The organism is Roseovarius sp. MBR-78 (genome assembly GCF_040547535.1).
Taxonomy (GTDB): Bacteria; Pseudomonadota; Alphaproteobacteria; order Rhodobacterales; family Rhodobacteraceae; genus Roseovarius.
Genome location: NZ_JBEPPX010000005.1, coordinates 56,341 through 111,799, shown reverse-complemented (window position 1 = coordinate 111,799; position 55,459 = coordinate 56,341). Strand labels below are relative to the sequence as shown.

Genomic DNA, 55,459 nt, shown 5'->3' with positions numbered 1-55,459 from the left:
AAATCCTCACCGCGCTCGGCTTTGCCCTCGTCGCCACGCGCGGCACGGGCGCGTTCCTCAGCGAGGCGGGGATTGCCTGCGAGGTGGTCAACAAGGTCTATGAGGGCCGCCCCAATATCGTCGACCTGCTCAAGGATGGCGCGATTGCGCTGGTGATGAACACCACCGAGGGCGCGCAGGCGGTCGAGGACAGCCGCGACATCCGCTCGGTCGCGCTTTATGACCGCATCCCCTATTTCACCACGCTTGCCGGCTCGCACGCCGCCGTTCAGGCGATCCGCGCGCGCCAGGAGGGGGCGCTCGAGGTCATGGCCTTGCAGGGCGCGGGGGCCTGAGCGGGGCGCGTCACCGGCCCGGTTGAGCACGGTCACGGCCCCGCGCAGGCGAGGGGCGGGCGGGGAGGATCAGCCCCGCGCGAGGTGCTGCTGCAAATCCTCGTTGCCGCCGATATGCACCCCGTCGATGAAGATCTGCGGGATGGATTTTTCCCTCGGCAGGCGCGCAGCATAGTCGGCGCGCGCCTCCGGGTCGGTCATGTCGCGTTCGTCAAAGGCGAGGCCGCGCGCGCGCAAGAGCGATTTGGCCGCCTCGCAATGCACGCAGCCGGGACCGGTGAAAATCTCGATCTGCATGGGGCCCCCCTCAGTGGTTGATGGTGAGTTTCGGCGTCACCCCGTCGAACATCGGCTCGAGCGCGACGCCAAGCGCATCGCCGAATTTCGACACCGCGATATAGGTGGTGATGACAAAGGCCGCGTCGACGATCTGCGGCTCGCTCCAATGCGCGTGCAGCCGCTCCCACAGCCCCTTGGGCACGCGGTTGGCGTCCTCGCCGATCTGCACGCAGAAATCCAAAAGCGCCTTTTCGCCGTCGGTGAAATGCGGGCTGTCGCGGTATTTCACCCCGTCGATATCTGCGACTTTTTCGGACGGGATGCCGAGCATGTCGCACAGGCGTTCATGCTGCACCACGCAATACTGGCAATCATTGCCCTGCGTCGCCTTGAGGATCAGCAATTCCTTGGTGTTCCAGTCGAGCACGCCATCCTTGAGAATGGCCATGATCGTGTCGGTAAAGACATTGCCGTATTCCGGCTGGTGGCCGAACACCTTGAAGATGTTCAAAAGCGCCTGAAAACGCTCTTCGGCCCGGTCGTAGAAGGCGAGCGTTTCCGGCCCCGCCTGATCGCGCTCGACATAGGATACAGTCATGGTTTCCTCCCCTTTCTGGAATGTTCATTCCATTTGGCCCAAAAAATTTTCAGTCGAGCAGCATCCGGGCCTGAGATGTGATCGTCGTCGGGGCGGCATCGGGTGCGGCACCCGAGCGCATGAGAACCCGCAGCCCCAGAAACAGCCCCAGAAGGGCCTGTGCCGTGGCCTTGGCGTCAAGATCGGCGCGGATCGTGCCCGTGGCCTGCGCGGCGCGGATACGGTCGCGGAAAAACAGCTCTACCCCGGCAAGCGCCTCTTGCACGAAATCGCGGATCTCGGCGTCATGCGGGGATACTTCAAGCGCGGTATTGACCAGCAGGCAGCCGCCGGGCTGGCCTGCCTCGGGCGCGGTGCGGGCGGCGTCAAAGGCGGCGAGAATGGCCGCGCGCGGGGCCATGTCCTGCGCCAGCCGATCCAGAAAGCCGCGCCTCTGGCGGTCGTCATAGCGGCGCAGGCTGGCCATAAACAGCCCGCGCTTGTCGTCGAACCCGGCATAGAGGCTGGCGCGGTTGATGCCCGTGGCCTCGACCAGATCGCTGATCGAGGTGGCCCCATACCCGCGCGCCCAAAAGGCCCGCATGGCCTGATCGACCACCGTGTTCGAATCATATGCGCGTTGGCGTCCCATGTCGGGAAGTTAGCTGTTCTGGAACGATCAGTCAAGAAAGGCCTGCGCCAACGTGCTTGTTGCTGCACGGGGGAACGCTCAAAGGTCTTGAGCCGCCATTCGCCTCCTGCCCCCCCGCGCGGAATCGAGGCGTGCCCCGCACGCCGCCGCGCAGCGCCCGTCCGCCCCGTCGCACCAAAGGTGCGCCGACAATACCGGCACGCCTTTGGCGTGACTGGCGGGCGCTTCTGCAACGGTGCAGGTTCTTGAGAACGATGAGGTATTTGGCGGGCATAAACTGCCGGTCAAATCCGTTTCAGCGCCCACCCGGCGGACGGGCACCGCGCGGCTCATCTCAAACTGTCAACGTCCCCTTCAAGCCATCCTCACCACCCCACGCAGCATGGCAGGCCGGATCATCCTTGGGTAACCGCGCTGCGGAGTTTCAATCACGCGTTCCGCGAACACGGGCAAGTCTTTCTCGAGGTGATCGTGCGTCTCAGTCGCGCAGCAGCTCGTTGATGCCGGTCTTGGAGCGCGTCTGCGCGTCCACCCGTTTCACGATCACGGCGCAGTAAAGGTTGAGGTTGTTCTTGGTGGGCATACTGCCCGAGACCACCACCGAATAGGGCGGCACCTCGCCGATGAACACCTCGCCGGTCTCGCGGTCCACGATCTTGGTGGATTTACCGATGAACACGCCCATGCCGAGAACCGACCCCTCGCGCACGATGCAGCCCTCGACCACCTCGGAACGCGCGCCGATAAAGCAATTGTCCTCGATAATCGTCGGGCCCGCCTGCATCGGCTCCAGCACGCCGCCGATACCGACCCCGCCCGAGAGGTGGACGTTTTTGCCGATCTGAGCGCATGATCCGACCGTGGCCCAGGTATCGACCATCGTGCCGCTGTCGACATAGGCGCCAAGGTTGACAAAAGACGGCATCAGCACCACGCCCGGCGCGATATAGGCCGATTTGCGCACGATGCAGTTGGGCACGGCGCGGAAACCCGCCGCCTTCCACTGGTTGTCGCCCCAGCCCTTGAACTTGCTGTCGACCTTGTCCCACCAGCCCGCGCCTTGCGGGCCACCCGGCTGCATTTCCATATCCTTGATCCGAAAGCCCAAAAGCACCGCCTTCTTGGCCCATTGGTTGACATGCCAGTCGCCGTTCTCCTGCCGTTCGGCCACGCGCAGGGCACCGCTGTCGAGCGCGTCGAGCGTCGCTTCGATGGCCTCGCGCGTCTCGCCGCCTGTTGCGGGGGTGATCTGATCGCGCGCCTCCCAGGCGGCCTCGATGGCGGTTTCCAGTTGGGTATTGGACATGGTGGCGCTCCCTCGGGTGTTGTCTGCTGTTGGCTCGGCTATAGGGCCAAGGGCGCGTGGGATCAATGCGCGCGCGCCTGGCCTGTGGTGCCCCGCGTCATCCTCTGGCTTGACCAGAGGATCTATGGTCAGCGGGAGATCCCCGCCTGCGCGGGGATGACGGGCGCGGGAGGAGAGGCGGGCGCGACCTCAGTCGCGCATCCGCTCCGAGGCCGGATCGTAGAGCGGACGCAGGCTGGCCTCGGCCCTGACCCGCGTGCCTGCCACGTCGATCTCATAGCGTGACGCCAGCACCGCCTCCGCGCTCTCGCCCCGGCAGGGCACGTAGCCCATGCCGATCGCCGCGCCAAGGTGATGCCCATAGGCCCCCGAGGTGAGGTGGCCGACAATCTCGCCATCCCTGAGCAGCGGCTCGTTGTGGTAAAGCATCGGTTCGGGATCACTCAGGCGGAATTGGACAAGGCGGCGATCCACCCCCGCCTCGCGTTTGGCAAGCACCGCGTCACGGCCAATGAAATCGGGCTTGGTGGTCTTGACGGCAAAGCCAAGCCCCGCCTCCAGCACATGATCCTCGCAGGTGATGTCATGGCCGAAATGGCGAAAGCCCTTTTCGATCCGGCAGCTATCCATCGCGTGCATCCCGCAGAGCGTCAGGCCGTGATCCGCGCCCGCCTCGCTAAGCACCTCGAAGACATGGCCGCACATGTCGGTGCTGATGTAGATTTCCCAACCCAGCTCACCCACGTAAGACACGCGATGCGCGCGCGCCAGCGCCATGCCGATTTCTATCTGGCGGGCATGGCCGAACGGGTGCGCGTCGTTTGACCAATCATCGGGCGAGACCGCGCGCAGCAGGTCGCGCGCCTTTGGTCCCATCACCGCCAGCACGCCTTCGCCCGCTGTCACATCGGTGATAATCGCCTGCCGGTCGCCCAAATGGCGACGCAGCCACGTTTCATCCGCCAGCCGCGTGGCGGCGGGGGTGACGGCCAGATAGGCCGTCTCTGACAGGCGCGTGACGGTCACATCCGCCTCGATCCCGCCCTTGGCATTCAGGAATTGCGTATAGACGATGCGCCCCACCGGCACCGCCATATCTGCACCGCAGACATGGTTCAGGAAGGCTTCGGCCTCCGGCCCCTCGACCCGCAGCTTGCCAAAGCTTGACATGTCATAAAGGCCCACGCCCTCACGGATCGCGCGATGTTCGGCGGCGGCGTTGTCGAACCAGTTCTGACGGCCCCAGGAATAGGCATAGGCGCGCGTCTGCTCCTCACGCGCATACCAGTTGGCGCGCTCCCACCCGGCCAATTCGCCCATCACCGCGCCACGATCAAGAAGCTGCGCGTGAAACGGCGTGCGCCGCACCCCGCGCGCGGTGGCCTTTTGCCGGTAGGGGAAGTGATCTGCGTAGAGCAGGCCAAGCGTTTCGCGGGACCGCTCAAAGAGGTAATACCGGTTGCCCTGAAAGGGCTGCATCCGGGCAATATCCACATCGCCCAGATCGAAGGGCTTTTCGCCCGTCTCCATCCATTGCGACAGCGCATGCCCCGCGCCCCCCGCCGATTGAATGCCGATGGAGTTGAACCCGGCGGCGACCCAGACATTGTCCATCTCGGGGCACAGGCCAAGGTGATAGGCGTCATCGGGGGTAAAGCTTTCGGGCCCGTTGAAGAACGTGTGAATCCCCGCCTCGGCCAGCATCGGCATGCGGTTTACTGCCGCCTCAAGGATCGGTTCGAAATGGTCGAAATCCTCGGGCAGTTGGTCAAACTCGAAACTGTCGGGAATGCCGTTCATGCCCCAGGGCTTGGAGACCGGCTCGAACGCGCCCAGCATGATCTTGCCCGCGTCCTCTTTGTAATAGGCGCATTCATCGGGCACGCGCAGCACCGGCAATTGGGTAAGGCCCGCAATCGGCTCGGACACGATATAGAAATGCTCGCAGGCGTGCAGCGGCACGTTGGTGCCCGCCATGCGCCCCACCTCGTGTCCCCACATACCCGCGCAATTGACCACTGTGTCACAGGCGATATGGCCGCGCGCGCCATCCTCGCCCTGCCAGTCCACCCCAGTGATGCGCCGCCCGGCGCGCGCCATGCCCGTCACCTTGACCCGCTCCTGAACCCGCGCGCCGCGCATCCGCGCGCCCTTGGCCAGCGCCAGCGCAATATTGGCCGGGTCGGCCTGCCCGTCGGTGGGCAACCAGACGCCACCGGTGACACCATCGAGGTTGAGATGCGGATAGCGCGCGCCGATCTCGGCGGGGCTGAGTTCCTCCACCGGCACGCCAAACGCGCGGGCCATGGCGGCGCTGCGCTTGAGTTCCTCCAGCCGCTCGCCCGTCAGCGCCGCAGAGATCGAACCGACCTGCCGAAAACCGGTGGCGACGCCTGTTTCAGCCTCAAGCCCGGTGTAAAGCTCTGCCGAATAGCGCGCGAGGCGGGTCATGTTGGCGGTTGCCCGAAGTTGCCCGATCAACCCAGCCGCGTGCCAGGTGGTGCCCGAGGTCAGTTGCTTGCGCTCGAGCAAGACCACATCCGACCAGCCGAGTTTGGTGAGGTGATAAGCCACCGAACAGCCCACCACGCCGCCACCGATGATGACCACGCGGGCCTGGGTCGGAAGATCGCTCATTGCGTCGCTCCTGTCAGGCGGCGGGGCGAGGGGCCAGCCCCTCGCGCTCCCCGGAATATTTTTGGAAAGATGAAGGGATCAGACGATATCATGCCCGGCCTCGCGGATGCGGCGCGCCAGTTCCGCGATGTGATCCGGGCCGACCTCGCAGCAGCCGCCGACGATGCTGGCGCCTTGCGCGATCCAGCCCATGGCGTGATCGGCATAGGCGGCGGGGGTGAGGTCATGGCGGGCGTCCAGCGCATCGACGGTGGGGGCGTCCTTCAGAAAGCCCTCGGTGATCCGGGTGAAGCCGTTGGCATAGGCCCCGAAGGGCAGGCCAAAACCGCGCAGGCGCTCGAGCGCCGGGGCGACCGATTCGGGCCTTGTGCAGTTGATTAGCAGCGCGTCGGGGCGGTGCTCGGCCAAGAGCGGTGCCAGCGCGCCCACCGGCTCGCCCGAGCGCAGGCGGGTGCCGTCTTCGTCCATGACCGAGACGGCGAGCCAGACCGGGCAGGCGGTGCGGCTCGCAGCCAGCAGCGCACCGCGCGCCTGATCGACCGAGGACATGGTCTCGAATAGCAGGAGGTCCACATGCGGGGCGAGAAGGGCCACCGGTTCAGCGTAGATTTCGGCGGCCTCACGGCTGGGCGGGCAGAGATCAGGGCGGTAGGAGGCCACAAGCGGGCCGACGGTTCCGGCGATGCGGCCCGAACCATGCGCCTCGCGCGCGGCGCGGGCGGTGGTGAGGGCGGCCTCGGTCAGGTCTGCCAGACGATCCGCGATCCCGGCGCGTGCCAGCCGGTCAGGCAGTACGGCATAGGTATTGGTCGAGGCCACGGTGGCCCCGGCGGCGAAATAGGCGTCATGCACCTGCCGCACCAGATCGGGGTGGTCGATCATCGCCTGCGTGGACCAGAGCGGCGTGGGCCGGTCGCCCGCGCGTTTTACCAGTTCTTGCCCGATAGAGCCGTCGAGGAGGGTGATTTCGGTCATGCACGCAATCTTTCGTTTTGTGGGTCCCAAAGCGGCGCATCGGGCTGCACCGTGGCAGGGAACCGTTCGCCGTAAATCTCGACTTCGAGCACCGTGCCGGGGGTGGCCAGATCGGCGCGCAGCATGCCCAAGGCCACGCTCGCGTTGACCCGGTAACCCCAAGCACCCGAGGTGGTTTCACCCACGATCTGCCCGTCATGCCAGAGGGTGGACATGTAAGGCGCATCCGCCGCGCCCGCGTCTACGATGAGGGTGACAAAGCGCTTGGCAACGCCGCGCTGTTTCTCGCCCAGAAGCGCCGCCTTGCCGGGGAAATCCTGCGGCTTGTCGAATTTGACAAAGCGATCAAGCCCGCCTTCGAGCATGGAATAATCGGTGGAAAGATCGCCTTTCCACGCGCGATAGCCCTTCTCAATCCGCAAGGAATTCAGCGCCCACATCCCAAAAGGTTTAAGCCCGTGCGCCTGCCCCGCCTGCCAGACGGCATCGAAAACGGCAGCGGTATCGGCGGTTTTCGTGTGGATTTCCCAGCCCAACTCCCCGGCAAAGGACACCCGCACCAGCCGCGCCCAATGCCCGGCGATTTCGGTCGCCTGATGAGTCAGCCAAGGTTGGCTTAGATCGGCGTCGCAGATATCCGACAAAAGCGCGCGCGATGCGGGCCCGGCAAGGATTTGCGTCATGTAATCCTTGGTGCGGTTGGTGAGGGTGACGCCCTGCACCCCTTCCAGCCGCCGCGCCAGCAATTCGTAATCGTGCCATTCGGCCGCAGAGGCGGTGATTAGCGTCATCAGGTCGTCGCGGTGGCGGATCACCGACATTTCGGTCAAGATACGGCCCCGTATGTCGGCAAAGTAGACAAGGCCAATGCGCCCGACGCGCGGCACGACGCCGGTGATCTGTGAGGCAAGCCAGTCGGCGGCCTGTGGCCCTTCGATGTTGAAGCGCGAAAATCCCGGCAGGTCGAGAATGCCAACCGCATCGCGCACGGCTTCGCATTCCTCGCGAATACGCGACTCCCACGGGCCTGCGCGGTCCCAGGTTTGCGTCGCTTCCTCGGATGTATCGTCACCCGGCCCGGCGAACCAGTTGGCGCGTTCCCAGCCGTTATAGGCACCCATCTGCCCACCCGCCGCCTTGACGCGGTCATGCAGGGGCGAGAGCTTGCGATCCGGCGCGGCGGGCCAGCGGTGCCACGGAAAGTGCATGGCGTATTCGTTCCCGTAAACCTCCATCCCCTTTTGCACGCAATACTCGTGATCGGTGTAATCGGTGTAGCGGCGCGGATCGCAGGACCACATATCCCATTCGGTCGCGCCCTCGGTGATCCATTCGGCAAGCACCTTGCCCGCGCCGCCGCCCTGCGCGATGCCAAAGGTGAACACGCAGGCCTCGAACGCATTCGGGACGCCGGGCATGGGGCCAAGCAGGGGCATCCCGTCGGGGGCGTATGGAATGGGGCCGTTGATCACCTTGCTGATCCCGGCGGTGCCCAGAAGCGGCACACGCTCCATCGCGTCGGTCACGATGTCCTCGATGCGGTCGAGATCCTCTTGCCAGAGCTGAAAGCTGAAATCCTCGGGCATGGGATCGGAGGGGTCGGCCCAATGCGCTCGGCAGCGCGGCTCGTAAGGACCCAGATTGAAGCCGTGCTTTTCCTGCCGCAGGTAATAGGACACATCGACATCGCGCAAGAGCGGCAGCTTGTGGCCCACCTCGCGCGTCCAGGCCTCGATCTCGGGGATTTCCTCGGAGAGCAGGTATTGATGGCTCATCACCATCATCGGCATCCGCCGCCGGCCATGGGGGATGAACCAGTCGCCGACGCGCTGCGCATAATACCCCGCCGCATTCACCACGATCTCGCAGCGAATCTCGCCCTTGGCGGTCTCGACAATCCACTCGGCCCCCTCGCGCCGCACGCCCGTGGCAGGGCAAAAGCGAAGCACGCGCGCGCCCATCTCGCGCGCCCCCTTAGCGAGGGCCTGGGTCAGTTGCGCCGGGTCGATATCGCCGTCATTGGGATCATAAAGCGCGCCCTTCAGATCGTGGGTTTCGATGAAAGGATAGCGCGCCTTGATCTCGTCCACGCCAAGGATATCCAAATCCATCCCCTGATATTTTCCCATGCCGCGCGCGCGGGCGAATTCCTGCATCCGTTCCTTGCTATGCGCCAGACGGATCGAGCCGGTTTGGTGGTAATTCATCGGATAATCCACCTCCGCCCCCAGCCGGGCATAAAGCTCGGTCGAATAGCGCTGCATGTTCATTACTGACCAGCTTGTGGAAAAGGTGGGCACATTGCCCGCCGCGTGCCATGTGCTGCCGGCGGTCAATTCGTTTTTCTCCAGCAACACGCAATCGGTCCACCCGGCCTTGGCCAGATGATAGAGGCAGGACGCCCCCACCGCGCCGCCGCCGATGATGACCACGCGGGCCGTGCCTGGAATATCCGCCATTATCGCCTCCCTTGCGTCTTGATTCTAGCGCGCGGGCAGCGCCGCGCTGCCGAGCGCCACGCCGTAGCCGATGAAAAGCGCGGCCATGATCCGCCGCAGCCAGATGTTGAACACCGCCCCCAGCGCCGCCCGCCCCAGCCCCGCGCCAAGGGCGGTAAAGCCGGTATAGCTCAGCGCCGTGATGCTGAGCGCGGTGGGAAAGATCACCCACATCTGCGTCCAGATCGGCACATCGGGCTGCACGAATTGGCTGAAGGCAGCGAGGTAGCCCGCGACGCTCTTGGGGTTGATCGTGGCCACCATGAAGGCGCGCCAGAAGACCGAGCCACCGGGGGCCGCCGCATTGACAGGCCGCCGCGCCCGTATCCAGCCGCGCACACCCAGCCAGATGAGCACCCCCGCGCCGACAAGCTTCGCTGCCTCGAACGCCACCGGCGAGGCGGCGATGAGCGCGGTGACGCCTGCCGCCGAGAGCGTCAGGAACAGCGTGGCCTGCACAAGGATCGCCGCCACGCCCCACAGGCCCCGCTGAAAGCCGACGGTCATGCCGTTGGTGATGCAATTCACATGATTCGGCCCCGGCGTGGTGACGAACACCACCCAGAAAAGCGCGAATACCGTCCAAGCATGATAACTCATCCCCGCCCCCTCAATAGACCGGCGGGGCGATGACCCAGATCGCCACGCAGGGAGTGTCATAGGGGTTGGCCCAGGCATAGGCCTCGCCGCGAAAGCGGAAACTGTCGCCGGGGCCGAGGGTGAATCGGTGTGTGCCGATGGTCAGATCAAGCCGCCCCGAGACGATATAGCCCACCTCTTGCGTGGGCCGCTTCGCCGGGCGCTGCATTTTCGAGCGGGGGCGAAAGGTGGAATGGATCACCTCGAAATCGTCGGTGAGGTCGGGCGAGAGCAACTCCTCTATCAGCCCTTCCTCGCCCGAGCCCATCGGCCGCCGCGCGCCCGAGCGCACGACATAGCCCTGTTCGTCGGACGGGGCGCTTGCATGGCCGAAGAGGAGCGACATCGGCACGCCCAGCACCTCGGCCACCTGCCGCAGGTCGCTGATCGACGGCTCCGACAGGTCGCGCTCGACCTGTGACAGCCAGCCGACCGAGCGCCCGAGCCGCGCCGCCACCGCCGCCAGCGTGAGCCCGCGCGCGCGGCGCAGGGCGCGCAGGTCGGCCCCCAGCGTGCGGTGCTCTTTCGGGGTCTGTTGCAGCATGGGCGTAGGTTTCCTAAGGTCATCCTTGAGGATGATCTTGCGCGAGGTTCGTGAAAATACCAAGAATTTTTTCATGGCCCTTGCATCATTCCCACCGTTGCTGCGCCCCGTTTTCGCGGATGACGGGGCGCGCGCATCGTGCTAGGTGCGGGGCATGAGCCAGATGCCCTCCAAGGCGGAAATCCTGCAATGGATTTCCGACAACCCGACCCTCACCGCGAAGCGCGATATCGCCAAGGCCTTTGGGATCAAGGGGGCCGGGCGGATCGACCTCAAGCGCGTGCTGCGCGAGCTCGAGGCCGAGGGCCATCTTGAGAAACGCAAGAAGACCTATCGCGACCCCGAGCGCCTCCCGCCGGTGAGCGTGGTGCAAATCAACGCGCTGACCCCCGATGGCGAATTGCTGGCGCGCCCGCTCGAATGGCATGGTGAGGGGGTGGAGCCGGTGATCCTGATGCTGCCGCGCGCCGCCGATCCGGCGCTGGCCGAGGGTGACCGCATCCTTGCCAAATTGCAGGCGGTGCAGGGCGAGGCGCATCATTACCTTGGCCGTCTCATCCGGCGCATCGGCCATAACCCGCGCAAGGTGCTGGGTATTTTTCGAAAGAGCGAAGAGGGCGGGCGGATCCTGCCCATTGACAAGGGCGAGGCACGCGAATGGCTTGTCGCCCGCGATGCCACCGGCGGGGCGCAGGATGGCGAATTGGTCGAGGCAGAGCAGGCGGGGCCGGGGGGCCGGATGGGGCTGCCGCGCGCGCGGGTGCTTGATCGGCTGGGCGACCCAAGCGCGCCCAAGGCCGTGTCGCTTATCGCCATCCATCAGCATGGCATCCCCGACGATTTCCCCGACGAGGTGATTGCCGAGGCCGACGCGATGAAACCCGCCGGGCTGAAGGGGCGCGACGACCTGCGCGATCTGCCGCTCATCACCATCGACCCGTGGGATGCGCGCGACCATGATGACGCGGTCTATGCCCATGCCGATGACGACCCGGCCAATCCCGGCGGCCATGTCATCTGGGTGGCCATCGCCGATGTGGCGCATTACGTGCGCCCCGGCTCGGCGCTCGATACCGAGGCGCGCAAGCGCGGCAATTCGAGCTATTTCCCCGACCGCGTGGTGCCGATGCTGCCCGACCGGCTGTCGGGCGATCTGTGCTCGCTGCACGAGGGCGTGCCGCGCCCCTGCATCGCCGTGCGGATGCAGATTGACGCGACGGGCGAGAAGATCGGCCATCGCTTCATTCGCGGGCTGATGCGTTCGGCGGCGTCGTTGACCTATGAAGACGTGCAAGAGGCGATGGACGGCGCGCCGGGCGACAAGGCCGCCCCGCTCCTTGATGAGGTGATCCGCCCGCTTTACGCCGCCTATGCCGCGCTGGCAGAAGCGCGGCATAGGCGGCAGCCGCTCGATCTCGACCTGCCAGAGCGCAAGGTGGTGCTGAGCGACGATGGAAAGGTCACCTCCGTGCGATTCGCCGAGCGGTTCGACGCGCATCGCCTGATCGAGGAATGCATGGTGCTGGCGAATGTCGCCGCCGCCGAGGCGCTGAACGCGCGCAAGAGCCCGCTCTTGTTTCGCGTCCACGAAGAGCCGCCGGCGGAAAAGCTTGATGCGCTGCGCGAGGTGGCGGAGGCGGCGGGGCTGGTGCTGGCCAAGGGGCAGGTGCTGCGCACCGCGCATCTCAACGCGCTCTTGAATGCCGCGCGCGATACCGATCACGCTGAGATCATCAACATGTCCACCCTGCGCTCGATGACGCAGGCCTATTATTCGCCGCAGGATTTCGGCCATTTCGGCCTGTCATTACAGTCCTACGCGCATTTCACCTCGCCCATCCGGCGCTATGCCGATCTGATCGTTCATCGCGCGCTCATCACCGCGCATGGCTGGGGCCGCGACGGGCTGAGCGGGCCGGAGGTCGAGGGGCTGGATGAGACCGCGCAACACATCTCTGATACCGAGCGCCGCTCGATGGTGGCCGAGCGCGACACCAATGACCGCTACCTTGCGGCCTTTTTGTCCGAGCGTCTGGGTGAGGAATTCACCGGCAAGATCAGTGGTATCGCGCGTTTCGGCGTGTTCGTGAAGCTGGATGAGACCGGCGCGGACGGGCTTGTGCCGATGCGCGCGCTGGGGCGCGAGTATTTCCATTTCGACCGCGAGCGCGGCACCCTGATGGGGGCCGATACCGGCCGGATCATCTCGCTGGGGCAGCGGGTGACGGTGCGGCTTGCCGAGGCGGCACCGGTCTCGGGGGGGCTTGCGTTTGACCTGATCGAGATCGAGGGCGCGCATGTGCCCAAAGGATCGGCGAGGGCGCATGGCAAACCGCCCCGGCGCAAGATCGGCGCGGCGCGGCGCAAATCGGCCAAGCTCAAGCGCAAGGCCGCACGCAAGCCGGGCTGAGCGCGGCCTCATTGGCGGATCGTCGCGCGCGCGTGACAGGATTGCTTTCGGTCGGGGCCGGTTCGCGCTATACTTGTGCAAAGAGATCCGGGCAGACGGAGGCAGGCAATGCGGGCGACACTCATCGGGATTTCGGGCGTGCTGTGTTTATGTGCCGGCGGGGCTGCGGCCTCGGTGACAGAATCGCTGCGTCCGCAATCGCGCCCTGGCTCTGGCGTGGTGAGCGCGGCGGTGGTGGTCTCGGTGGATGTGCCCGTGCGCAGCCTGCGCCCCAAGGCGCGGCCTTACACGGCGCAGGCGGTGACGCAGGGCGCGGCCGTAACGCTGGCGAGCGGTGATGCCGGGTTCGATCGGTGGATAAGGGGCTTTCGCGCCCGCGCGGCGGCGCAGGGCATTCGGCGCGACGTATTCGACCGCGCCTTTGCCGATGCGCGTTATGACGCCGAGGTGGTGGCCAAGGACCGCAACCAATCCGAATTCAAGCGCCAGATATGGGATTATCTCGACGCGGCGGTCTCGCCCAAGCGGGTGGAGGACGGGCAGGCGGCGCTGCGCCGTCATCGCCGCGTGCTGGATCGGATCGAGGCGCATTATGGCGTTGAAAAGGAAATCGTGACGGCGGTCTGGGGGATGGAGAGCACCTATGGCACCCGCCTTGGCGATCTGCCGCTGATCGGCTCGATGGCGACGCTGGCCTATGACGGGCGGCGCGGCGCGTTCTTCGAGAAACAGTTGATCGCGGCGTTGCAGATCCTGCAATCGGGTGACGTGACGCCGGAGCGGATGAAAGGCTCCTGGGCCGGGGCGATGGGGCACACGCAATTCATGCCGACCTCTTATCTCGCCTATGCGGTGGATTTCACCGGGGACGGGCGGCGCGACGTGTGGTCGGACGATCCCACCGATGCGCTTGCCTCTACCGCCGCCTATCTCAAGCGGTTCGGCTGGCGCAAGGGGATGCCCTGGGGCACCGAGGTGCGGGTGCCGCGCGGGGCGTCCTTTGGCGATGCGAAACGGATGCCGTCGGAATGGGCGGCGCGGGGCGTGGTGGGGGTCGACGGGCGCGCGGTGCGCGATTTCGGCGCGGCGCGCATCCTGCAACCGGCGGGGCCTGCGGGGGCGTCGTTCATGGTGTTTGCCAATTTCGATGTCATCAAGCGCTATAACAACGCCGATGCCTATGCGCTGGGCGTGGGCCATCTTGCCGACCGGATCGCGGGCGGGCCGCCGATCCAGGCGAGCTGGCCGCGCGGCTATGATCCGCTATCCTTTGACGAGCGCAAGGAGATGCAGCGCCGCCTGCGCGACAAGGGGTATGGGATCGAGAAGATCGACGGGATCATCGGCCCCAACACTGTGGCCGCGATCCGAGCCTTTCAGAAATCGGCGGGCGTGGCGCAGGACGGGGTGCCCTCCAAGCAATTTCTGGCGCTGTTGCGGCGGTCCTGAGCGGGCGCAGTCACTCGATATCGCGCCAGTCATCCTCGTGATGGGCGGCCCCGATGGCCATCCAGCCCACCCGGACGCGGGCGATGCGGCTGTCGGCCCATGTACGAAAGACGATGTCGAACCCGCCAGTGGCGATGTTCTCGGCGCAGACCTCCATGCGCGCGTTGGCATCGCGGTCGGTATCCCAGAGCGACAGGGCGACATGCACCACAGGCGCGGCGCGAAAGGGCGGATCGAACACCACCCGCTTGCGCCGTTCGCGGTCGCCCGTTCCCGTCCACATCTCGCCGCCATTGGCGTAGTCGGTAAAGAGCGCCTCGTCGCCTTGCGCGATGCCTATCGCCTCTCGTAGCAGGATTTGCATGGCCCCTCCGTTTCGCTGGTTTGAAACGGTAACCGGTCCGGCCTGAAATGAGAACGCCAAAAGAAAAGGGCCGCGTGATGCGGCCCCTGGCGGTCGGGAATGACGTTTGGCGTCAGTTCGCCGACAACCCTATATGACCGCCCACGGCCACCATATCCGCGAGCAGCTTGGTGGCCTCGTCCACGGGGCCAGGCTCGTTGACATAGGCCTCTTGCGCGTTGGCGAGACGGTCGGTTGCCTCGTCCACCATTGCCTTGAACACCTCTTGGGTCATGTCTTCGCGGGGCAGGGCCCGCTCGGCCAGAACCGAGATGCTTTCGCCGTTGATCTCGGCAAAGCCGCCGGTAACGACGTATTCCTTGTCCCCATCCGCCGCCGAGACCCGGATGATACCGGGGCGCAGCGTGGTGATGAGTGGCGCATGGTCGGGCAGCGCGGTCATGTCGCCCTCGGCGCCCGGAATCTGCACCTCGCGTGCGGCGACTGACGCCAGAAGACGCTCGGGGCTCACGAGATCGAATTGAACTGTCTCAGCCATATCGGCCTCCTTCTTGGTGGCGGGTGGCGGGCCGGTTGGCGGCCCGCCATGCGGCGCTTAGGCGGCGGCAGCGGCCATGCGCTCGGCCTTGGCAATCACGTCCTCGATGCCGCCCACCATGTAGAACGCGCCCTCGGGGAGGTGGTCATACTCGCCCGCAACCACGGCCTTGAACGAGCGGATCGTCTCCTCGAGCGGCACCTGGATGCCGTCGGAGCCGGTGAAGACCTTGGCCACGTCGAAAGGCTGCGACAGGAAGCGCTGGATCTTCCGGGCACGGGCCACGGTCAGCTTGTCCTCTTCCGACAGCTCATCCATGCCGAGAATGGCGATGATGTCCTGCAAGCTCTTGTAACGCTGCAAGATCCCCTGCACATCGCGCGCCACCTGATAGTGCTCTTCGCCCACGATCTGCGGGTCCATCAGGCGCGAGTTCGAATCAAGCGGGTCCACGGCGGGATAGATGCCAAGCTCGGAAATCGCGCGGCTCAGAACGGTCGTCGCGTCGAGGTGGGCGAAGGTCGTAGCCGGGGCCGGGTCGGTGAGGTCATCCGCAGGCACGTAAACGGCCTGAATGGACGTGATCGAACCCTGCTTGGTCGAGGTGATGCGTTCCTGCATCGCGCCCATGTCGGTGGCCAGCGTCGGCTGATAGCCCACGGCGGAAGGGATACGACCCAGAAGCGCCGACACCTCGGAGCCCGCTTGCGTGAAGCGGAAGATGTTGTCGACGAAGAACAGAACGTCGGTGCCCGACTGGTCGCGGAACTGCTCGGCCAGCGTCAGGCCGGTGAGCGCGACACGGGCACGCGCGCCCGGCGGCTCGTTCATCTGGCCGTAGACGAGGGCCACCTGGCTTTCCTCGAGGTTGTCGGGCTTGATGACGTTCGATTCGATCATCTCGTGGTAAAGGTCGTTGCCCTCACGCGTCCGCTCGCCGACACCGGCAAAGACCGAGTAGCCCGAGTGCACCTTGGCGATGTTGTTGATCAGCTCCATGATGAGAACCGTCTTGCCCACACCGGCACCGCCGAAGAGACCGATCTTGCCGCCCTTGGAATAGGGGGCAAGCAGGTCCACGACCTTGATGCCGGTTTCGAGGATTTCGCTCTCGGTCGACTGCTCGGAAAACTCGGGCGCGGGCTGGTGGATGGCGCGGGTCTCGGTGGCGTTGACCGGGCCCTTTTCATCGATCGGTTCGCCGACCACGTTGATGATGCGGCCCAGCGTGGCGCTGCCCACCGGCACCGAGATCGGCGCGCCGCTATCGGTCACTTCCTGACCGCGCACAAGGCCCTCGGTCGCGTCCATCGCGATGGTGCGCACGGTGTTCTCGCCCAGATGCTGCGCCACTTCGAGGATCAGCTTCTTGCCGTGATTGTCGGTTTCCAGCGCGTTGAGAATCGCCGGCAGGTCGTCGCCGAACTGCACGTCCACCACGGCGCCGATGACCTGGGTCACTTTGCCTTTTGCGTTTGCCATGTTTCGTCTCCGGTTTGTCTTACAGCGCTTCCGCGCCGGAAATGATTTCAATCAGCTCGTTGGTGATGACGGCCTGACGCGAACGGTTGTATTCGATGGTCAGCTTGTCGATCATGTCGCCCGCGTTGCGCGTGGCGTTGTCCATCGCCGACATCCGCGCGCCCTGTTCCGAGGCCCCGTTCTCCAGCAACGCGCTGAAAATCTGCGTCGCGACACCGCGCGGCAGAAGCTCGGCGAGGATCTCGGTCTCGTCGGGCTCGAAGTCGTAGAAGGTGCCGGGATCGGCCTCTTCGGTTTCCCCCAGATCGGCGGGGATGATCTGCTGATTGGTCGGGATCTGCGTCACGACGTTCTGGAACTGCGAATAGAAGATCTTGGCCACGTCGAACTCTCCCGCGTCAAAACGGTTGAGCACATTGGCCGCGACCGCCTGCGCATCGGCGTAGCCGACACGCTTGACCTCGCTCATGTCCACATGGTCGATGAAATATTGCGCAAAGTCGCGCTTCATCGCGTCGCGGCCCTTCTTGCCGACGGTCAGGATCTTGACCGTCTTGCCCTCGGCCAGGAGGTTTGCCACCTCTGCCTTGGCGAGCTTGGCGATATTGGCGTTGAAGCCACCGCAAAGCCCGCGCTCGGCGGTCATGACCACGAGCAGGTGCACCTTGTCATCGCCGGTGCCCCTGAGCAGGCGCGGCGCGTTCTCGGCATCGCCGACCGAGGCGGCCAGCTTGGCCATCACGGCGTTGAAACGCTCGGTATAAGGCCGCGACATTTCCGCGGCCTCCTGCGCGCGGCGAAGCTTCGCCGCGGCAACCATTTGCATGGCCTTGGTGATCTTGCGGGTCGATTTGACCGACGCGATCCGGTTTTTCAGGTCCTTGAGATTGGGCATTGCCGTCTCTCTCCCTTACGCGAAATCGGCGGCGTATTCGTCCAGCGCAGCCTTGATCTTGTCCTCGGCATCACCCTTGATCTTGGGATCTTCTTTGGTGATGTAGTCGAGCAGGTCCTGGTGCTTGCCGCGCAGATGCCTGAGCAGCCCTTCCTCGAACCGGCCGACATCGCCAACGGGCATCTTGTCGAGATAGCCGTGGGTGCCCGCATAGATCACGCAGACGATCTCGGCATTGGTGAGCGGCGAATATTGCGCCTGCTTCATCAACTCGGTCAGGCGCGCGCCACGGTTGAGCAATTGCTGCGTCGCGGCGTCGAGGTCCGAGCCGAACTGCGCGAAGGCCGCCATCTCGCGATACTGCGCCAGCTCCAGTTTCACCGGGCCTGCGACCGATTTCATCGCATTGGTCTGCGCCGAGCCACCAACGCGGCTCACCGAGAGGCCGGTGTTCACGGCGGGGCGGATGCCCTGGTAGAACAGGTCGGTCTCGAGGAAGATCTGGCCGTCGGTGATCGAGATCACGTTGGTCGGGATAAAGGCCGAGATGTCGCCGGCCTGCGTCTCGATGATCGGCAGCGCGGTGAGCGAGCCGGAGCCGTTGTCCTCGTTGAGCTTGGCCGAGCGTTCCAGCAGGCGGGAGTGGAGGTAGAACACGTCGCCGGGATAGGCTTCGCGGCCGGGCGGGCGGCGCAGCAGCAGCGACATCTGGCGGTAAGCCACGGCCTGTTTGGACAGGTCATCGTAGATGATGAGCGCGTGACGCCCGTTGTCGCGGAAATGCTCTGCCATCGCGGTGGCGGAGTAGGGCGCGAGGAACTGCATCGGCGCCGGGTCCGAGGCGGTCGCGGCGACGACGATCGAATACTTGATCGCGCCGGATTCCTCCAGCTTCTTCACAAGCTGCGCCACGGTCGAGCGCTTTTGCCCGATGGCGACATAGACGCAGTAGAGCTTCTTGCCCTCGTCGTCGCCTGCGGCCTCGTTATAGGATTTCTGGTTCAGGATCGTGTCGAGCGCCACGGCGGTCTTGCCGGTCTGGCGGTCGCCGATGATAAGCTCGCGCTGGCCGCGCCCGATCGGGATCATGGCGTCCACCGATTTCAGGCCGGTGGCCATCGGCTCGTGCACCGATTTGCGCGGGATGATGCCGGGGGCCTTCACGTCGGCAAGGCCGCGCGTGTCGGACTTGATCGGGCCCTTGCCGTCAAGCGGGTTGCCAAGGCCATCGACGACCCGGCCCAGAAGCCCGTCACCGATCGGCACGTCCACGATGGACTTGGTGCGCTTGACGGTGTCGCCTTCCTTGATGTCGCGGTCGGAGCCGAAGATCACGACGCCCACGTTGTCGCTTTCAAGGTTGAGCGCCATGCCCATGATGCCGCCCGGAAACTCGACAAGTTCACCGGCCTGCACGTTGTCGAGCCCGTAAACCCGCGCGATCCCGTCGCCGACCGACAGAACCCGACCGATCTCGGCAACTTCGGCGTCCTTGCCGAAATTCTTGATCTGGTCCTTCAGGATCGCAGAAATTTCTGCTGCTTGGATACCCATTTATCCGACCTCTTTCATTGCATTCTGGAGGGAATCGAGCCGCGAGCGGATCGAGGTGTCGATCATCTTGGAGCCCACTTTGACGACAAGACCGCCGATGAGGCTTTCATCGACGGTCGCCTTGAGTTTCACGTCGCGCCCGATGCGCGCCTTGAGGGTTTTTGCGAGCTTGTTGGCCTGCGCTTTCGACAGCGCCTTGGCGCTGGTCACTTCGGCGCTGACCTCGCCCTTGTCCTCGGCAATCATGCGGCCAAGGATGGCGACAAGCTGCGGCAGAACGAAGAGGCGGCGCTTGGCGGCCATGAGCGCGAGGCCGTTCTTGAGCTCGGGCACGAGGCCCATCTTGTCGGCGATGGCGGTGATGGCCGCGCCTTGATCGCCCCGGCTCAGCACCGGCGAGCCGATCAGCGCGCGAAACTCCGCGCTGGCATCGAGCGCCGCCGAGAGATCATCGAGATTGGCTTCGAGCGGGGCCAGCGATTTGGCCTCTTTCGCAAGCTCGAAGACGGCTGTGGCATAGCGCACGGCGATGCCGGATGAAATCGAAGCTGGTTCGGACACGTCCACCCTTCCGATAATCTGGCCCCGGTTGGTCCCGTCTGACACATGGTCGCGACCGGGGGCGTTGGTCTGCGGTGAAACTTTGGAAACACCGATATTCGGCTGGGATGTAGCAGAGGCTTTGCCGTCGGGCAAGCGGGTTGAAAACGATTGTATACTATAGAATACTATTGTTTTTCACGGCGTTGGCGCAACTGCGACCTATTGCGCCTCCAGCAGAGGCTAAAAAAGATTAGCTTTCACCGCGCCGACCCTTGATAAATCCTGCCAGATTCCCCGTGACCGGGCGAATGCACCATCGCGAACGTCGTGTCACGCGCCCCCGCCTGCCGCGAAATCCGGGCGGGAAATCGGCAGCAGGCCGGGCGAGAGCCGACAAGCCGGGGCGCGGAGGTGTTCGCGTGACCCTCCGCCCCGTTTCATCATGCCTTGCCGGTGTGCCCCAGAAGACCCTCGTAGATCGGCTCGAGCGAGTCGGCCTCGAACAGCGATGACACGCTGGTGCCGTTCCAGATATTGAGGATCGCCTGTGCAAAGATCGGCGCGGTCGGCACGATGCGTATGTTGGGCGTCGCCGCCACCGCCTCGGTGGGCTGGATCGTGTCGGTGATGACCATGGATTTCAGCACCGAATTGGTGATCCGCTCCACCGCCGGGCCGGACATGACGCCGTGGGTGGTATAGGCGTGCACCTCGCGCGCGCCTTGCTCCATCAGGACTTCGGCGGCCTTGCACATGGTGCCTGCCGTGTCGCACATGTCGTCGATGATGATGCAGATCTTGTCGGTCACCTCGCCGATCACGGTCATTTCCGCCACCTCGCCCGCCTTCTCGCGGCGCTTGTCCACGATCGAAAGCGGCGCCCCGATCCGCTTGGCCAATTCGCGCGCCCGCGCCACGCCGCCGACATCGGGCGAGACGATCATCACATCGGAAATCGCGCTGCCGAATTGCGCCGCGATATCCAGCGCAAAGATCGGCGAGGCATAGAGGTTGTCCACCGGGATATCGAAAAACCCTTGAATCTGCGCGGCGTGCAGGTCCATCGTCAGCACCCGCTCTATCCCTGACCCGACGATCATGTTGGCCACCAGCTTGGCCGAGATGGGCGTGCGCGCCTTGGTGCGGCGATCCTGCCTTGCATAGCCGAAATAGGGGATCACGGCGGTGATGCGCCGCGCTGAGGAGCGGCGCAGCGTGTCGGCCATGATGAGCAGTTCCATCAGGTTGTCATTGGCCGGCTTCGATGTCGGCTGGATGATGAACATATCCTCGCCGCGCACGTTCTCGAATATCTCGACGAACACTTCCTGATCGTTGAAACGCTCGATGCGCGCATCGACAAGGCCCACGCTCATGCCGCGATGCATGGTCATGCGCCGCGCGATGGCCTTGGACAAAGGCATATTGGCATTGCCCGAAATCAGCTTCGGTTCGATATTGGCGGCCATGTTGGTGTCCCCGGTTGTCTCTTTGACAGATTCGTGATGTTGCGCATCGCTTAGCATGGCCCTACCGTCCCGCAAACCTGTGCTGGAACTGGAGAGCGCCAAAATGGCCCATATCGACTATTATTTCTCGACCCTGTCGCCCTTTGCCTATCTCGCGGCGGACGGGCTTGAGCGTATCGCGGCCCGCCATGGGGCGAGCGTGACCTACAAACCGCTCGACATCATGGCGCTGTTTGCGCGCACCGGCGGCACCGCGCCCGCCGAGCGCCACCCCTCGCGCAATACCTATCGCGCGCAGGAATTGCCGCGTCAGGCGAAAAAGCGCGGCCTGCCTCTGAACCTCAAGCCCGCGCATTGGCCGACCAACCCGGCACCGTCCTCCTATGCGATCATCGCCGCGCAGAACGCGGGCGGCGGGGATGTTGGTGCCCTCGTGCAGGCCGTGCTGCGCGCCTGCTGGGCCGAGGAGCGCGACATCGCCGAGGATGGTGTGGTGCGCGACTGCCTGGCCAAGGCCGGGTTCGATCCGGCCCTCGCCGATAGCGGGCTTCTGACGGGGGCCGAGACCTATGCCGCCAATCTGGAATCGGCGGTCGAGGCGGGCGTGTTCGGCGCGCCGTCTTACGTGGTCGATAGCGGGCAGATGTTCTGGGGGCAGGACCGGCTGGAGGATCTCGACCTGCATCTTGACGGCAAGCTCTGATCCATGCCGCGTGACGCGCGCGCCGGGCGCAGGGTCTTTTGGCACGTGATGGGGCAGGGGCCGCGTCGCGCGCTGGCCATCCACTGCTCGATGTCGCATTCCGGTGCCTGGGCGGGGGTGTCGCACGCGCTCGACGACCTGCTGACGATCACCGCCTTTGATCTGCCCGGCCACGGCCAGAGCGCGGCCTGGGGCGGGCCGGGCGAGATCCAGGCCGCCAGCACCGCCATCGCCGCCGACCTCATCGACGGCCCCGCCGACATCCTCGGCCATTCCTTTGGCGCGACGGTGGCGCTGCGGCTGGCGGTGGAGCATCCGCACCTGGTGCGCTCGCTGATCCTTTATGAGCCGGTGTTCTTCGCCGTGGCGTTGGCCGACCGGCCCGATCTGCGCGCGGGTCACGAGGCCGATATGGCAGGCTATGCGGCCGGCATGGCGCGCGGCGACATGGCGGCTGCGGCGCGCGGGTTCCTGTCAGTCTGGGGCGGGGGCGACGCGTGGGAGGCCCTGCCCGAGACCCTGCGTACCCGTATGGCCGCGCAGATGCCGCTCATTGAGGCCGCCGCCCCGGCGCTTTACGGGGATGCGGGCGGGATGCTGGCCTCGGGTGCGCTCACCCGGATCACCGCCCCGGTGCTGCTGATGGAGGGCGCGCGCTCGCCCGCCATCGTCGGCGCGATCAATGACGGGCTGGCCGCGCGGCTGCCGGATGCGGCGCGCACGCGCATCAAAGGTGCGGGGCATATGGGTCCGATCACCCACCCTGAACCCGTGGCCGCCGCGATCCGCGCCTTTCTCAGCCCCGACCGTGGGACGCGTCATAGTCCAGCACCGGGTTGATCGGGATGATCCGGTGCGGGTTCACCGTCTCGTGGCTGTAATGATAATGGCGCACGATATGGTCGAAATTCACCGTGTCGCGCACGCCCGGCCATTGGTAAAGCTCGCGCAGATAGCCCCAGAGATTGGGGTAATCGACGATGCGCTTGCGGTTGCATTTGAAATGCAGGTGATAGACCGGATCGAACCGGATGAGAGTGGTGAAGAGCCGCCAATCCGCCTCGGTCAGCCGCTCGCCCATCAGGTAGCGGTTTTGCCCGAGGCGCGCCTCCAGCCAGTCGAGACTGTCGAAAAGCGGATGCACGGCGGCATCATAGGCCGCCTGGCTGGTGGCGAACCCGGCCTTGTAGACGCCGTTATTGACGGTGTCGTAGATGCGCGCGTTGACCGGTTCGATGGCCTCGCGCAGGTCTTCGGGCCAGTAATCATCGGTGTTGCCGGTGATGCCGTCAAAGGCCGAATTGAACATGCGGATGATTTCGCTCGATTCGTTGGAAACGATGGTCTCGCGCTCCCGGTCCCACAGGATGGGCACCGTCACCCGGCCTGAAATCTTCGGGTCGGCCTTGAGGTAGATGTCACGCGCGAATGGCAGGCCGTAAAGCGTGTCGCCGGTCGCGCCGGGGTAATCGGTGCGAAATTCCCATCCCTCGGTCAGCATGTCGGGATGCACCACCGAGACGCCGATATGATCGCTCAGCCCCTTGAGCGCGCGAAAGATCAGCGCGCGATGCGCCCAGGGACAGGCATAGGCGACGTAGAGGTGATAGCGCCCCGATTCGGCCTTGAAGCCGCCCTCGCCACCCGGCCCCGGCGCACCGTCGGGCGTGATCCAGTTGCGGAATTTCGCCGTGGAGCGCACGAATTTGCCGCCCGTCGAGGCGGTGTCATACCACGTGTCTTCCCAGATGCCGTTGACCAGTTGTCCCATGATCGAGCCTCCTTTTCATGCCTCAGAGATAGGGCAGGGCGGCGGCGGGGATAATCCATAGCGCCGCGCAGGGCGCGTGCGGGGGCGCACAGGGGGGCAAGGGGGGCGGGCAGGCTCAGAGGTTGGAGCGCAGATAGGCGGTGGCGGCGGGGCGCAGGTTCTGCGTGCCACGGTCGCGCTCCTCGTGAAGGATGTCGCGCAACTCGCGCAGGTTGGTGCGGCGCAGCAGGCTCTTGACCGGGCCGATGGAGGCTGGCCGCATCGACAGCGTGCGAAATCCGAGGGCCGCAAGGCATGTGGCCTCGACCGGGCGGCCTGCATCCTCGCCGCAAAAGCTCAGCCGCGTGCCGAGCGTGGCGCAGCGATAGATGATGCCTTCGAGGAAATTCAGATAGCTCATGTCGAGCATGTCGTAGCGGCGGCGCACGCGTTCGTTCTCGCGGTCGGCGGCAAAGAAGAACTGCTTGAGATCGTTACCACCCACCGACAGGAAATCCACCTCGCGGTAGAACGCATCCGGCGCGAAGGCGAGCGATGGCGTTTCCAACATCGCGCCCACCTCGAGTTCCGACGGCAAGGGATGGCCGAGGATGCGCTCGCGCTCCAGCGCCTTGTCCATCTCGGCGCGGGCGGCGCGGTATTCGTCATGCAGCGCCACGAACGGGAACATCACCGACAAGGGCCTGCCCTTCGCGCCACGGATGAGCGCCTGAAGCTGCATCCGCATCACGCCCGGCTTTTCCAGCGCCACGCGCACCGCGCGCCAGCCCATCGCGGGGTTCGGCTCGTCGTTGGCCTTCATGTAGGGCAGCACCTTGTCGGAGCCGATATCGAGCGTGCGAAACACCACGCGGCGGCCCTTGGCCGCGTCCATCACGCGACCGTAAAGCGCGCTCAACTCGGCGCGCTTGGGCATGTGGCTGCGGATGAGGAATTGCAATTCGGTGCGGAAAAGGCCCACCCCGTCGGCGCCCGAGCTCTCCAGGCTGGGCAGATCGGCCATCAGCCCCGCGTTCATCTTGAGCGTGATATGCGTGCCGCAGAGCGTCTCGGCGGGTTTGTCTCGGATCGAGGCATATCGCTCTTGTGCCTGGGCCTGCATCGCCATCTTGTCGCGGAAGGCCACGGTCACCGCATCGTCGGGGCGCAGATGCACGATGCCCTGATCGCCATCCACCAGGATCGCATCGCCGTTGAGCGCCTCGGTGGTGACTCGCGCGGCGTGGATCACCAGCGGAATGGCCAGCGCGCGGGCGACGATCGCGGCATGGCTGCCCACGGCCCCCTCCTCGAGCACGATGCCGCGCAGGGTGCGCCCGTAATCCAGCAATTCCGCCGGGCCGATATTGCGCGCCACAAGGATCGGATCGGCGGGCATTTCGGCCCCGGTCTCGTGGCCCTGCCCGGTAAGGATGCGCAAAAGCCGGTTCGACAGGTCGTCGAGATCGTTCAGCCGCTCGCGCAAATAGGCATCGCCCACCTGCGCCATGCGCGCGCGCGCGGCGGATTGCTCTTTTTCCACCGCCGCCTCGGCCGAGAGGCCGCTGTCGATATTGGCCTCCATCCGGCGCATCCAGCCCCGCGAATTGGCGAACATCCGATAAGCTTCGAGCACCTCGAGCTGGTCATTGTCGCCGCCCTGCGCCGAGCTCAGCATCCGGTCCACTCCGACGCGCAGGGTCTCGACGGCCTCGTGGAGGCGCTCCAACTCGCGCACCGGATCCTCGGCGATGGGGTTGGTCACCACCACGCGCGGCTCGTGCAGCCAGACATGGCCCTGCGCGGCCCCCTCTTGCGCGCTGCCCCCCTTGAACATCACCGGCTGGCTGTGGCGGGCCTTCATCGCCGCGCCCTCGCCCACGAAGGCGCCCAGTTCGGCCATCTCGGCCAGCACCATCGCCACCACTTCGAGGGCGTAGATTTCCTCGTCGGTAAATTGCCGCGCCTTTTGCGATTGCGTCACCAGCACGCCGAGTTTCTCGCCAAGGCGCTGGATCGGCACGCCGACGAAAGACGAATAGGCCTCTTCGCCGGTTTCGGGCATGTAGCGAAAGCCGGGGGCCGCAGGCGCATCATCGGTGTTGATGACATTGCCCGATTTCGCCACCCGCCCGACAAGCCCCTCGCCAAGCCGCAGCCGTGTTTCGTGAACCGATTCGGCCTTGAGCCCCTCGGTGGCGCAAAGTTCGAGCGTATCCACATCGCGGAACAGGTAGATCGAGCAGACCTCGGCGCGCATTTCCTCGGCGATAAGCCGGGTGATGCGGTCAAGCCGGGTCTGGCCGCCGCCCTCCTCGGCCATGATCGCGCGCAGGCGACCAAGCATCTGGCGGCTGTCGGTCTTTACTGTGCCGCTCATCGCGCATAGCCCCCCGGGGCCGGTTCAGAGGCGTCCGCCTTGCCCTGCGTCGCCACGGCGCGGGGCGTCAGGCCGCCTTGTCGAGATCAAACGCATCATGCAGCGCCTGCACCGCAAGTTCCATGTATTTCCGGTCGATCAGCACGGAAATCTTTATCTCGGAGGTTGCAATCACCTTGATGTTTATTCCTTCATCACTCAGCGTCTTGAACATTTTCGCCGCCACGCCCGATTGGCTGCGCATCCCGATGCCCACCGCCGAGACCTTGGCCACATCGGTATCGGCGATCAGGTCGTGATAGTTGATCTGGCCCGCCGCCTTCGCCTCGCTCAGTGCCTTTTCAGCCCGTTTCACCTGATCGGTGGGGCATGAAAAGGTCATGTCGGTGCGCCCCTCTTCGGCGATGTTCTGGATGATCATGTCCACGTTCACCCCGGCCTCGGCCAATGGCACGAAAATCGCCGCCGCGATGCCGGGGCGGTCGGCGACCGACACAAGGGTCATTTTCGCCTCTTCGCGCGAATAGGCGATGCCGCTTACGACGTTCGATTCCATGATTTCCTCCTCGGCGCAGACAAGCGTGCCGGCCTCGTCCGATTGTTCCTCGAAACTGCTGAGCACACGCAGTTTCACATTATACCGCATCGCCAGTTCGACGGAACGGGTTTGCAGCACCTTCGCGCCAAGCGAGGCCAGTTCGAGCATTTCCTCGAAGGCGATCTTGTCGAGTTTGCGCGCCTTGGCGCTGATGCGCGGATCGGTGGTATAGACCCCGTCCACATCCGTATAGATGTCGCAGCGCACCGCGCCAAACGCGGCGGCAAAGGCCACCGCCGTGGTGTCCGATCCGCCGCGCCCCAGCGTGGTGATGCGGCCCTCGGGGCTTAGGCCCTGAAACCCCGCGACCACGGCCACGCGCATCCCCTCGGTGAACTTGGCGGTGATATTGGCGGTGGGGATTTCCTCGATCCGGGCGGCGGAATGGGCGGCATTGGTCAGAAGCGGCACCTGCCAGCCCTGCCAGCTTCGCGCCGGGATATCCATTTCCTGCAACACCAGCGCCATCAGCCCGGCGGTGACGTTCTCGCCGGAACTCACGACGGCGTCATATTCGCGCGCGTCATGCAGCGGCGCGATCTCGTTCACCCAGCCCACCAATTCGTTGGTCTTGCCAGACATGGCCGAGACGATGACGATCACGTCATGGCCCTTGGCCACCTCGACGCCCACGCGCTTCGCGGCGCGGCGGATACGGTCGATATTGGCAACCGAGGTGCCGCCGAATTTCATCACGAGAAGGGACATGGGCACGGTATCCTGAGCCACGAATTTCGCGCGCGGTTTACGCGCGGGAAGGGTGTTGCGCAAGGGGGGCGCTGCTTGGGGCATCCCCGCGTGAAGGGGGCGATGCGGCAAGGGCGGTGTTTGGCCTTGAGTGGGCGTTCGAGGTGCAGCCCCCTTGCGCGGAACAAGGCGCGGAACGCGCCGCCGCGCATCGCCGGGCCGCCCGACCGGCACGGCGATTTGGCTGCCGCTTGCGCGATGCTTTGAGGTTTTTCGGATTTGGCGCGATAAAGTGCTGCCAAACTCACGTTGGATCGCCGCACCGCGGCCCGTCGATGCGCGGCTCCCTCACCGTCCACTGAAGGCCTCCCCCCTCAATAGGGATGGTCGCGCCCGTCCCATGTCTGGAAACAGCCCGTGCTGTCCGGGCCAAGCGCCGCGAACCGCGCGATCAACCCCTCTGCCGCCTCGTCTACGGAGATATCAGCCGCCCCGCCGCCCATGTCGGTGCGCACCCAGCCGGGATGATAGATGCCCACGGCGATCCCCTCGGGGGCCAGATCGGCGGCAAGGTTGCGCCCCAGATTGAGCGCGGCGGCCTTGGAGGCGCGATAGATATAGCTGCCCCCCGGCGCGCGGGTATGGCTGGCCATCTGGCTGGAGATGATGGCGACCTTCGCCGCCCCTGCCGCCCTCAGATGGGGCAGCAGCGCCTGCACCGCGTGAAACACGCCGGTGACATTGGTGGCGAATGTCTCGGCCCACATCGCCGCCGGATAACCCGTGTCGAGGCTCTGGCCCTTGTCGGCATAGATCCCGGCATTGCAGATCAGCAGATCGACGGCGCGCCCGTCCAGATGCGCGGCCAGCCGCCGGAAATCCTCCGCCCGCGTCACGTCGAGCGCCACCAGATCGCCGCCGCCCGCGCGTGCGGTGCCGGTCACGTCGTGGCCCTCGGCGCGGTAGCGCGCGGCCAGTGCCGCTCCAATGCCGCGTGATGCGCCGGTGATGACGATATGCATGGGGTCTCTCAATTCGATTTGCGGCGGGGGGCAAAGGGCAGCGGCATGACCGGCACGCCATCCTCGATCAGGCGGCGCGCCTCATCGGGTTTGGCCTCGCCATAGATCGCGCGTTCGGGGGCGGTGCCGTCATGCATGTCGCGCGCTTCCTGTGCGAATCGGGGGCCGACATAATCGGCATTCGCCTCGACCTTGCGGCGCAATTCGGCCATCGCCTGCTCTGCCGGGCTTGGTGGCGCGCTGAGCGGCTGCGCCTCGCGTGTGCCCTGAACCTGCGGGGCCATCAGCGCCTTTTCCACGCCCTGCGAGCCGCAAACCGCACAGGCCAGCAGTCCCGATGCGTGCAGGCGCTCGAAGGTTGCGGCGGATTGGAACCAGCTATCGAAGCGATGCTCGCGGTCGCATTTCAGAGAAAACCGTATCATGATTCATACACCCCGTGATGATGCATAGATAACCGCGCAGCCGCGAAGATCAAGCACGGGTAATCTGACGAAAATAATCTGGATTGACGTATCTTAGTAAATAAGTCAGATTAAGCGGGCCAAGCCAAGCCGCACCGGTCAGCCCGGCATCTTTCATCAGACAGGGGACGGGTTCGCGCGTCCCCGCCGAGAGACGGAGGCCAACAGATGATCCGCGCCCAGACCGGACCCGACCACAGCCTGACGGCAGAAGCCGCCTGCCACGACGCCCGCGCCCTGACCGAGGGCGGCAATATCGCCTATATCGTGCTTGACGGGCAGACCTATACCCTGCGCATCACCCGCGCCGACAAGCTGATCCTGACGAAATGAAACACGCGCGCGATCTTTCCGGAGAGCTGCCCGTGGCGGCGATGGCGGGCATGGAGCCGTTGGCCGCGCTTGTCATCGCGGCGCTGCGCGGCTGGAACCGTGGCGGGGCGGGGGCGGCGCTTGGCGTCTTGCGCGGACGGATGTCCGAGGCGCAGGCGGCGGCGGCGATGGCCGCGATGTGCGACCTTGCGGGCATCCTCGGCGTATCGCGGCGGCGGGCGCTCGCGTGCCATGCGCCGCACTGCCCTTGTGTCGGGGCCGACGAGGCGGCGTTCGCGCGCTTCGTGCGGGCGGCGGCGCTGGGCGAGCGCGAGGACGCGCTCTGGCTGGCCAGCCTGATGGTGGAGGGGCACGCCATCCTGTGCCTGACCGACGCGGCGTCGCGGTTCGGGTTGCACCTTCATCGCGCTACGTTATGTGCCGCGCCCACGATGACGGCGGCGTGCCCCAAAGGCACCACCGTGCACTGACAAGGGAGACCAGACCGATGATCATCTGTCACTGCATGGCCATCAGCGACGCCGATATCCGGCGGGCGGTGGACTGGATGCGCGCCGCGGACCCTGAAACGGTCATTACCCCCGGCAAGGTCTATCGCGCGTTGGGCAAGCGCGCGGATTGCGGCGGTTGTCTGCCACTTTTTATTGACACAATGAGCAGGCAGGTTAACCTTGCCGTCCCCATGCATCTGCGTGCACTTCGGCACGCGCCCACACAGGGAGGCCTCCATGAAAGGCGACGCGAAGGTAATCGAGTATCTCAACAAGGCGCTCAGGAGTGAGTTGACCGCCGTCAGTCAATATTGGCTGCACTACCGCCTGCAGGAAGACTGGGGATACGGCAAGATCGCGGCCAAATCCCGCGAGGAAAGCATCGAAGAAATGCACCATGCGGATCGGCTCGTGGAGCGGATCATCTTTCTTGGTGGCCACCCGAACCTGCAAAAGCTTGATCCGCTGCGCATCGGCCAGACCCTGCGAGAGACGCTCGATTCGGACCTTGCGGCGGAACAGGATGCCCGCGCGCTCTATATCGAGGCGCGCCGTCACTGCGAGAGCGTGGCCGATTACGTGTCCAAGAACCTGTTCGAGGAACTGATCGCCGACGAAGAGGGGCATATCGACTTTCTGGAGACGCAGATCGAGCTTTATGACAGCCTCGGGGCAGAGCGTTATGGCCTGCTCAACGCAAGCCCCGCCGACAGCGCGGAGTGATTTGGGACGCGCATGCGTGCCCCTCATCAGTCGTCGCGGCGTGCCTCGGCGGCGGGCGTGCCGTCTTCGATCTGGCTCAGGAGCATCGTCTGCAATTCCGCCTCAAGCTCGCGCGCGCGCTTGATATAGGCGGCGTTCTCCATCGTCGGCACGTTCGGATCCCACAGCGCGGCCAGTTCGCGCACCGATTGCCGGTCGTGGCGGTAGAAGGTCTTTTCCGCCTCAGCCGCCTCGAATTCGCTCAGCCCGACATTCTCGAGCACATAGCGACCGGCGCGCAGCGACCCGTCGAAAAGCTCGCGCACGATGTCGTTCGCCCCGGCCTTGTAGAGACGAAAGACATGGGTGCGGTCGCGCGCGCGCGCCACGATATGCAGGTCGGGCCGCTCGCGCCGGGCAAAGGCCACGAGGCGCACACAGGCGTCGGGATTGTCAAGCGCCGCGACCAGAACGCGCGCCTGCGCAAGGCCCGCGGCATGGAGCAGGTCGGGGCGGGTGGGATCGCCGAAAAATCCCTTGACGCCAAAGCGCCGCATCCGCTGGATCGCGGCCAGATCGTTGTCGAGCACCACGGTGTCAAAGCCGCTTGATCGCACCAGCCGGTTGACCACCTGCCCGAACCGCCCGATCCCGGCGATGATGACCTGCCCGGTGCGGTCGATCTTGTCGGCCTCGGCCTCGGGGGCGGGGGCACCGTCGGCCATGCGCCGCGCCAGATTGTCGAAGATCAGGAACAGCAGCGGCGTGATGAGCATGGTCAGCGCGATCACCAGCAACAGCACTTCGTCAAGCCCGCGTGGCAGCACGCTTTGCTGGTTCGAGAAGGCCACCAGGACAAAGCCGAATTCCCCGGCCTGCGCCAGCGACAGGGTAAACAGCCACAGGTCGCGTCCGCGCAGCAGGAATATGCGACCCAGCACGAAGAGGATGCTGCCCTTGACCACGATCAGCCCGGCTGCCAGCCCCAGCACCAGGAACGGCGCGCCTTGCAGCACCGTGAAATTCATCCCCGCGCCCACGGTGATGAAGAACATGCCCAGCAGCAGCCCCTTGAACGGCGCAAGATCGCTTTCCAGCTCGTGGCGAAACTCGCTATTGGCCAGCACCACCCCGGCAAGGAAGGCCCCGAGCGCGGGCGACAGGCCCACCAGCATCATCAGGTAGGAAATCCCCACCACGATGAGCAGCGCCAGCGCCGTATACATCTCGCGCAGCCGCGCGGTGTGGATGAAGCGAAACACCGGGCGCGTGAGGTAGATACCGGCAAGGATGATCGCCGCCACCGCCGCCACCGTCACCAGCGTCGCCGCCCAGCCGGGCAGGCCTGCGATGAAATTCTGCGCCGCCTCGTGCGCGGGGGCCTCTGCGGGCGGCTGCGCCTTTTTGGCGCGCTCGATCACGGTGGCAAAGACGGTATCCACCGTGCGCGGCACCGCGAGCAGCGGCAGCAGCGCCAGCATCGGGATCACCGCGATATCCTGCGTGAGCAGCACCGAAAACGCCGAGCGCCCGCCGCCGGTCTGCATCAGGCCCTTTTCATTGAGCGTTTGCAGCACGATCGCGGTGGACGAGAGCGCCAGCGTCAGGCCTATGGCAAGCGCCACCGTCCATGTCTGGCCAAGCCACATGGCCCCCAGCATGATCGCCCCGGTGGTGAGCACGATCTGAAGCCCGCCCAGCCCCAACAGCCGGTGGCGCATGTCCCAAAGCGCGCGCGGCTCCAGCTCCAGCCCGATCAGGAACAGCATCATCACCACGCCGAATTCGGCCACATGCTGCAATTCGCTCGTCGCATCGCCGCCGACCAGTCCGAGAACCGGCCCGATCACGATCCCGGCCGCGAGATATCCAAGCACCGAGCCAAAGCCGAGCCGTGCCGACAGCGGCACCGCGATCACCATTGCCAAAAGCAGGATTGTCGCCTGAAACAGAAACCCGTCCATCACCCCGACCCAATATGTGCCGCCCTGTGCAGCGGTGTGTCTGTCAGCCTCGGGGCAGCCGCAACACCACGCTGCGCCCGCTCTTGGTATAGCGCAACTCGGTATCGCCGATGGCGGAAACCTGGCCGCCGTCGATACGGTCGCCGATCTGCACCTTGCGATAGCGCCCGTTCGACAGCCGGACCAGCGCACGCCGGTCGGACGGTGTGCCGTAGACGCCGATGAGATTGACCTGCCTCAGGTTGATTGCGCTGCGCTCGGTTGCGCTGCGCGCCACCGAGGCGGATGTGGGGATGCGCGGCGCGGCGGTGGCCTGAGGGGCATCGGGTTCGGGGTCTGCGGGCGGGGCCGCGCTGCGCGCAATCGCGGCAGGCCGCAGGCGGGGTTTGAGCGATGCGGGAACGGCCTGTTCCATCGCGCCGGTGAGTGCCGTCTCAATCGCCACCGTGTCCGTGGCCCCGGTCGTGGCTGCGGTCGTGGCTGCGGCGCGGGTGGCGGTGACCGTCGTCGGGCGGAGGCGGGGGCGCAGCGTTGCCATCTCGCGGCGGGTGCGCCCACCCAGGGCCCCGCGCTCGTGGTTCTCGAGAAGCGTCTCGGGCCGTTGGCGTGGCCGGATGCCCGACAGGGCGTCGCGCGCCTCGGCGGCGGCACCGGTGGGGCTGAGGCCGGGCACGGGCACCGCGCGCGTCGGCGTGTCGGGCGGGCGGACAGGGGGCGGCCCGGCATGAACGCGGACGCCCTCGGGCGTCAGCGCGCCTTCGGGCGTGGCCTGCACAAGGCCGCGGGCATCGAGCGCGAAGGTTGTGCCCGGCGGCGGTGGCAGGGCCGGGCGCGGCGGCACCGGCTCGGCGCGCAGGCGGCTGGCCTCGGGCAGGGCGATGGCATCGCCGAAATTCAGCGCGGCGTCGATCGAGGTTTGGTAGAAGGTGTCAAGATGGTCGGTCTCCGGCTCAACCGGCGCATCGGGGGCCGTGGGCCAGATCCCGGTGGCGGCATAGCGGGTGCGCGCCTCCTCAAGCGTGCGCGGCTCGGACCAGGTGGCGGTGGGGGGCTCTGGTGCGGGGGCAACGGCGGCGATTTCCGGTGCGGTTTCCGGTGCAGGCTCCGGGGCGCTCTCGGGGGCGCTTTCGGGGGCGATGTCCGGCGTGGTCTCGGTTGCTGTGTCGGTTGCTGCGCCGGGGGCGGGTGTTTCGGCGGCGGTGTCGAGCGCGCTTGGCGCGGTGATCGCAAGTTCGGGAATGTCGGGCGTTACCGCGATTTGCGGCTCGGCCCCGCGTATCAGCCTGCCGATACCCGATTGCGGAAAGATTGCCGCCCAGGCCGCCACCCCGATCATGATCACCAAAAGCGCCGCCGTCAGGGCAAGCCCCAGGAAACGCGGCTTGCCGCGCTTTGCGCCTGCCTTGTTGCGCGCGCCAAAGATGGTCATGCGCTCGGCCTCGTCGACCGGTGACTGGGCGGGGCTGTCAGGGGGCGTTACGGTCTCGCCCGCCGGGGGCGGCGGCGGTGCCGTGAGCGGGGACTTTTTCTGCCCGGTGGCCGCTATGCCCTCGGCGGCCTTGCGCGACGGCGTAGGGGCAGGCGGTTTCGGCGGCGGGGCGGCTGCATCGGCGTCATCGCGCGGCGCAAGGCTTGCCTGCGCGGCCCCGCTGATGGCCTGCGCCTCGGCATCGGGCAGCGGCCCCGGCGTGATGCGCGCCACGCCCTCAAGGCGCGGTGCCGTCACGGGCGGCAGCCCCCGTTCGGCGCGAATGCTGGAAAACGTGACCGGCGCGGCCTCTGGCGCAGGCGCGTTGCCGTCGACAGGCTCGGGCACCGCGCCGAGGCGCTTCATCGGGCCGGTGTCGCGCTCGACCAAGCCGGTTGCCGCGGCCTCTTCGGTCATGCCGAAGAACGGCTCCCCGGCATAGCGCGCGGGATCGGGGCAGGCCACGAACGACACCGGGTTGAACCCGTGCTCGCGCGCGAACCCCTCGGCCTCGTCGAGCGTTTCCAGCGCGACGGCGGCGATCTGGAGCCGGTCGCCACTCACCGCCCAGTCAAAGGCGAGATCGTCGAGCGCGTAGGGCGTCGCCCCGTCCAGCGCATCCGCCGCCGCCGTGTCGTGATCGCCGTGCGGGGCAGAGGCGGCGGGAATGTCGAGATAGCGGATCTGATCGTCGGGAATGATGATCTTGGTGCGCAGCCCCGCCGGGTCGAGCGTGGTGGCCTTGCGGCGCAGCGCCGCAAGATCGCGGGCAAACTCGGGCGTGTCAAGCGCGACATCGCCCACGACATGCCAACCCGCCTCGCCCGCGCGATGCAGGAGGGTGATGCCGTCAAACGACAGGTCGAGAGCGAAATTCGGTTTCATCATGACTGTCTTAGCACGCACGCACCCTCTTCGGGAGTCTCAACCGTCATCGTCGAGAGTGACGCGTCCGCGCGCGGCGGTCAACCGGCGGAGACGCGCGATTCCCCGTCATCCTCGGGCCTGACCCAAGGAACTCCGCGCCAACGTCATCCTCCGGTCAAGCCGGAGGATGACGTTGATCCGGTGTGAAGGGGGTTACCCCCCTGCCTTGACCAGTGCCTGATCGAGATCGGCAATCAGGTCCTCGGCATCCTCGATCCCGATGGAGATGCGCACCACGTTGGGCGCGGCCCCGGCGGCGATTTGCTGCTCTTCGGTCAATTGGCGGTGCGTGGTCGAGGCCGAATGGATCACAAGGCTGCGCGTGTCGCCGAGATTGGCCACATGGCTGAAAAGCTCCAGCGCATCGACAAAGCGCACGCAGGCGTCATAGCCCCCCTTGAGCGCCACGGTGAAAAGGCCCCCCGCGCCCTTGGGGCAGATCCGCGCCACCCGGTCGTGATAGGGCGAGGAGGGCAGTCCGGCATAGGTAACGCCCTCGATAGCCTCATGTTTTTCGAGCCATCCGGCCACGCGCACGGCATTCTCGCAATGCCGCTGCATCCGCAAGCTCAGCGTCTCGATCCCCATCAGCGTGTAATGCGCCGCCTGCGGGTTGAGCGTCATGCCGAGATCACGAAGGCCGATGGCGATGCCGTGGAAGGTGAAGGCGAGCGGGCCGAAGGTCTCGTGGAATTTCAGCCCGTGATAGGCGGGTTCGGGCGCGCTGAGCGAGGGGAACTTGTCCGAGGCCGACCAGTCGAACCGCCCCGAATCCACCACGGCACCGCCCGTCACCGTGCCGTTGCCGGTGAGGAATTTTGTCATCGAATGGACGACCAGCGTCGCGCCATGCTCGATCGGGCGGCACAGGTAAGGCGTGGCCGAGGTGTTATCGACGATGAGCGGCAAACCGGCCTTGTCGGCGACCGCCGCCACGGCGTCGAGATCGGCGATATGCCCGCCCGGATTGGCGATGGATTCGCAGAACACCGCGCGGGTATCGTCGTCAATTGCCGCCGCGATGGCGTCGAGATCGTCGATATCGACGAATTTCGCGGACCAGCCGAAGCGTTTGATCGTTTGGCTGAATTGCGTGATCGAGCCGCCGTAAAGCCGGGTCGAGACCACCACATTCAGCCCCGGCCCCATCAGCGGGAAAAGCGCCATGATCTGCGCCGCGTGCCCCGACGAGCAGCACACCGCCCCCGCGCCGCCCTCCAGCGTCGCCACCCGCTCCTGCAACGCGGCCACGGTCGGGTTGGTCAGGCGCGAATAGATATAGCCCACCTCTTGCAGGTTGAAGAGCGCGGCGGCATGTTCGGCGTCGCGGAATACATAGGCGGTGGTCTGGTAGATCGGGGTCTGGCGCGCGCCGGTGGCCGGGTCGGGGCGTGCGCCCGCGTGAATTTGCAACGTGTCGAAACCATAGGCCATGTGACGCCCCTCCTTGCGAAATGCTTGGCTTCCGGGTTACGGCATTGATGTGGGGCACGCAACTGTGAGGGGGAGAAGAAACATGCCAAATCCGTTCCATCTGGCGATCAACGTCACCGATCTTGAGGCGGCCCGCGCGTTTTACGGCACCCTTCTGGGCGGGGTCGAGGGGCGCTCCACCGAGACCTGGGTGGATTTCGATTTCTTCGGTCATCAACTGTCGCTTCACCTTGGCCAGCCTTTTGCCACGCAGGCCACCGGCAAGGTCGGAGACCACATGGTGCCGATGCCGCATTTCGGGGTGGTGCTGCCGCTGCCGCTCTGGCGCGATCTGGCGGCGCGGATTGAGGCGGCGGGGGTCGCATTCGTGATCCCGCCCTCGGTGCGCTTTGAGGGCGCGCCGGGTGAACAATGGACCATGTTCTTCCGTGATCCCTGCGGAAATCCAATTGAGATCAAGGGATTCGCCGATATGGATGATGTGTTCGCCGGGTGAGGGGGCGACCGCGTGCATCCCCCTGCGCGGCTTGTCTCTGAAACGGTTAACATCCGCCCAAGACCAACACCGCCCCCTCAACGCATCCAGAACCCGTTGCGCTTGATCGTGTTGCGGATCGCCTGTTCGCGGCGGGGCAGGTTGTCCTGGTCGAAGAGCGCGCGCACCTTGGTGCCGCGCCCCTGGTAGATCATCCGCTTGATGGCGTCGTAGTCCTTGAGCACCTTCTTGATCCGCTGCGGCGCGGTCACCTCTTCGAGGACAGTGATCACCCGGTCGCTCTCGCGCGCATAAAGCAGCGGCAGCGTGCGGTAGTGGCAGGTCACCTCGCCATCCAGCAGCCCCTCTGGCAGCGTGTCGCGCCCGCCGCCAAGCGCGTGGATCACCAGCGGCAGCGCGACTTGGTCGAGCCACGGATCGAGCGACTGGCACACCAGTTCGGGCGGGGGCGTGTCGCGGATGGCGAGGGCATAGTCGAGAAACCGCTGCCCAAAGATACGCGGGCAGCGGTAGAAGAAGAACCCGGCGTTGAAATAGAGATAGCGCTTCCAGTATTCGTCGGGCTGGCGCTGGTCGAGCGAGCTTGCGAAATCGAGGCCGAACCGGTCATAGAGCGATTTCCAGATCGCGGTATAGCCGGGGCCGTAGAGGTCCGGCTCGGGCCAGGTGCCGCTGCGGCGCAAGGACGCGGTGGGGCGGTCGAAATCGAACGGCACATCGGCCAGATCACCCGTCACCAGCGTGTCGGTATCAAAAAACACGAAGGGCTCGCCCTCGGGCAGCGCCAGGAGCGCCTCGATCTTGTTGCCGTATGGGTAGGACTGGCCGAAATGGCGGCTCTCGAACGGCACGATCTCGGCCCCGAACTCGGCCAGCCGGTCGCGCGTCTCGGCCCCGGCGATGCGCGGATCGCTGCGCCAGAGCGGCCCCGGCTGCGGCTCTGCCACCAGCAGACGGCCCGAAAACCCCGGCGACATCGCCCGCAGCGAGGCGGCAAAGATCAGCGCCTCGTATTGCAGCCGCCCGCCCTGTCCGACGATCACGATGTTGAACGTGCCCGGTGTGGCCGGTTCCGCCATGTCCCTGCCCCCGCCTTTTGCCGCGCAGTATAGGGGCGGCGGGGCCTGCTCAGAAAGGGGGAAAGTGGTGGGCGACCTAGCTTCCGTTATCGAACCTCGATCACATTTTATTGCGGTTTTTCCGACAGATGAGCAAGAAAAACCTTTTTAAAAGCGGATAGAAGCGGCATTAATAGGGGGTCCCACGGGTCTGTTTGCAACCGAAGGAGTGTCCCCCATGCCCCGCAAAGCCGTCGATGAAATGTCCGTCACCCAGCTCAACAAGCGCGTCCGCGAGATTGATGACCGCAAGCGCAAGCCCGGTTTGATCCGCGTCGGCGGCGTGGGCGGGCTGGCCCTCAACGTCCGGCTGCGCCGCTATGCGTCGGGCGAGGCCCTGTCCGCTTCATGGGTGCTGCGCCGCACGGTGAACGGGGCGCGGCGGGACTTCGCGCTGGGCGCATGGCCCGAGGTTTCATTGAGCGCCGCCCGCGAGCGCGCCCGTTTGATGCTCGATCAGATTTGGCAGGGCATCGACCCCGCCGAGGAGAAACGCGCCGCCCGTGCCGCGCAACAGCCCAAGGCCCCCACCTTCCGCACCGCCGCACAGGACCATTTCAACCGCGCCGTCCGGGGGCGGATCACTGTCCGCGATGAAGGCAAGTGGTTCAACGACCTTGAGGCGATGGCCTTCGACAAGATTGGCGATCTGCCTGTTGATCAGATCGAGCCGCACCACATGCTGGCAATCGCTGAACAGCCATACACGCGCTACGGCTCGAAGGTGGAGCAGAAGCTCTGGGACGCGGTGCCGGAGCGGGCGCGGCGGTTGTTCAAGAAGGTTGAGGCGATCCTCGCCGCCGAAACCCGGCTGGGACATCGGAACGGGGCCAACCCGGCTGCGTGGAAAGACAACCTGTCGGCCCTGCTGCCCAAGCCCGCGAAGAAGGCCGCCAAGGGCCAGCCCGCGCTGCCATATGCGCAGTTGCCCGCCTTCATGGCCGCGCTGCGCGCCCGCGAGCCGTCGCCTTCAAGCCGCGCGCTGGAGTTCCTGATCCTGACCGCTGCCCGTTCGGGCGAGGTCCGGGGCGCGACGTGGGATGAAATCGACCTCAAGGCGGGGCTGTGGACGATCCCCGCCGACCGGATGAAGGCCACGCGCGAACACCGCGTCCCGCTGAGCGCCGCCGCGCTGGGCGTCCTGAAGGCCACGCCCAAGTTCGCTGGCACGCCGCTGATCTGGCCGGGGCAGGGTTTGCAGAAGGCCATGAGCGACATGACCGTGGCCGCGCTGGTGAAGAAGATGCACGCGGCAGAGGTCGCGGCGGATCGGCCCGGCTGGATCGACCCCCGGCTGGGCAAGGTGGCCGTGCCCCACGGTTTCCGGTCCACATTTCGAGACTGGGCTGCTGAGATGACGACCTACCCGAACGAAATGGCCGAGATTGCTCTGGCCCACGAGGTAGGGTCGGCGGTCGAGCGCGCCTATCGCCGGGGCGATCAGCTTGAGAAGCGCCGCGCCATGATGGACGACTGGGCTGCTCATGCTTTGTCGGCGGTCGGGGGCGGGCTGCGCGCCGTGGGCACGTAGACCCCAGAAATCTGGTGCAGGAGTAGCGGCGCGGGCTGGCCGGGGCGGTTGCCCCCGCCGGTGCGTGGCGCTCTGCGTGGCGTTCTGGTGGGGGGGCGCTCCGAATCGCGGCGCTTGGTGCGATGGTCCAAGGTTCGGAATCTCCGCCGTAATCAAAGAATTTCTCAGAAAAACTCTTTCACGATTTCTCACAAGACGCTGAATTCTAAAGGAAAGTTTACGTTTTTCTCGGCACGAATCCGCGCCATAAGAGAAGTCGGACCAGATACCGCCGGGGAGCGCGGGATATAAACTACCCCAACAAAGCTGTCGTCCAGGACGCGTGATCCACGGGGAGCGCACCCCACCAAAAAGCTGCTGTCCTCCAAACCCCAAATCGCAGCAATGACCGGGCCGATGTGCCCGGCCTTTTGGAGGACTCTGCTATGGCCGCACGCCAAGAGCCTGAGCGCGAGAAGCGCGCATACACCGTCACGCCGCGCCCGGTGCCGGGCATCCCGAAATATCGCACCGGAGGCCCCAGCGAAGCTGGCGTCGATTACTCAAGGCTTCCCGACTACGAGAAATTGCCGGGTTTCACGCTCGTCGGGATTTCCGAAGTGCAAATCCTGACCGGCATGAGCCGTTCTTCTATCGAGCGCCGGATCAAGGACGGCCAATTCCCCGCTGCCCGCAAGAACGGCAAGGACCGCGTCTGGCCGCTGGGCGTCGTCCGCGAGTGGTGCGAGCGCATGGCCTGTGCCGATGCTCCGGAAGGTGGTGCCGAATGACCGCGCCTAACGACGAGGCCCGCCGCGCCCGCGAGGCCGAGCACAAGAAAGAGGCGCGCGCCCTGAGCGGCCATGCCCTCATCACCGGCCCCGAGGCTGCGGCCATGTGCGGGATCACTACTAAGCACATCAGGACGCTTGAGGCGCAAGGCGACTTCCCGGCACGGGTGCGCATCGGGCCGAACCGCGTGGCATGGCGTCTGCGCGACCTTGAGGAATGGATCGACGCCAGCAGCCCAGCGCCACCGCATTTGCGAGGACAACCGGCGCGGGCGCTGGGCTGCTGGCAGTGAGCAGGAAGGCGGTGTGCGATGACCGATTGGCAGGAAAACACCCCCGGCGCTGGGCCGGGGGCGAAGGCTGACGAGGCAGAAAAAGGACAGGAGAAGATGCCCAAGGATAGTATCCCTGATAAGAATGCTCAGGAAAAGGGGTATCCCGCCGATCAGCCGGAAAAACCGCGCGCGCCCGAGGGCAAGACGGCATCCGTCGATGAATTGCCCGCCGTCCGCGACTATTTGAACCGGATCGGGGCGCGATGCACTTCGATGCTCAAAGCCAAGATCATCGAAGACGAGCACTCGAAGTATCCGCATGTCGTGGCGACGATCCGCTTTTCACGCGCGGACGGGTCGGTGACGGCAGACCTGCCGGAATATGCCCCGACCGAGAAAGAGGCCGAGGCCATCAGTGAGGCCATATCGGCGGCGCGCTGGGTGGAAATGAAGCCACTCGACAGGATCGGCCCCTTGAGCGGCCAGATGCGCGAGGCGGAACAAAAAGACCACGGGCGCGACTGGCCTATGCACTTTTTCGAGTTCCGTGATGCGGCGGGCAAGATCGTCATGGTGCAAATCCGGGTTGACCGCGAACCGGGCGCAGCGCGCGAGAAGGATTATCTCAACTTCACCTTCTGGGACGACAACCAGTGGCGTCTGGCTGAGCCGGAAGTCTTGCCGCTCTGGGGTCAAGAACAACTAGCCGACCACGCCACGGTGTTCCTGCATGAAGGCGCGAAGTCGGCGGCTCACTGCCGGTGGCTCACGGCGGCGGATTCCCGCGCCTCGCGGGCGGCGCTGGCGGCGCACCCTTGGGGCGAGGCCCTGAAAGGCGCGGCGCACCTTGGCTGGGTTGGCGGCGCGAAGCGGCCCCTCGACACCGACTGGTCAGTGCTGGCCAAAGCTGGTGTGAAGCGCGTCTACATCGTGACCGACCACGACGATGAAGGCGAAAGCGCCGTGAAGCCGATAAGCAAGGCTCTGGCGGGCGCGGACATTGATGTGGACTGGATCAAGTTCGGTGATGCCTTCCCGCCCGCCTTCGATCTGGGCGATGCCTTCCCATCCGCGATGTTCCGAGAGGTTGAAGGGCGGCAACGGTACCAAGGCCCGACGCTGCGCGACTGCACCTTCCCAGCGACATGGGCCACGCGCCTGTTGGCACCGCCCGCACCCGAGGGCCGGGGTCGCCCGCCCGCGCCGAAGCCCGTGGCGCGCAAGGCCTTCCTGCGCCAGTGGGCGGTGGTGACGGAAGAAGGCAAATCGCTGTTCGTCCATCGTCGTGACCGGCTGCGCAAATACGCCGAGGAAGCCTTCAACACCCGCGCCCGACCGTTCAGCGACGCGCGGAATACGGCTGACTTGCTCAAGACCGATCCGGCTTGCGCCTTCGATGGGCTGGCTTATCGCCCCGGCGTGGATGAGGCCGAGATTGTCGAGCAGGGGCGGCGGTTGTTGAATACGTGGGTGCGTGGCGCTGAGGCAATGCCTGAGGGTGCAGCCGATGAAGGCCCTTGGACCGAGTATCTCGCACACCTGTTCCCCGACGAAGAGGATCGACAGCACGTCAGCCGGTGGCTCGCAACGCTGATCGCGCGGCCCGCTGTGCGTATGAGGTATGGGCTGCTCTTGTTCTCGAACGAGCACGGCACCGGCAAGGGTACGCTCTGCGAAGTCCTGCGGGGTGTTCTGGGGTCGTGGAATGTGTCTGTGCCGAGCGAGAGCGAAGTCGTGCGGAGCGACTACAACGACTACCTCGCCCACAAGACGCTGGTGTTCGTCCACGAAATCTATGCCGGGTCCACCTGGAAGGCGTATCGGAACCTCAAGGAGAAGATCACCGACACCACCATCCGGGTGAATGCGAAGTATGTGCCCGGCTATGAGATCGAGGCGCGGGCGCACTTCATCCTTTGCTCCAATGCCAGCATCGGCCTGACCATCGAGAAACAGGACCGCCGGTTCCTCGTGCCTCGCGTCACGGAACAGCGGCGACCTCAGGCGGAATGGGATGCCTTCTATGGCTGGCTCAAGGGCGACGGCCCCGCGATCATCGCAAGGTGGGCCGAACGCTTTGTGTCGCAGCACGGCGCTGTGCGGGAGTCCGACCTGCCGCCTGTGACCGAACGCAAGCGGAAGCTGATCGAGGACTCGCGGTCCCCGGCGCATCGCGCGCTGGCCGATCTGGCCGAAGCAGCTCTGGCCGAGGATCAGGAAAGCGGAGCGTTCGTGTCGCTGGTGGATGCCGATGTGGCCGCGTGGGTGAAAGCGCAGGTGCCCGAGGCGAACTTGCCTCTGAACGTTGTGCGCGAGGCTCTGACCGAGGGCGGGCTGTTCGAGACGAAGCGGCTCACAATCGGCGGGCGGAAGCGCACGTGTTGCGTCACGCGGGCCGAGGCGCGCGGGGTCGGTGCCGCCGAGGCGCAAGCTTACCGCAAGAGGCCGGACGATCTGCTGGCTTCCGACATGTGACGGACTTCGGGTCCAAAGGGTCGGAAAGGCCCACCGTCTTCCCTTGTCTGAACAAGAAATACAGAGGGAGAGAAGAGGAATTAAAAGAGAGAAAGGGTGGAATGGGCGGCTTATCGGACCCTTTGGACCCTGACCCATCAACTGCCCCGCAAGGGCACAACCGCCGGGCAACCGGCAGACGAGCGAAAGGAGAAACGAAATGCTCATCAATCAGACTAACGGCACACGCTGCGAAGTGCAGTTTATCGACCACATTCGGATAAAGGGGTCTGGCGACCACTGGGAACTTCACATCTGGCCTGCCCCCGATGAAACGCTGGAGCCGCATGGCGCACACTCGATGGAGATTCCCGTCCCGCCCGAGGAAATCAGGCGCATCGCGCATGTTGCCCCGCACCTGATCTCGGAATTGCCCGAGGAGTTGGGCGGCGCTCCCCGGCCTTACACCACATCCGCCGACGAGAAGCGCCGCATCGCGGAGGCCGAGCGGGCGGAGGAGTTGTTCCGGCTTCAAGAGCAGGAAGAGCAGACGCCCGCCGACCCCATCAATCGAGGGCTGGCCGCGCTCGACCGGCTGGCCGCAGACGGGCAGGCCCATGACGCTGGGTAGGGCCGGTGCAGGCCGCAGCAAACCCCCACTGCACGACCATCTCTGGCGCTCTCCGGGGGGGGGGCATTGAAAGTTGAAAAGTGGTGAAAACCGAAACCGGCGGCATCACTTGTTTTCGCTATCCGCCCCCGAAAAACTTTCGGAAAGAAAATCCACATCCAGCGAAATAATCGTTCGCACACCGAGAAAGGACCACGACCATGACCGACGACACCCGCGACCAAATCCGGCATCATCTTTTCGACAAGCTGGCCGAGACAGCCGAGAGCATCCGCCGGGGCGGCGCGATGGACGACCACCAGCTAGCGACCGCCTTCATGGGCATCGGGCTGACGCTGGCCGAGACCGCCTACGGCCCAGTTGGCGCGGCGGAATGGCTCCGCGACATGGCCGACGAAATCGAGCGGAAAACCGTGAATTAGGTGTTTCCTTCGGCATGTTTCCAGCCGAGAATCAAGGTGCTGACGGGGCATGTCAGGCGCTGCCCCGCCGACCCGCTGAAGGTGATACGCAAGACGCTGTCCCCCGACGCGCCGGGAAGGCCCCGAACCCGCACGCCGCGCGCTGCGCCATATCCCAAACAATCACGCCCTTCGGGGCAGCATGAAAGGTGTTCAAATGAAACACATGAAAACACGCGGGATTCAAGCGGTGCGCGCGCAAGGCGGCGACGTGAAATCCCTGATCCAAGGCATGGACGGCGACTTCAAGGCGTTCAAGGCCAAATATGACGCCGAGTTGAAAGAAACACAGGCGGCGGTGGATCAAGCCAACAGCCAACTTGCCGCGCTCAACCTCAACGGCACGGGCCAAGCCTCTAACCGGCTTTCACCGCAAGCGGCGCAGGATTTTACGGAGTATCTGCGCGCTGGAAGGATGAGCGACGGCATGAATCCGCAGGCCGCTATGCAGACCGGCACCAGCCAGGACGGCGGCGCATCGGTGCCGGGCCAAATCTCGCAACTGATCCTCGACCAGATGGTTGACGTGAACCCCATGCGAGGGCTGGCATCGGTCGAAACTGCGAACAGCGGCGATTTTACCAAGATCGTCGGGCTTCGCGGTGCATCCTCGGGCTGGGCCGCAGAGACGGACCCGCGCAGCATCACCAGCACCCCCCGGATGGGCGAGATCAAACCGCCGATGGGCGAACTGTTTGTCTATGCCGAGGCGACATCGTGGGTTCTGGAGGACAGCCAATTCAATCTCGAATCCTGGCTCAACGACAACATCGCGGATGAATTCGCGCTCCAAGAGGCTGGTGCTTTCGTGAATGGCGACGGGGTGAACAAGCCCGCCGGTTTCCTGACCGCGCCGCAATCCGCCGATGATGACGACATCCGCCCTTTCGGCACGCTGCAAACGGTGGCCGCGCAGGCGGCGGCGGCAATCGAACTCGACGACCTCGTTACCCTCATGACGACGCTGCGCACGCCCTACCGGGTTCGCAACGAATGTGCGTGGCTCATGAGCCGCACGACCGCCGCAGCGATCCGCCGGTTGAAGGATGCGGATGGCCGCCCGCTCTGGATCGAGTCGGTATCGGCAGACGCGCCGCCGACCTTGCTGGGCTATCCGGTGGCCGAGGCCGAGGATATGCCGGGCATCGGGGCGAACAATATCAGCGTCGCCTTTGGCAACTGGCCGCGCGGCTACCTGATCGTGGACCGCACCGGGATGCGCACCCTGCGCGACCCCTACACCCGGCCCGGCTGGGTTCGGTTCTATGTGCATCACCGCGTCGGTGGGCAGGTGATGGACAGCAACGCGCTCAAGCTGCTTCAACACCCGGCGGTGTAAGAGATGGGCGGCGGGGTTTCCTTGTTCCCTCGCCGCCTTCACGGGCTGGTCGCGCCCGGCTTGCATGAGGCAAACGCGATCCGGTTTCAGTCGGGCAGTCACGTCAGCAACCCCGACACGGCACGGCGGCGGTATCCTATGCCCCGCGCGGTGCCTGCCCGCCTCGGGCGTCCTGCCGGTTCGCCGGTTCCGGGGCGGGCTTCCTTTCACAGCGGAGGAATGCCGATGATCGTTGACCCCGAGCGCGCCCTATGGGCCACCGTCCTCGAAGTCGCGCTCAGCGATGCGCAGCACCGAGGCGACACAAGCTGGATCGGCACAAAGGACTTCCGAGAGGTTTGCTATCTCGCCGGGCTTGACCCCGAAGCCGTGGCCGACCGCGTCAGGGCTGGACGGACGGCAAGGTTCAAAAAGCGGCCCGTCGCCGCATGACCGAGGCTCCCACGCTCAACCCCGTCACGCTGCCCGAGGATGCCGACGAATGGGCCGTGCTCAAGTGTCACACCCAGCAGGCTCAACTGCTAATCGACCGGCTGGCCATGTTCGGCGGCGCGGCGTACTACCCCACATTCCCGCGTGTCCGCAGAATTCCGAGACGCAAGGCCAAGCAGACCGTCATGACCCCGGCTTTCCCTGGCTACGTTTTCGCCGCATGGGCAGGCGGGCAGTCATGTCGGACCATATGGCGGCGGGCGTCCGTTCCAGCGCGGGTGCTGGCGGTGCGCGGTGAGGCGGTGACGCTGCCCCGGTCGCGGCTGGTGGCGCTGCACGAGGCTGAGGAACGCTGGCAGGCCCCTGATCGGTCGCCCGCCAACTTCGTCCCTGAGCCGGGCACCCGCGTCCGGTTCACCCTTGGCCCGTTCGAGGGGCTGACCGCAACGGTGGTGAAGGCTGACCCGTGGGTGGCCAAGGTCGAGCTGGACACGCTCAAGGCCCCGGCGACCACGCCCACGGATGCGCTGGAAGCTGTGTAGGCGGCGCGGGAACCGCGATTTTATGTGGAAGCCTACCGGGGGTCCGGGCGGGATTCTTGCATGTAAGTCATTGAAAATAAAGGGGAAGTGGTGGGCGACCTAGGAATCGAACCTAGCGTGCGTCTCCGCGAGGGAGTTACAGTCCCCTGCCACACCTTGCGGCCTGTCGCCCACGTGCCGGGCGGTTTAGAAGTGGCGCGGGCGGGCGTCAACCGGAAAATCGCTTGCATGACGGGCCGCGCGCGTGTCATTGCCCGCGCCTGACAGGAAAGGCGCGCGCGATGAAGAAACCCCGCTGGGTGATCGACAAGGAACAGGCGAAAAAGGCGGCAAGCGCCGAGACCGTCTGGCTCTTCGGGTTGCACGCGGTGCGCGATGCGCTGGAAAATCCGCGCCGCGAGCGGTTGCGGCTCATCGTGACGCGCAACGCCGCCGACAAGCTGGCAGACGCCATCGCCGCCAGCGGCATGGAGCCGGAAATCGCCGATCCGCGCCGCTTTACCGCGCCGCTCGATCCCGGCTCGGTGCATCAGGGCGCGGCGCTCGAGGTGCGGCCGCTCGATTGGGGCAGCCTTGCCGATGTTGCGCTCAGCGACGGGCCCGGCGCGCCGCGCCTGGTGCTGCTTGATCGAGTGACCGACCCGCATAACGTGGGCGCCATCCTGCGCTCGGCCGAGGTGTTCGGCGCGCGCGCGGTGATCGCCCCCCGCCACCATGCCGCGCCCGAGACCGGCGCGCTGGCCAAATCGGCCAGCGGCGCGCTGGAGCGGCAGCCCTATCTGCGGGTGCGCAACCTTGCCGATGCGATCATCGAGTTGCAGGGCATGGGCTATTTCGTGGTGGGGCTTGCGGGCGAGGCGACCGACAGCATCGAGGCGGTGCTTGAGGGCCGCCGCGACCGGCCCGTGGCGCTGGTGCTGGGGGCCGAGGGGCCGGGGCTGCGCCCGCGCACGCGCGAGGTGGCGGACGCGCTCGCGAGGATCGAATTCGCCAGCGATTTCGGGTCGCTCAACGTCTCGAACGCGGCGGCGGTCGCGCTTTATGCCGCGCGGGGGTTGGAAACCACACCGGACTGACCGATATTCCGGGGCATGAGTCACAAGATCGCCACTTGCAATTACTGCGGCACGCGCGCGGCGCTGGTGCTTGACCGGGCGCGGCACGAGTTGAGCTGTGCAAGCTGCGGTGCGCCCCTGCATGACATGAAGGCCATGCCCAAGGCCAAGGCAGAACGCGCGCGCGACAAGACCCGCCCGATGACGCTCCCGCGCCAGAGCTATCGCGACGATGCGCCCCGGTCGCGCCCGCGCGCGCCGAAGCGCCGCAAGGGGCTTGGGCGGCGCATCTTCGAGGAGATATGGGACGTGGTCGAGGATGTCTTTGACTGAGCCTGCCCTCACGGGTGGTCACGAGCGTATTACAAACCCTTTGATATGATGAAATGCGATCCTACATGTGGATCAGAGGCGGCGGACCGGAACTCCGCCTACTCGTATCACTGTCCCTCGTTCCGCGACTGGCGCCCAAGTATTATCTTGGGCGCTTTTTTCTTGCGCCGGTTTGTGGTTCAACTCTGGCCATGAGCGAGACCTATACCGATTCCCACCTGCGCGACATCCTGACCCGCACCCGCCGCATCGCGGTGGTGGGCGTGTCGATGAACCCGGTGCGCCCAAGCTATTACGTGGCGCGCTATCTGGGCCTCAAGAAATACGAGGTGGTCCCGGTCAACCCCGGCCATGCCGGAGAGGTTCTGTTTGGCCAGACCGTCGTGGCGCGGCTGTCGGATATCGAGGGGGACGTTGACATGGTCGATATCTTCCGCCGCTCCGAGCATGTGCCGCCCATCGTCGAGGAGGCGCTTGCCGCTCTGCCGGGTCTGCGCACGATCTGGATGCAGATCGGGGTGGAACACGCGGGCGCGGCGGAAATGGCGCGCGCGCGCGGTGTCGATGTGGTGATGAACCGCTGCCCCAAGATCGAGTATCAGCGGCTTTTCGGCGAGCTGCGGATGGGGGGCTTCAATACCGGCGTGATCTCGTCGAAGCTGTGAGCGGGGATTTGGATATTTATGGCAAGATGAAGCCGGGGGTGCTGGCCCTGAAGGGCGGCTGTGATAACTAAGGGCCATGACATTGAATTCCGCCACCCCCGATTTCGTCGCCGCCCTGCCGGTATCACCCTCTGCCCTGCGCGAGGCCGCGCCGCGCTATTTCGAGGAGCCGCGCGGGCGCTGGCAGGGGCAGGGCGTGGTGGTGGCCCCCGATAGCGTGGAGGGCGTGGCGGCGGTGGTGCGCGCCTGCGCAGCCGCGCGCGTGCCGGTGGTGCCTTATGGCGGCGGCACCGGGCTTGTCGGCGGACAGATCGCGGCGGATGGCCCGGTGCCGGTGATCCTCAGCCTCGAGCGGATGCGCGCGCTGCGCGGGCTCTGGCCGGAGGAGAACGTGATGGTCGTCGAGGCGGGCGCGATCCTTCAGGATGTCCACGCGGCGGCAGAGGCGGCGGGGCGGCTTTTCCCGCTCTCCATCGCGTCGAAGGGATCGGCGCGGATCGGCGGGCTGCTGGCGACCAATGCGGGCGGGGTCAATGTGCTGCGCTATGGCAATGCGCGCGACCTGTGCCTTGGGCTGGAGGCGGTGCTGCCCGACGGGCGGATCTGGCACGGGCTGAAACGGCTGCGCAAGGACAATACCGGCTATGATCTGCGCAACCTGCTGATCGGGTCAGAAGGCACGCTTGGCATCATCACCGCCGCCGCGCTGCGCCTTGCGCCGCGGCCCGCGGGCGAGGGCACAGCCCTCATGGTGGTGGAAAGCCCGCGTGCCGCGCTCGATTTGCTGGCGCTGGCGCGTGATCATATGGGCGAGGGGGTGAGCGCGTTCGAGCTGATGCACCGGCAGGGGCTTGAGTTTCTGGCCGAGGCGCTGCCCGATATCCGGCAGCCGTTTGAGGCCGCGCCGGAATGGTGCGTGCTGATCGAGGCGGGGCTGGCGCGCGGGCTTGATCCGGGGGCGGCGCTCGAGGCGCTCTTTGCCGACGGATTGGAGGCGGGGCTGGTCAGCGACGGCATGATCGCGCAATCACAGGCGCAGCGCCACGCGTTCTGGGAGTTGCGCGAGCAGATCCCCGAGGCCAACCGGCGCATCGGCTCGATCAGTTCGCACGACATTTCCCTGCCACTGTCGGTGATCCCGGAGTTCATCGAAAAAGGGGCCGGGGTGATCGCCGGGATCGGTGCGTTCCGCATCAACTGTTTCGGGCATCTGGGCGATGGCAACCTGCATTACAACATCTTTCCCATGCCGGGGCGCTCGCGCGCCGACCACATGGAGGAGCGCGACGCGATCAAGCGCGCGCTGCATGACCTGGTGCACGAAATGGGCGGCTCTGTCAGTGCCGAACACGGCATCGGGCGGCTCAAGGTCGATGACCTGGAGCGCTATGGCGACCCGGTGAAGCTTGCGGCGATGCGCGCGATCAAGGACGCGCTCGACCCGGCGGGGATCATGAACCCCGGCGCGGTGCTGCGGGCACCCGGCTAGATCTCGACCTCGCCCTCGGGGGCGGTGTCCTGCATTTCCTGCGGGGTCTTGCGACGGATGATGATATCGCCGTTGGGCAGCATCTCGGGCGGGTGATAGGCGCTCAGATCGCCGATCTTGCCCATCAACTCGGCAAGCGCCGGCCCCATGCGTTCGGCGAAATCGCGGATCGCGGGTTCCATCTCGTCGGCGCGCTCACGCAGCGCGTCGAGCGCGGGGCCCATCTCGCGGCGCAGCCCTTCCCAGAAAAGCCGCGCGCCCTCCTCCATCTGCGAGCGGCTCGCGCCCTCGTCCTGTGCAGGGGCGGGGCCTGCACCGATCAAAAGCGCGGCAGGAAGGGCGAGGAGGAGGGCACTGTGTTTCATGGCGATAACATAGGGCACGGGGACGACAGTTTTAAGAGGGGGTGCGCATGGCGGTGATTTCTTCCCAGGCGTTGTTGATATCCCTCAGCCGCCGCTCGGCAAGGCGCACCGCCTCGTCGGGCACGCCGCGCGCGCGGAGCCGGTCGGGGTGGCAGTCGCGCACCTGCGCGCGCCATGCGGCGCGAATCTCTGCCATCGGCATGTCGGCGCTGACCCCGAGGATCGACCACGGATCGGGCCGTGCATCGGGAACGTAGCGCGCGCGCAGGGCGCGAAAGCGCGCCTCGTCGAGGCCGAATATCTCTGCCACCCGGCCAAGAAACACGTCCTCGTCGGGGTGATAGACCCCATCGGCGGCGGCGATATGAAACAGCCCCTCCATCAGGTCGCAGAGCGTCTCGGGGGCATCGGCGAACATCCGCGCGATCCGCGCGGCATAGTCCTCGAACCCGGCCACGTCCTGCCGCGCGAGGTTGAAAATGCGGGCGGCGTTCTTCTCCTCCTCGGGGGGGATTTGAAACACGTCGCGAAACGCCGTCACCTCGTCGCGCGTCACCCGCCCGTCGGCCTTGGCCATCTTGGCCGAGAGCGCGATCACGGCGATGGTGAAGGCGACGCTGCGCTCGGGCGGACCGCGCAGGCGGTCAAAGACATGGGCAAGGCTCTCGCCCTTGGCGAGCGCCTGAACAGCCTCGGATATGCGGGTCCAGATCGACATGGGGACAGCTTATCGCGGATTGGCGCGCCTGTCAGGGCAAAGCGTCACGGGTGCTTGAGGAACAGCACCAGATCCATCCAGCGCCCGAACTTTCGGCCCGCCTGCGGCAGATGGCCCACGCGGGCAAAGCCGATCGCCTCGTGAAAGGCAATCGCGGGCCTGTTCTCGCCGCTCACCGCGCCGATGAGCGTGTGGATTTGGCGCGCGCGGGCCACATCCTCGAGCCGCGACATAAGCGCGCGCCCGGTGCCGCGCCCGCGCGCCGCCTCGGCAAGGATCACGGTGTGCTCGGCGGTGTGGGCATAGCCGGGGCCGGGGCGGAACGGGCCGAAAGAGGCAAATCCCGCGATTTGGCCGCCCGTCTCGGCGACGAGGAAGGCATCCCCGCGCGTGTTGAGATCGGCGGCAAGGCTCTCGGCGGTCTTTTCCTCGGTGGTGAAGGTGACGGCGGTGTGACGGATGAGCGGGTTCCAGATCGCGAGGATCGCGGGGATATCGCCCTCGGTCGCGGGGCGCAGGATCATGCCAGCACGCGCAGCCCGTGGGGCGTGGCGATCTCGGCGCAGAGCGCTGCGGCACCCGGCTCGATGGCAACACGCGGATCGTCGAGTGCTGCCAGCGCCGCGCGCAGGGCCGCCGCCTCGGGATGGGCCACGATCAGCCGGTGAAGCCGCGCACCCGACGGCGCAAGGCGCTCTGCGGGATGCGCCTGCCCCAGCCATTCGATCAGCGCCGGAAAGCAATTGTCGAAAGGCAGCACGCCGGTTTCGGGCACCGCCATGCGCCAGCGCAGATCGCCGCGCGCCAGCGCGAGGGCCGCGCCCGCCTCGGGGGCACGTGCGCAGGCCGCATCCAGATCATCGACGCGCGCGATCCAGGTGCGCAGATGCGGCGGCCCGTCGAGCCGGTCGAGATCGAACCAGCGCGATCCTTCGGGGGCGGGGGCCTCCGGGTCGATGGCGATGGCCTCGAGATAGAGCCCGTCGGCCAGCCCCATCAGCCGGTTATGGGTGCCGAAACGCGGATGTGCGCCGCCGGGCTGCATCGGCAGGCCAAGCGCTGCCTCGACATGGGCCGCCGCCTCGGCCAGCGTATTGCCCGCAACGGCCAGATGGTCGATCCGCATGGCGTTACCCCTCGTCGCGGATGACCTTGGCGAGTTTGTCGAAAATCGCCTCGTTCGCGGCGATGATTTCGCCATCCTCAAGGATGTTGCCCTGCGCATCGAGCGGCGCGACCAGCCCGCCCGCCTCGCGCACGATGATGATACCGGCGGCAAGATCCCAGGCGTGGAGCCTGCGCTCCCAGAAACCGTCATAGCGCCCGGCGGCGACATAGGCGAGATCGAGCGCCGCCGCCCCCCAGCGCCGCACGCCTGCGCAGGCGGGCAGCAGGCGCGCCAGATCGCGCAGCGTCTCGGGCAGGTCGGCGCGCCCGCCAAAGGGCAGGCCGGTGGCAAAGACCGCCTCGATCATCTTGGCTCGCCCCGACACGCGCAACCGGCGGTCGTTCATCCAGGCACCTGCGCCCTTTTCGGCAAAGAACGCCTCGTCCTTCACCGGGTCATAGATCACGCCCGCGATCACCTCGCCCTTGTGTTCGAGCGCGATGGACACGGCGAAATGCGGCAGGCCGTGCAGGAAATTGGTGGTGCCGTCCAGCGGATCGACGATCCAGCGGCGGGTGGGGTCCTTGCCCGGCTCCTCGCCGCCCTCTTCGGCCAGCCAGCCATAGCTCGGGCGCGCGCCCATCAGCTCGCCCTTGATGATCTTTTCGGCGGCGATGTCGGCGCGGCTCACGAAATCGCCCGCGCCCTTCATCGAGACCTGAAGGTTCTCGACCTCGCCGAAATCCTTGATCAGGATGCGCCCGGCCTTGCGCGCGGCCTTGAGCATGACGTTGAGATTGGCGCTGCCTTGCATGATCGGGCTCCTTCGGGATCAGGCCGGGGCTATACGCCGGGTGGCGGGCGCGGGCAAGGGGGGCACCGCCGGATCAGCCCTCGGCGACGAAATCGCGGATCAACTCGGCGATCCGCGCGGGGGCCTCTTCATGCGCGAGATGGCCCAGCTCCGGCAGGCGCAGGTGCCGCGCATCGGGCAGACGTGCTGCGGCGCGCGCCGAGACATCGGGCGGCACGGCGCGGTCAGTCTCGCCGGTGATGAGCAGGCAGGGCGCGCCAAGTGCGGGCAGAGCGTCAAGAAGTGCGCGCACGTCCCATTGCGCCATCATCTGCAAGGTGCCGTCGACATGCACGCGGTCGCCGATCAACTGCGCGTAATGGCCGATCGCTGCCTCGTCGAGCCGCGATCCGGTGCCCTCAATGAGCCGCCGGGCGCGGGCCTGACGGTTGCCCCCGGCGGTAAAGGCCAGCGCTGTCAGGGGGTTGAACGCCAGCACCTTGGCCAGAGCCGGGAACAGGACGCCCGCCAGCCCCTTGAACGGGCTGAGCGCGGCGTTGATACCGATGACGCGGGGCGCGCGCGGGGCGGTGGCAGAGGCGGCGGGCAGGTCAAGCGCGAGGCGCAGCGCCAGAGCCGCCCCCGCCGAATGGCCGATGATCGCGCGCGGTTGCCAGCCCTCTGCCGCGATCAGCGCCGCGATATCGCTGGCCATCGGCACAAGGCCACAGCGGCCCCGCGCCCCCATCGCGGTAAAGCCCTGTCCCGGCAGGTCAATCGCGACCACGCGGTGATCGCGCGCCAGATCGGGGATCAGGTCGCGCCAACTATGGGTCGAGGCCCCCGCCCCGTGCAGCAAGAGCAGCAGCGGGCCGCGCCCGGCCTCCTGCACATGCCAGCGATGCGGGGCCAACGCCACGCGGCGCGAAAGATCGCTCAGCGGCCAGCCGGGCAGGTCTCGGGCCCAGTCCATCCTCAGCCCGCGAGATCGTCGCGCGCGGCGCCGATGGCGGCGCTCAGGCGGGTGGCATCGGCACGCGGCAGGGCGAGGTAGCGCGCGCCCATCGCGGCGGCGATCCCGGCGCCTTGCGGGCCGGGGCGGGCGGCGGTGTCGATGAGCAGCGCGGGCAGCCCTCCGGCGCGCAGCCGCGCGGCGACGGTGTGGGCATCCTCCAGCGCCGCTTCGCGCCCCGGCGTGCCGTCGAGCGCGATATTGCCGCGCCCGTCGGTGAGGCAGGCGAGAAACGGGCTTAGCCCTTGCCTGCGCGCCTGCGCCGCCATCTCTCCCGCCGCCAGCAGCCCCGCCGCCAGCGGCGTGCCGCCGCCGCCGGGCAGCGCCGCCAGCCGCCGCTTGGCCTGCACCAGCGCGCGGGTGGGTGGTAGCAGCGTCTCGGCCCCGGTGCCGCGAAACGCCACCAGCGCCACCTGGTCGCGCCGCGCATAGGCCTGTGCGAGCAGCAATTCCACCGCGCCCTTGGCCTCGGCCAGCCGCGCCAGCGCGGCAGAGCCGGAGGCATCGACGGCAAAGATCAGCAGCCGGTCGCGCCGCGTCTCGAACCGCGCGAGGTGGATATCGGCGGGGCGCACGATCACCCTCTCAACGGGCGCGCCCGCCGCTGCGCGGCGCAGGGTTTGCCACGGCGCGGCGGCGCGCAGGGTGGCCACCGGGTCGATGCGCGCGCGCCCGTCGGGGCGGCCCGGCCGGGCGGGCATCGGGCGGCCGCGATGCCGCCCCGCCTGCCGGTCGCCCGCCCCGCCATTGGCGGCAGGCCCGCCGCGCATGGCGGCGGCGCGCGCCGGATCAAGCAGGCCTGCGGGCAGGCGCGCGGCGATGGCGGCAACCAGGATGTCGTCGGGCAGGTCCTGCGCGGCCTCGTCCTCGCCGCCGTCGCGGCTGTCCTCCTCGGGGGGCGGCGGGGGCTCGTCCTCGTTTGGCGGCTCATCGGCCTCGGGCATTTGCGTGGCGCGCGACGGATAGACCAGTTCGGCGGCCTCGCGCAGGTGGTCGGCGGTGGCCTCTGCGGCCCCGTCGAGCGCGGCGAGCGCGCGCGCCGCGCGCAGCGCCATGAGCGGCGCACGCAGGCTGTCGATCCCGAACCGCGCGGCCAGCGTGGTGAGCGTGGCTGCCGCCCCCTCGGGCAGCGTGGTGGCGTGCAGGGCCGCGCGCGCGGCATCAAGATCGGCGGGGGCGGGCAGGGCGATTTCGGCGTCGCGCGCGCGCAGCGCGGTGAGGTCGATGTGAAAGGCCAGCCGCTCGGCCAGCGCGGGCGGCACGGCCTCGTCCGGCTCTGCCCCCTCGTCGAGCGCGATCAGGCTGTGGCCGCGCCCCGCATCGAGCATCTGCCCAAGCCGCGCGGCAAGGCCTGCGCGCGTGCGCTCGGCCATTGGCAGCAGCAGGCGGCAGGGCGTGCCCGCAAGCCCCGCGCTCTGCACCCCCCGCCCGGCGGCGAGCGAGGCAGCCACGTCAAGCCCGCCGAAAAGCACCGCATCGGGCGTGTCGGGATGGATACGCCGCGCCTGCCCCGGCAGGCGCGCCAGCGCCGCCTCGAATGCCGCGCGGGCGGGGCCTGCGCGCGCGCGCAGCACCAGCCCGCCAAGGCCGCCGGGATCGAGCGCCAGAGCGGCGAGCGCCCGGCCCATATCGGTGGCGTTGCTCACCCCAGCACCTCGGCCACGGCGCGCGCGACGCGCGCGCCCGATCCGGCCTCGTCGAGCGGGTCGCGGCGCAGCCGGTGGCTGAGCGCAAGCGGTGCCACGGCGCGCAGATGCGCGGGCGCGATCCGCGCCGCGCCCTCGAAGGCGGCAAGCGCGCGCG

At 66.4% G+C, this 55,459-nt stretch carries 56 protein-coding genes and 1 tRNA gene (2 of these 57 running past the window's edge); 23 read left to right on the top strand and 34 right to left on the bottom strand.

The window, feature by feature from the left end; translation table 11 throughout:
• A protein-coding gene (gene carB / locus ABIE58_RS05660; RefSeq protein WP_354543715.1) for a carbamoyl-phosphate synthase large subunit crosses the window boundary here: on the top strand, positions 1-335 show its 3' portion. Its footprint begins 2,965 nt before the window's first position; the window shows 335 of its 3,300 coding nt (coding positions 2,966-3,300); its start codon lies off the left edge, out of view; the stop codon is at positions 333-335.
• Positions 336-404: 69 nt separating this feature from the next.
• On the opposite strand, the gene ABIE58_RS05655 is transcribed toward carB, so the two are convergent.
• The 9 genes from ABIE58_RS05655 to ABIE58_RS05615 all read right to left on the bottom strand — a co-directional run bounded on the left by ABIE58_RS05655 (position 405) and on the right by ABIE58_RS05615 (position 10,442).
• Positions 405-632: a glutaredoxin family protein gene (locus tag ABIE58_RS05655; protein ID WP_354543714.1), complete on the bottom strand. Its 228-nt coding sequence runs from the start codon at positions 630-632 to the stop codon at positions 405-407.
• Between the two features lie 10 nt (positions 633-642).
• Positions 643-1,212, bottom strand: a complete 570-nt coding sequence (locus ABIE58_RS05650; protein ID WP_354543713.1) for a carboxymuconolactone decarboxylase family protein — start codon at positions 1,210-1,212, stop codon at positions 643-645.
• A gap of 49 nt (positions 1,213-1,261) precedes the next feature.
• A complete protein-coding gene (locus tag ABIE58_RS05645; RefSeq protein ID WP_354543712.1) occupies positions 1,262-1,843 on the bottom strand; it encodes a TetR/AcrR family transcriptional regulator in 582 nt (193 codons plus the stop codon).
• A gap of 478 nt (positions 1,844-2,321) precedes the next feature.
• Positions 2,322-3,149 carry a 2,3,4,5-tetrahydropyridine-2,6-dicarboxylate N-succinyltransferase gene (gene dapD, locus ABIE58_RS05640; RefSeq protein ID WP_354543711.1) on the bottom strand — a complete coding sequence of 276 codons (828 nt, stop codon included), beginning with the start codon at positions 3,147-3,149 and terminating at the stop codon, positions 2,322-2,324.
• A 189-nt stretch (positions 3,150-3,338) separates the two neighbouring features.
• Positions 3,339-5,786 (bottom strand): GcvT family protein, encoded by a 2,448-nt coding sequence (locus ABIE58_RS05635; RefSeq protein ID WP_354543710.1) that lies wholly within the window; start codon positions 5,784-5,786, stop codon positions 3,339-3,341.
• Between the two features lie 78 nt (positions 5,787-5,864).
• Positions 5,865-6,761 (bottom strand): homocysteine S-methyltransferase family protein, encoded by an 897-nt coding sequence (locus ABIE58_RS05630; RefSeq protein WP_354543709.1) that lies wholly within the window; start codon positions 6,759-6,761, stop codon positions 5,865-5,867.
• Positions 6,758-9,220 carry a GcvT family protein gene (locus ABIE58_RS05625; protein ID WP_354543708.1) on the bottom strand — a complete coding sequence of 821 codons (2,463 nt, stop codon included), beginning with the start codon at positions 9,218-9,220 and terminating at the stop codon, positions 6,758-6,760. The genes ABIE58_RS05630 and ABIE58_RS05625 overlap by 4 nt, the downstream gene beginning before the upstream one ends.
• A gap of 24 nt (positions 9,221-9,244) precedes the next feature.
• Positions 9,245-9,859 carry a LysE family translocator gene (locus ABIE58_RS05620; RefSeq protein WP_354543707.1) on the bottom strand — a complete coding sequence of 205 codons (615 nt, stop codon included), beginning with the start codon at positions 9,857-9,859 and terminating at the stop codon, positions 9,245-9,247.
• Between the two features lie 10 nt (positions 9,860-9,869).
• The gene (locus ABIE58_RS05615; protein WP_354543818.1) at positions 9,870-10,442 is read right to left on the bottom strand and encodes a helix-turn-helix domain-containing protein; all 573 of its coding nucleotides are present in this window, start codon (positions 10,440-10,442) and stop codon (positions 9,870-9,872) included.
• A 154-nt stretch (positions 10,443-10,596) separates the two neighbouring features.
• Between ABIE58_RS05615 and rnr the strand changes: the two genes are divergently transcribed.
• Both rnr and ABIE58_RS05605 read left to right on the top strand, forming a co-directional pair.
• Entirely contained in the window at positions 10,597-12,852 is a 2,256-nt protein-coding gene (rnr, locus tag ABIE58_RS05610; RefSeq protein ID WP_354543706.1) for a ribonuclease R, read from the top strand.
• Positions 12,853-12,960: 108 nt separating this feature from the next.
• On the top strand, positions 12,961-14,301 hold the full coding sequence (locus ABIE58_RS05605; RefSeq protein ID WP_354543705.1) for a lytic murein transglycosylase: 1,341 nt from the start codon (positions 12,961-12,963) through the stop codon (positions 14,299-14,301).
• Between the two features lie 10 nt (positions 14,302-14,311).
• Here the strand turns inward: ABIE58_RS05605 and ABIE58_RS05600 are convergent, their stop codons facing one another.
• From ABIE58_RS05600 to ABIE58_RS05570, 7 genes are all read right to left on the bottom strand, one after another.
• A complete protein-coding gene (locus ABIE58_RS05600; protein WP_354543704.1) occupies positions 14,312-14,665 on the bottom strand; it encodes an H-type lectin domain-containing protein in 354 nt (117 codons plus the stop codon).
• A gap of 112 nt (positions 14,666-14,777) precedes the next feature.
• A complete protein-coding gene (locus ABIE58_RS05595; protein ID WP_354543703.1) occupies positions 14,778-15,203 on the bottom strand; it encodes a F0F1 ATP synthase subunit epsilon in 426 nt (141 codons plus the stop codon).
• A 57-nt stretch (positions 15,204-15,260) separates the two neighbouring features.
• Entirely contained in the window at positions 15,261-16,685 is a 1,425-nt protein-coding gene (gene atpD, locus ABIE58_RS05590) for a F0F1 ATP synthase subunit beta (protein WP_354543702.1), read from the bottom strand.
• A gap of 19 nt (positions 16,686-16,704) precedes the next feature.
• Positions 16,705-17,580, bottom strand: a complete 876-nt coding sequence (locus ABIE58_RS05585) for a F0F1 ATP synthase subunit gamma (protein WP_354543701.1) — start codon at positions 17,578-17,580, stop codon at positions 16,705-16,707.
• 15 nt (positions 17,581-17,595) lie between these two features.
• Complete coding sequence (gene atpA, locus ABIE58_RS05580) at positions 17,596-19,134, bottom strand: F0F1 ATP synthase subunit alpha (protein WP_354543700.1); 1,539 nt, start codon at positions 19,132-19,134, stop codon at positions 17,596-17,598.
• A complete protein-coding gene (locus ABIE58_RS05575; protein WP_354543817.1) occupies positions 19,135-19,701 on the bottom strand; it encodes a F0F1 ATP synthase subunit delta in 567 nt (188 codons plus the stop codon).
• A gap of 416 nt (positions 19,702-20,117) precedes the next feature.
• Complete coding sequence (locus ABIE58_RS05570; RefSeq protein WP_354543699.1) at positions 20,118-21,146, bottom strand: ribose-phosphate pyrophosphokinase; 1,029 nt, start codon at positions 21,144-21,146, stop codon at positions 20,118-20,120.
• A gap of 103 nt (positions 21,147-21,249) precedes the next feature.
• Here ABIE58_RS05570 and ABIE58_RS05565 point away from each other — a divergent pair, with 103 nt between their 5' ends.
• Both ABIE58_RS05565 and ABIE58_RS05560 read left to right on the top strand, forming a co-directional pair.
• Entirely contained in the window at positions 21,250-21,849 is a 600-nt protein-coding gene (locus ABIE58_RS05565; RefSeq protein ID WP_354543816.1) for a 2-hydroxychromene-2-carboxylate isomerase, read from the top strand.
• 3 nt (positions 21,850-21,852) lie between these two features.
• A complete protein-coding gene (locus ABIE58_RS05560; protein ID WP_354543698.1) occupies positions 21,853-22,689 on the top strand; it encodes an alpha/beta fold hydrolase in 837 nt (278 codons plus the stop codon).
• On the opposite strand, the gene ABIE58_RS05555 is transcribed toward ABIE58_RS05560, so the two are convergent.
• From ABIE58_RS05555 to ABIE58_RS05535, 5 genes are all read right to left on the bottom strand, one after another.
• Positions 22,646-23,620: a glutathione S-transferase family protein gene (locus ABIE58_RS05555; protein WP_354543697.1), complete on the bottom strand. Its 975-nt coding sequence runs from the start codon at positions 23,618-23,620 to the stop codon at positions 22,646-22,648. The two genes, ABIE58_RS05560 and ABIE58_RS05555, sit on opposite strands and share 44 nt — an antisense overlap.
• Positions 23,621-23,735: 115 nt before the next feature.
• Positions 23,736-25,979 (bottom strand): phosphoenolpyruvate--protein phosphotransferase, encoded by a 2,244-nt coding sequence (gene ptsP, locus ABIE58_RS05550; protein WP_354543696.1) that lies wholly within the window; start codon positions 25,977-25,979, stop codon positions 23,736-23,738.
• Positions 25,980-26,046: 67 nt separating this feature from the next.
• Entirely contained in the window at positions 26,047-27,285 is a 1,239-nt protein-coding gene (locus ABIE58_RS05545) for an aspartate kinase (protein WP_354543695.1), read from the bottom strand.
• 353 nt (positions 27,286-27,638) lie between these two features.
• Positions 27,639-28,286: an SDR family NAD(P)-dependent oxidoreductase gene (locus ABIE58_RS05540; RefSeq protein ID WP_354543694.1), complete on the bottom strand. Its 648-nt coding sequence runs from the start codon at positions 28,284-28,286 to the stop codon at positions 27,639-27,641.
• Between the two features lie 8 nt (positions 28,287-28,294).
• Complete coding sequence (locus ABIE58_RS05535) at positions 28,295-28,711, bottom strand: DUF1178 family protein (RefSeq protein WP_354543693.1); 417 nt, start codon at positions 28,709-28,711, stop codon at positions 28,295-28,297.
• Between the two features lie 207 nt (positions 28,712-28,918).
• Between ABIE58_RS05535 and ABIE58_RS05530 the strand changes: the two genes are divergently transcribed.
• The 4 genes from ABIE58_RS05530 to bfr are packed head-to-tail and all read left to right on the top strand — an operon-like array spanning position 28,919 to position 30,297.
• Positions 28,919-29,083, top strand: coding sequence for a hemin uptake protein HemP (locus tag ABIE58_RS05530; RefSeq protein ID WP_354543692.1), 165 nt, complete (start codon positions 28,919-28,921; stop codon positions 29,081-29,083).
• Complete coding sequence (locus ABIE58_RS05525) at positions 29,080-29,553, top strand: hypothetical protein (protein WP_354543691.1); 474 nt, start codon at positions 29,080-29,082, stop codon at positions 29,551-29,553. The genes ABIE58_RS05530 and ABIE58_RS05525 overlap by 4 nt, the downstream gene beginning before the upstream one ends.
• 17 nt (positions 29,554-29,570) lie before the next feature.
• Positions 29,571-29,864: a (2Fe-2S)-binding protein gene (locus ABIE58_RS05520; RefSeq protein ID WP_354543690.1), complete on the top strand. Its 294-nt coding sequence runs from the start codon at positions 29,571-29,573 to the stop codon at positions 29,862-29,864.
• On the top strand, positions 29,812-30,297 hold the full coding sequence (bfr, locus tag ABIE58_RS05515; protein WP_354543689.1) for a bacterioferritin: 486 nt from the start codon (positions 29,812-29,814) through the stop codon (positions 30,295-30,297). Before ABIE58_RS05520 ends, bfr begins: the two co-directional genes overlap by 53 nt.
• 26 nt (positions 30,298-30,323) lie before the next feature.
• Here the strand turns inward: bfr and ABIE58_RS05510 are convergent, their stop codons facing one another.
• The 3 genes from ABIE58_RS05510 to ABIE58_RS05500 all read right to left on the bottom strand — a co-directional run bounded on the left by ABIE58_RS05510 (position 30,324) and on the right by ABIE58_RS05500 (position 36,069).
• Positions 30,324-32,240, bottom strand: coding sequence for a monovalent cation:proton antiporter-2 (CPA2) family protein (locus tag ABIE58_RS05510; RefSeq protein WP_354543688.1), 1,917 nt, complete (start codon positions 32,238-32,240; stop codon positions 30,324-30,326).
• 43 nt (positions 32,241-32,283) lie between these two features.
• A complete protein-coding gene (locus tag ABIE58_RS05505) occupies positions 32,284-34,593 on the bottom strand; it encodes a hypothetical protein (protein ID WP_354543687.1) in 2,310 nt (769 codons plus the stop codon).
• Between the two features lie 195 nt (positions 34,594-34,788).
• Positions 34,789-36,069, bottom strand: a complete 1,281-nt coding sequence (locus tag ABIE58_RS05500; RefSeq protein WP_354543686.1) for an O-acetylhomoserine aminocarboxypropyltransferase/cysteine synthase family protein — start codon at positions 36,067-36,069, stop codon at positions 34,789-34,791.
• Positions 36,070-36,151: 82 nt separating this feature from the next.
• Between ABIE58_RS05500 and ABIE58_RS05495 the strand changes: the two genes are divergently transcribed.
• Positions 36,152-36,565 (top strand): VOC family protein, encoded by a 414-nt coding sequence (locus ABIE58_RS05495; RefSeq protein WP_354543685.1) that lies wholly within the window; start codon positions 36,152-36,154, stop codon positions 36,563-36,565.
• Between the two features lie 77 nt (positions 36,566-36,642).
• Here the strand turns inward: ABIE58_RS05495 and ABIE58_RS05490 are convergent, their stop codons facing one another.
• Positions 36,643-37,644 carry a GT-B fold glycosyltransferase domain-containing protein gene (locus ABIE58_RS05490; RefSeq protein ID WP_354543684.1) on the bottom strand — a complete coding sequence of 334 codons (1,002 nt, stop codon included), beginning with the start codon at positions 37,642-37,644 and terminating at the stop codon, positions 36,643-36,645.
• A gap of 217 nt (positions 37,645-37,861) precedes the next feature.
• Between ABIE58_RS05490 and ABIE58_RS05485 the strand changes: the two genes are divergently transcribed.
• The 9 genes from ABIE58_RS05485 (at position 37,862) to nusG (ending at position 46,118) form a co-directional block, all read left to right on the top strand.
• Entirely contained in the window at positions 37,862-39,214 is a 1,353-nt protein-coding gene (locus tag ABIE58_RS05485; protein ID WP_354543683.1) for a tyrosine-type recombinase/integrase, read from the top strand.
• A gap of 425 nt (positions 39,215-39,639) precedes the next feature.
• The gene (locus ABIE58_RS05480; RefSeq protein ID WP_354543682.1) at positions 39,640-39,984 is read left to right on the top strand and encodes a helix-turn-helix transcriptional regulator; all 345 of its coding nucleotides are present in this window, start codon (positions 39,640-39,642) and stop codon (positions 39,982-39,984) included.
• Positions 39,981-40,277 carry a helix-turn-helix transcriptional regulator gene (locus ABIE58_RS05475; RefSeq protein ID WP_354543681.1) on the top strand — a complete coding sequence of 99 codons (297 nt, stop codon included), beginning with the start codon at positions 39,981-39,983 and terminating at the stop codon, positions 40,275-40,277. The genes ABIE58_RS05480 and ABIE58_RS05475 overlap by 4 nt, the downstream gene beginning before the upstream one ends.
• 18 nt (positions 40,278-40,295) lie before the next feature.
• A complete protein-coding gene (locus tag ABIE58_RS05470; RefSeq protein WP_354543680.1) occupies positions 40,296-42,734 on the top strand; it encodes a DUF5906 domain-containing protein in 2,439 nt (812 codons plus the stop codon).
• Positions 42,735-42,933: 199 nt separating this feature from the next.
• A complete protein-coding gene (locus tag ABIE58_RS05465; protein WP_354543679.1) occupies positions 42,934-43,344 on the top strand; it encodes a hypothetical protein in 411 nt (136 codons plus the stop codon).
• Between the two features lie 200 nt (positions 43,345-43,544).
• Entirely contained in the window at positions 43,545-43,766 is a 222-nt protein-coding gene (locus tag ABIE58_RS05460; protein WP_354543678.1) for a hypothetical protein, read from the top strand.
• A 196-nt stretch (positions 43,767-43,962) separates the two neighbouring features.
• A complete protein-coding gene (locus tag ABIE58_RS05455; protein WP_354543677.1) occupies positions 43,963-45,144 on the top strand; it encodes a phage major capsid protein in 1,182 nt (393 codons plus the stop codon).
• Between the two features lie 225 nt (positions 45,145-45,369).
• On the top strand, positions 45,370-45,576 hold the full coding sequence (locus tag ABIE58_RS05450; protein WP_354543676.1) for a hypothetical protein: 207 nt from the start codon (positions 45,370-45,372) through the stop codon (positions 45,574-45,576).
• A complete protein-coding gene (gene nusG, locus ABIE58_RS05445) occupies positions 45,573-46,118 on the top strand; it encodes a transcription termination/antitermination protein NusG (protein WP_354543675.1) in 546 nt (181 codons plus the stop codon). The genes ABIE58_RS05450 and nusG overlap by 4 nt, the downstream gene beginning before the upstream one ends.
• Before the next feature lie 88 nt (positions 46,119-46,206).
• On the opposite strand, the gene ABIE58_RS05440 is transcribed toward nusG, so the two are convergent.
• A tRNA-Tyr gene (locus ABIE58_RS05440) sits at positions 46,207-46,290 on the bottom strand.
• A 109-nt stretch (positions 46,291-46,399) separates the two neighbouring features.
• Here ABIE58_RS05440 and rlmB point away from each other — a divergent pair.
• The 4 genes from rlmB (at position 46,400) to ABIE58_RS05420 (ending at position 49,660) form a co-directional block, all read left to right on the top strand.
• Positions 46,400-47,194, top strand: a complete 795-nt coding sequence (gene rlmB / locus ABIE58_RS05435) for a 23S rRNA (guanosine(2251)-2'-O)-methyltransferase RlmB (protein ID WP_354543674.1) — start codon at positions 46,400-46,402, stop codon at positions 47,192-47,194.
• 15 nt (positions 47,195-47,209) lie between these two features.
• Positions 47,210-47,506: a hypothetical protein gene (locus ABIE58_RS05430; protein WP_354543673.1), complete on the top strand. Its 297-nt coding sequence runs from the start codon at positions 47,210-47,212 to the stop codon at positions 47,504-47,506.
• A gap of 191 nt (positions 47,507-47,697) precedes the next feature.
• A complete protein-coding gene (locus ABIE58_RS05425) occupies positions 47,698-48,171 on the top strand; it encodes a CoA-binding protein (protein WP_354543672.1) in 474 nt (157 codons plus the stop codon).
• A gap of 76 nt (positions 48,172-48,247) precedes the next feature.
• Positions 48,248-49,660, top strand: coding sequence for an FAD-binding oxidoreductase (locus tag ABIE58_RS05420; protein ID WP_354543671.1), 1,413 nt, complete (start codon positions 48,248-48,250; stop codon positions 49,658-49,660).
• Here the strand turns inward: ABIE58_RS05420 and ABIE58_RS05415 are convergent.
• From ABIE58_RS05415 to bchI, 8 genes are all read right to left on the bottom strand, one after another.
• A complete protein-coding gene (locus ABIE58_RS05415; protein ID WP_354543670.1) occupies positions 49,657-50,025 on the bottom strand; it encodes a hypothetical protein in 369 nt (122 codons plus the stop codon). The genes ABIE58_RS05420 and ABIE58_RS05415 overlap by 4 nt on opposite strands.
• Positions 50,026-50,056: 31 nt before the next feature.
• The gene (locus tag ABIE58_RS05410) at positions 50,057-50,743 is read right to left on the bottom strand and encodes a TerB family tellurite resistance protein (RefSeq protein ID WP_354543669.1); all 687 of its coding nucleotides are present in this window, start codon (positions 50,741-50,743) and stop codon (positions 50,057-50,059) included.
• A 44-nt stretch (positions 50,744-50,787) separates the two neighbouring features.
• Positions 50,788-51,267 carry a GNAT family N-acetyltransferase gene (locus ABIE58_RS05405; protein ID WP_354543668.1) on the bottom strand — a complete coding sequence of 160 codons (480 nt, stop codon included), beginning with the start codon at positions 51,265-51,267 and terminating at the stop codon, positions 50,788-50,790.
• A complete protein-coding gene (locus ABIE58_RS05400; protein WP_354543667.1) occupies positions 51,264-51,869 on the bottom strand; it encodes a VOC family protein in 606 nt (201 codons plus the stop codon). Before ABIE58_RS05400 ends, ABIE58_RS05405 begins: the two co-directional genes overlap by 4 nt.
• A gap of 4 nt (positions 51,870-51,873) precedes the next feature.
• Entirely contained in the window at positions 51,874-52,665 is a 792-nt protein-coding gene (locus tag ABIE58_RS05395; protein ID WP_354543666.1) for an inositol monophosphatase family protein, read from the bottom strand.
• Between the two features lie 73 nt (positions 52,666-52,738).
• On the bottom strand, positions 52,739-53,617 hold the full coding sequence (gene bchO / locus ABIE58_RS05390; protein WP_354543665.1) for an alpha/beta fold hydrolase BchO: 879 nt from the start codon (positions 53,615-53,617) through the stop codon (positions 52,739-52,741).
• A gap of 2 nt (positions 53,618-53,619) precedes the next feature.
• Positions 53,620-55,284 carry a magnesium chelatase subunit D gene (locus ABIE58_RS05385; RefSeq protein WP_354543815.1) on the bottom strand — a complete coding sequence of 555 codons (1,665 nt, stop codon included), beginning with the start codon at positions 55,282-55,284 and terminating at the stop codon, positions 53,620-53,622.
• Positions 55,285-55,298: 14 nt separating this feature from the next.
• Positions 55,299-55,459, bottom strand: partial view of a magnesium chelatase ATPase subunit I gene (gene bchI / locus ABIE58_RS05380; RefSeq protein WP_354543664.1) — the final stretch only. The gene runs 844 nt beyond the window's last position; the window shows 161 of its 1,005 coding nt (coding positions 845-1,005); its start codon lies off the right edge, out of view — the gene reads right to left on this strand; it ends in the stop codon at positions 55,299-55,301.

Coding starts and splice junctions, on each gene's coding strand:
- ABIE58_RS05535 (WP_354543693.1), bottom strand. CDS start 28,711: ATGATACGGTTTTCTCTGAAATGCGACCGCGAGCATCGCTTCGATAGC.
- ABIE58_RS05635 (WP_354543710.1), bottom strand. CDS start 5,786: ATGAGCGATCTTCCGACCCAGGCCCGCGTGGTCATCATCGGTGGCGGC.
- ABIE58_RS05650 (WP_354543713.1), bottom strand. CDS start 1,212: ATGACTGTATCCTATGTCGAGCGCGATCAGGCGGGGCCGGAAACGCTC.
- ABIE58_RS05570 (WP_354543699.1), bottom strand. CDS start 21,146: ATGGCCGCCAATATCGAACCGAAGCTGATTTCGGGCAATGCCAATATG.
- ABIE58_RS05585 (WP_354543701.1), bottom strand. CDS start 17,580: ATGCCCAATCTCAAGGACCTGAAAAACCGGATCGCGTCGGTCAAATCG.
- ABIE58_RS05420 (WP_354543671.1), top strand. CDS start 48,248: ATGACATTGAATTCCGCCACCCCCGATTTCGTCGCCGCCCTGCCGGTA.
- bfr (WP_354543689.1), top strand. CDS start 29,812: ATGAAAGGCGACGCGAAGGTAATCGAGTATCTCAACAAGGCGCTCAGG.
- ABIE58_RS05485 (WP_354543683.1), top strand. CDS start 37,862: ATGCCCCGCAAAGCCGTCGATGAAATGTCCGTCACCCAGCTCAACAAG.
- ABIE58_RS05605 (WP_354543705.1), top strand. CDS start 12,961: ATGCGGGCGACACTCATCGGGATTTCGGGCGTGCTGTGTTTATGTGCC.
- ABIE58_RS05565 (WP_354543816.1), top strand. CDS start 21,250: ATGGCCCATATCGACTATTATTTCTCGACCCTGTCGCCCTTTGCCTAT.
- atpA (WP_354543700.1), bottom strand. CDS start 19,134: ATGGGTATCCAAGCAGCAGAAATTTCTGCGATCCTGAAGGACCAGATC.
- ABIE58_RS05405 (WP_354543668.1), bottom strand. CDS start 51,267: ATGATCCTGCGCCCCGCGACCGAGGGCGATATCCCCGCGATCCTCGCG.
- ABIE58_RS05470 (WP_354543680.1), top strand. CDS start 40,296: ATGACCGATTGGCAGGAAAACACCCCCGGCGCTGGGCCGGGGGCGAAG.
- ABIE58_RS05410 (WP_354543669.1), bottom strand. CDS start 50,743: ATGTCGATCTGGACCCGCATATCCGAGGCTGTTCAGGCGCTCGCCAAG.
- ABIE58_RS05615 (WP_354543818.1), bottom strand. CDS start 10,442: ATGCTGCAACAGACCCCGAAAGAGCACCGCACGCTGGGGGCCGACCTG.
- ABIE58_RS05525 (WP_354543691.1), top strand. CDS start 29,080: ATGAAACACGCGCGCGATCTTTCCGGAGAGCTGCCCGTGGCGGCGATG.
- ABIE58_RS05415 (WP_354543670.1), bottom strand. CDS start 50,025: ATGAAACACAGTGCCCTCCTCCTCGCCCTTCCTGCCGCGCTTTTGATC.
- ABIE58_RS05505 (WP_354543687.1), bottom strand. CDS start 34,593: ATGAAACCGAATTTCGCTCTCGACCTGTCGTTTGACGGCATCACCCTC.
- ABIE58_RS05510 (WP_354543688.1), bottom strand. CDS start 32,240: ATGGACGGGTTTCTGTTTCAGGCGACAATCCTGCTTTTGGCAATGGTG.
- ABIE58_RS05625 (WP_354543708.1), bottom strand. CDS start 9,220: ATGGCGGATATTCCAGGCACGGCCCGCGTGGTCATCATCGGCGGCGGC.
- ptsP (WP_354543696.1), bottom strand. CDS start 25,979: ATGAGCGGCACAGTAAAGACCGACAGCCGCCAGATGCTTGGTCGCCTG.
- ABIE58_RS05425 (WP_354543672.1), top strand. CDS start 47,698: ATGAGCGAGACCTATACCGATTCCCACCTGCGCGACATCCTGACCCGC.
- ABIE58_RS05530 (WP_354543692.1), top strand. CDS start 28,919: ATGATCCGCGCCCAGACCGGACCCGACCACAGCCTGACGGCAGAAGCC.
- ABIE58_RS05450 (WP_354543676.1), top strand. CDS start 45,370: ATGATCGTTGACCCCGAGCGCGCCCTATGGGCCACCGTCCTCGAAGTC.
- dapD (WP_354543711.1), bottom strand. CDS start 3,149: ATGTCCAATACCCAACTGGAAACCGCCATCGAGGCCGCCTGGGAGGCG.
- ABIE58_RS05490 (WP_354543684.1), bottom strand. CDS start 37,644: ATGGCGGAACCGGCCACACCGGGCACGTTCAACATCGTGATCGTCGGA.
- ABIE58_RS05385 (WP_354543815.1), bottom strand. CDS start 55,284: ATGGGCCGGGCGCTCGCCGCTCTGGCGCTCGATCCCGGCGGCCTTGGC.
- ABIE58_RS05460 (WP_354543678.1), top strand. CDS start 43,545: ATGACCGACGACACCCGCGACCAAATCCGGCATCATCTTTTCGACAAG.
- ABIE58_RS05600 (WP_354543704.1), bottom strand. CDS start 14,665: ATGCAAATCCTGCTACGAGAGGCGATAGGCATCGCGCAAGGCGACGAG.
- ABIE58_RS05400 (WP_354543667.1), bottom strand. CDS start 51,869: ATGCGGATCGACCATCTGGCCGTTGCGGGCAATACGCTGGCCGAGGCG.
- ABIE58_RS05655 (WP_354543714.1), bottom strand. CDS start 632: ATGCAGATCGAGATTTTCACCGGTCCCGGCTGCGTGCATTGCGAGGCG.
- ABIE58_RS05545 (WP_354543695.1), bottom strand. CDS start 27,285: ATGTCCCTTCTCGTGATGAAATTCGGCGGCACCTCGGTTGCCAATATC.
- ABIE58_RS05560 (WP_354543698.1), top strand. CDS start 21,853: ATGCCGCGTGACGCGCGCGCCGGGCGCAGGGTCTTTTGGCACGTGATG.
- rlmB (WP_354543674.1), top strand. CDS start 46,400: ATGAAGAAACCCCGCTGGGTGATCGACAAGGAACAGGCGAAAAAGGCG.
- ABIE58_RS05430 (WP_354543673.1), top strand. CDS start 47,210: ATGAGTCACAAGATCGCCACTTGCAATTACTGCGGCACGCGCGCGGCG.
- ABIE58_RS05500 (WP_354543686.1), bottom strand. CDS start 36,069: ATGGCCTATGGTTTCGACACGTTGCAAATTCACGCGGGCGCACGCCCC.
- atpD (WP_354543702.1), bottom strand. CDS start 16,685: ATGGCAAACGCAAAAGGCAAAGTGACCCAGGTCATCGGCGCCGTGGTG.
- rnr (WP_354543706.1), top strand. CDS start 10,597: ATGAGCCAGATGCCCTCCAAGGCGGAAATCCTGCAATGGATTTCCGAC.
- ABIE58_RS05480 (WP_354543682.1), top strand. CDS start 39,640: ATGGCCGCACGCCAAGAGCCTGAGCGCGAGAAGCGCGCATACACCGTC.
- ABIE58_RS05645 (WP_354543712.1), bottom strand. CDS start 1,843: ATGGGACGCCAACGCGCATATGATTCGAACACGGTGGTCGATCAGGCC.
- ABIE58_RS05465 (WP_354543679.1), top strand. CDS start 42,934: ATGCTCATCAATCAGACTAACGGCACACGCTGCGAAGTGCAGTTTATC.
- ABIE58_RS05595 (WP_354543703.1), bottom strand. CDS start 15,203: ATGGCTGAGACAGTTCAATTCGATCTCGTGAGCCCCGAGCGTCTTCTG.
- nusG (WP_354543675.1), top strand. CDS start 45,573: ATGACCGAGGCTCCCACGCTCAACCCCGTCACGCTGCCCGAGGATGCC.
- ABIE58_RS05455 (WP_354543677.1), top strand. CDS start 43,963: ATGAAACACATGAAAACACGCGGGATTCAAGCGGTGCGCGCGCAAGGC.
- ABIE58_RS05540 (WP_354543694.1), bottom strand. CDS start 28,286: ATGCATATCGTCATCACCGGCGCATCACGCGGCATTGGAGCGGCACTG.
- ABIE58_RS05620 (WP_354543707.1), bottom strand. CDS start 9,859: ATGAGTTATCATGCTTGGACGGTATTCGCGCTTTTCTGGGTGGTGTTC.
- ABIE58_RS05395 (WP_354543666.1), bottom strand. CDS start 52,665: ATGCAAGGCAGCGCCAATCTCAACGTCATGCTCAAGGCCGCGCGCAAG.
- bchO (WP_354543665.1), bottom strand. CDS start 53,617: ATGGACTGGGCCCGAGACCTGCCCGGCTGGCCGCTGAGCGATCTTTCG.
- ABIE58_RS05495 (WP_354543685.1), top strand. CDS start 36,152: ATGCCAAATCCGTTCCATCTGGCGATCAACGTCACCGATCTTGAGGCG.
- ABIE58_RS05630 (WP_354543709.1), bottom strand. CDS start 6,761: ATGACCGAAATCACCCTCCTCGACGGCTCTATCGGGCAAGAACTGGTA.
- ABIE58_RS05475 (WP_354543681.1), top strand. CDS start 39,981: ATGACCGCGCCTAACGACGAGGCCCGCCGCGCCCGCGAGGCCGAGCAC.
- ABIE58_RS05555 (WP_354543697.1), bottom strand. CDS start 23,620: ATGGGACAACTGGTCAACGGCATCTGGGAAGACACGTGGTATGACACC.
- ABIE58_RS05520 (WP_354543690.1), top strand. CDS start 29,571: ATGATCATCTGTCACTGCATGGCCATCAGCGACGCCGATATCCGGCGG.